The sequence below is a fragment of the Luteibacter sp. UNCMF366Tsu5.1 genome (assembly GCF_900119235.1).
Taxonomy (GTDB): domain Bacteria; phylum Pseudomonadota; class Gammaproteobacteria; order Xanthomonadales; family Rhodanobacteraceae; genus Luteibacter; species Luteibacter flocculans.
On sequence record NZ_FPIS01000004.1, the window covers coordinates 226,382 to 284,052 of the forward strand.

The following is a 57,671-nucleotide window of genomic DNA, read 5'->3' on the forward strand; positions in this document are numbered from 1 at the left end:
ACGCAGAAGTCGTACTACCTGCAGGACAACTGGCACATCACCGACAACTTCGTCGCCCGCATCGGTGTGCGCAACGACGGCTTCAACAACACCAACAGCCTCGGCCAGACCTACGTCAGTCAGGTTCACAGTTGGCAGCCGCGCCTCGGCTTCTCGTGGGACGTTCACGGCGACTCGACGCTGAAGGTCTACGGCAGCGCGGGCGACTACTCGCTCCCGCTGGACGGCAACGTCGCACTGCGTGGCGCAGCCGCCTCGCTGTACCAGATCCGCTACTTCAGCTATACGGGCGTCGATCCGGTCACCGGTGCGCCGCTGGGCTTGGGCCCCGTGTCCGATGCGTACGCGGCACAGTTCCCGTCGCGCACGGGCACCGTCTATGCCAACGGCGAGGCGGGTGTCGTCCCCAACCCGGGTGCGGTCGCCACCAAGGATCTGAAGCCGTTCAAGCAGCGTGAGTTCATCCTCGGCGCGCAGCAGCAGGTGGCCGACTGGACCCTCGGTGCCAAAGCGATCTACCGCAAGGTGCTGACCGGCATCGACGATTCCTGCGACTTCCGCCCGATCGCCGCCGCGGCGAACGCGCAGTACGGCCTGAATCTCGATACCACCAGCCTGACCCCGGGCGCCGCCAATGTGCCGGGCTGCTACATCTTCAACCCGGGTAGCTCGGTGACCTTGCGCACCCCGGTCGACGCTACGGGCACGGTCTACGACATCCACCTCCCCGGTACGGCGGTGGGCGAGCCGAGCTACAAGCGTTCGTACATGGCGATGCAGTTGACCGCAGAGCGTAACTTCGACAACACCTGGTACATGAAGGCGTCGTACGTGTGGTCGCACACCCGCGGCAACTCGGAAGGCGGTGTGGACTCGTCGAACGGCCAGGCCGACACGGGCACCACGGAGCTGTTCGACTACCCCGAGATCATGGCGGGCACCAACGGCTACCTGCCGAACGATCGCAAGCACACCTTCAAGCTCTACGGCGCCTGGCAGATCACGCCGGAGTGGCTGGTGGGTGCGAACGGCGTGCTGCAGACCGGGCGTCCTGAGAACTGCTACGGCCTCAACCCGATCGACGGTCAGGTAAACGGCGGCTACGGTGGCGGCGCGTACCTGTATTGCAGCGGCATGATCGTGAAGCGCGGCTCGGTGGGACGCACGCCCACCTACTGGAACATCGACCTCAACGCGTCGTACAAGCCCGAGTGGGCCAAGGGCGTGACGATCTCGGCGAACGTCTTCAACATCTTCAACAAGCAGCACACGACCACGATCAACGAAGTGGGCGAAGACAATAACGGCAACTCGCTGGCCGGAAGCACGTACAAGATCCCGACCAGCTTCCAGCAGCCACGTTACGTCCAGTTGTCTGCCGAGTACGACTTCTCGCTGTAGTTCCCACACAAGAAGACATGGCGCGCGTCCCTCCCTGGCGCGCGACCGTGCAAACCTCCCCAGATCGCCGCCCGCTCCCACGGGCGGCTTTTTTTGTTCTTCACGGTAGTCCGCGGCGCTGTCTGGATACACCGATTCATTCGCCGCGTGACTGCGGATGTCCGGCGGCTGGAGCTACCGTTGGCTCGTGCGGTGAGGCCAGAGCCTTCGGCGTCCCCCCCTCGCTGCTTCAGACGGGTGGACGGCCGGCCGTCTTCGCCGAGGCAGGAGGCCGAGTCGAAGACCCCCGCCCTGACGCCGGGGTCCGCCGCGGCGCAAGCCATCAGACACCGAGCCGCGAAGCGGCTCTCCTTTCGCAAGGAACGACATAAGTCTTCGCGGCGAGGGGGCGGGTGCTGGCCTCCCGAAGCGGTACAGGCGCTGATGCGTGTTGAGATAACGCATACACTTTCCCGCCCATCATGACGGTTCCCCTGCGTCGGAATACCCATGCCCCTGCCCACTCTCCGCCCCTTGGCCGGCGGCATCCTCATCGCGCTGTCGACGGTAGCGACGGCTCAGGATGCCCGGCTGGCGCCGATCGTCGTGACCGCCACGCGGAGCGCGCAATCGCCATACGACATTGCTGCCGCCATCGACGTCGTTACGACGCCGGAAGATGGCTCGCTGGACGTCAACCTGTCCGAGCGCGTGCAGGCTATTCCCGGGCTCGTCGTACGCGACCGCCAGAACTACGCGCAGGATGCACAGGTCTCCATTCGCGGCTTCGGCGCGCGATCCACGTTCGGCATTCGCGGCATCAGGCTTTATACCGATGGCGTCCCGGCGAGCATGCCCGACGGCCAGGGGCAGGTCTCGCATTTCAATCTCGATTCGGCCGAACGCATCGAAGTATTGCGAGGCCCGTTCTCGGCGCTCTACGGCAATGCGTCCGGCGGCGTGGTGCAGGTCTTCACTGCCGACGGTACCGATCCGGCGGAGCTCCGCTTCGGCGTGGCCGGGGGCAGTAACGGCAATCTGCGCAGTTCGGTGAACGCCCGCGGGGTGGACGGCCCTGTCGACTACAACATCGACTTCACCCATTTCCGCACCAGCGGCTACCGCGATCACAGTGCGGCTCGGCGCGAGTCGGGTAATGCGAAGATCGGCTGGAAGGTCAACGAGGACGCGAAGCTCACGCTCGTGCTCAACGCACTCGACGTTCCCGACGCGCAGGACCCGCTCGGTCTGACGCATGCGCAGTTCAAGGCCGATCCGCGCCAGGCTGCTGCCGTGGCGGACACGTACGACACGCGCAAGTCGGTGGACCAGCAGCAGGTCGGCCTCATCTACGACCAGCGAATCGACACATCGAACAGCCTGCGCGTGATGAGTTACTACGGCCAGCGCGGCGTGACCCAATACCTTTCCATTCCCGTCGCCACGCAGGTCGCCCAGCCGGGTAACTCAGGCGGGGTGGTCGACCTCGACAACGAATACGGCGGTGGTGACGTGCGCTGGACCTGGCGCGACACGCTCGCCGGTCGGCCGTTCGAGCTGGCGGCCGGCGTGGCCTACGACAACCAGGAACAGCATCGCCAGGGCTACGAGAACTTCGTGGGCAATCAGCTCGGCGTGCGCGGCGCGAAGCGGCGCGACGAGATCGACCGCGTATTCGACTTCGATCAGTATGCGCAAGCGACGTGGCGGGTGGCGGACGATTGGACGTTGATGGGCGGCGTACGCCACAGCGAAGTCCGCTTCCGTTCGAGCGATCGATACGTCGCGCCGGGGAATCCCGACGACAGCGGTACGGTGCGCTATGCCGCGACCACACCGGTGTTCGGCGTACTGTGGCGCGCGGCGCCATGGCTGCACGCCTATGCGAACTGGGGCCGCGGGTTCGAGACGCCAACGTTTTCAGAACTGGGTTATCGCGCCGATCGGGGTGCCGGTCTCGCTTTCGACCTGAAACCATCGCGCTCGGGCAATGCGGAAGTGGGTCTGAAACTGCGTCCGTCCGCACGCGTGGAGGCAGGCCTGGCGCTCTTCCGTGCCGACAGCGACGACGAGCTGGCGGTCGCCACCAATCTCGGCGGTCGTACCACGTACCAGAACATTGCACGGTCGCGACGGCAAGGCATCGAGGCGTCGTTCAACGCCGAGCTTGCCCACGACGTGCATCTCGTCGCTGCGTACACGCGATTGCAGGCGAGTTTCCGCACCCCCTTCCTGACCTGTGTCTCTGCCGGCTGCGCGGCGCCCGACACCCCGGTGCAGGCAGGCACGCGCATTCCTGGCGTACCGCGCGCGACAGGTTACGCCGCGCTGAAACTCGGCGGCGAGGTCGGCTGGCAAGCCGGCCTCGACATGAATGCGATGGGCGCCACGTCGGCCAACGATCTCGGCACCGCTTCCGCGGCGGGCTACACCTTGTTCGGCCTGTCCGGCGGCTACGTGTTCGACAACGGCCCCTGGCGCGTAAACACCTTCGCCCGCGTGGACAACCTCGCCGACCGGCATGTGGTCGGCTCGGTCATCGTCAACGACGGCAACGGACGCTACGACGAACCGGCGCCGGGCCGAACCTTCCTGGTCGGCGTGGACGTCCGCTGGCGCTGACGCATCAGCCGGAGATGGCGAGGCGCTCCGAACGGTAGAGCTGTGCGGTACCCCACACCGCCAGCGCCGCGGTCACAAACCCGCCGGCAAGACACAGCCCGGTCTGCCACGCAGGCATGCCGTCGCCGCGCAGCAGTTGGACGATGCCGAGGTTCTGTCCGAGCAGCGGGACCGCATACATCCATGGCTCCGCGCGCACCGGAATCACCGAAAGCAAGGCGCTCGGCAGCACGGGGATGATCATGAGGATCGAGAGGTAGGTCTGCGCCTCGCGATAGCTCTTCGCGAACGCCGAGACCAGCGATTGCAGTGCGGCGAGCAGCAGGATCAGGGGCAGCATCAGCAAGACGACCTGCGAGCCGAAACGCCACCCGAGATCCAGCGCAATACCCAGCTTCTCGGTGGGAATGAACCACGGCGCCGTGGCGAACGCAGCCACGCTGAGCAGCAGGCTCACGACGGAAAAGCTGCAGATCGCCCCCAGTTTGCCGGCCAGAATCTTCCATCGCGCGACCGGATTGACGAATAGCGGCTCCAACGACTGACGCTCGCGTTCGCCCGCGGTGAGATCGATGGCGAGGTACATGCCGCCAAGGAAAACCGTCAGCACGAAGAAGTACGGAAGGAACGAAAACATCAGCGCGGAGCGCGACTGCGACGTCGCCTGGTCGCGATCGGCCACCTGTACCGGCCAGGCCGTCGTCGGCGACAGTCCACGGGCGATCAAGCGCATGGCGCCTTCGCGCTTGCCGTAGCCTTCCACCACGCTGCGCACGCGCATCACCGGCGTGGAAGCGTCGCGTCGCGAGGAATCGTAGATGAGCTCCACCTGCACCGGCTGCCCGTTTTTCCACGCCGCGGGATAGCTCGACGAAATGCGCACCACGATATCCGTCCGCTGCTCGCGCACGGCGTTCTCGGGGTCGGAGAGCGGCGGGGCGGCGTCGATCCCGGCGCTCTTCAGCGCCGCGACGAGATTGGGCGCGAGATCCGCGCCGACGACGGGGACAACCAGCGGTCGATCGGTCTTCGCCAGCTCGCGATTGACCATGACGTTCATCAGCATGATGAACATGACCGGCCCCAACAGTGGACCCGTGATCAAGGCATTGATCAACGTGCGACGATCGCGCAGGTTCTCGCGAACTTCTTTCCAGTAGACGGCGGTGAACGCGCTCATGCGGCAAGCCCCTCGTCGGTACCGATGATTTTCACGAAGGCATCCTCAAGGCTGGTCTCGCCCGTTTGCGCCAGCAGCGCATCGGGTGCTTCGTCGGCAACGACCCGGCCGTGCGCGATCACCACGATGCGATCGCACAGCGCCGCCACCTCCTGCATGATGTGGCTGGAGAACAGCACGCAACGCCCTTCATCGCGAAGCTGGCGCATGAACCGGCGCATGGCGCGGGTAGCCATCACATCGAGGCCGTTGGTGGGTTCGTCGAGCAGGACGTTGCGCGGGTCGTGCACCAGCGCACGCGCGATGGCGGTCTTGACGCGCTGTCCCTGCGAAAAGCCCTCGGTGCGCCGCGCCGCGATGTCGCGCATTTCGAGCGCATCGATCAACGCTTCGCGACGCTGTGCGAGCAGCGCGGCGGGCATGCCGTGCAGGCGACCGAAGTAATCGATGTTCTCAGCGGCCGTAAGGCGCTTGTACAGCCCCCGCGCATCGGGAAGCACGCCGAGCTGGCGCCGTACCGCGAGCGGATCGGTCGAGGCGTCGATGCCGTCGACCAGCACCTGCCCGGAATCGGGCGTCATCAACGTATAGAGCATGCGCAGCGTGGTTGTCTTGCCGGCGCCGTTGGGACCGAGCAAGCCGGTGATTTCGCCATCGCGCGCGGTGAAGCTCACGCCGTTCACGGCGCGCACGTCACCGAAGGCCTTGTGCAGATCCTTCACTTCGATCATGGCGTAGCTCCGTTGAAACCGACGAAGACGGGCAGCGGGGCAAGGCGATCCAGGCAACTCGTATCGAGTGTCTTCGCGTCGGCCTTGTCGATGAAGCGGTCGAGCAAACGCGGCATGCAGCCGCGCGTGACGACGCTGTGACCCTGCCCCTTCAGGACGAGATGACGGCCATTGGGCAGACCCTTGAGCACCTCGTCGCCATAGCGCGGCGGTGTGACGGGATCGAATTCGCCGGACATCAGCAGGGCGGGTACGTCGCTTTTGAGCGGCTCGTGGAAGTTGGCCGGCCGCACGCCATGCGGCCAGACCGAGCAGGCGGCGCGAAACGCCTCGATCATGCCCTCACCGAGAATCGTGTCCTTGTCCTGCGGTCGCGGGCTCAGCAGGTCGGCGTCCTCCGAACAGATCACCGAGTACTGCATGCCGCCGTCCATCGTGTCGCCGAGGTCGCCGGTGAGCAGCTTGGCCTGGCCGAGCAGCGGACCGACGTCGCCGCGCGCGGCGGCATCGATCGACAGCGGAAGCAGCGCCGCCGTTTCCGGCGAATAGGCAAACATGCGCACCACCGTGGCAAGCGAGTATTCGCTGAGCACGCGCTGCACCGACGCGTAGTTCTGCGGATCGCGGAAGCTCACCTTGTGCGGATTGGCGCGTAGCGCGTCGCGCAACTGGTAAAGCGTTTGATAGGGATCGCCGAAGCGCTCGCGACACGCGGCGTTGGCCGAGCAGCGTGCGAACTGCGCCTTGAGTGCTGCGTCGAGGTTCACCGCGAAGTCCTCGCCGAGCACGAGACTGTTCGGTGCGATGCCGTCGAGGATCAACGTGCGCAGACCCTCGGGATGGCGCATGGCGTACTGCTGGGCGACGCGGGTGCCGTAGGAGACACCGAACAGGTCGAACTGCGGGGAACCCAGCGCACGGCGCACGTCTTCCAGGTCAGCCACGGCATCCGTCGTGGTGTAGAAGCGCACGTCTGCATCGCGCGAAAGCTGATCGAGACACGCGCGCGTTTCCTTGCGCACAGCCGCCGCGTCGAAGTTGCTCGTGTCCTCCGCGCCACCGGGAACGCCCGGCTCGTCGTTGCGGCAACTCAACGGATGCGAATCGCCCGTGCCGCGCTGGTCGAGCAGAAGCAGGTTGCGATGCGCCAGCAACGGTGCCATGGCCGGTGCGATCACCGGATAGCTTTCGGCCGCGGATTGACCCGGACCGCCGGCAATGAACGCCACCATGTCCGCCGCGGGTACCTGCGCGCTGCTGCGCACGATGGCTAGGCGGAGCGCGATCTTGCGACCCTCGGGGTGCGCACGATCCTCAGGCACGTTGAACTGTGTACACCACGCCGCGGTGGACAGACCCGTGTGCGGCTGCGCCAACTCGCAGGGCTTCAGTTCCAAGGAACCGACCTGCCAGACGCGCGGCGGCGCCGGCTTTGTCGCGGCGGGCGTCGTGGGTGGCTCGGGTGAACCGCCGTCGCGCGATTGCATGGCGTGCCGTCCAGCCAGGACGGCTACGGCGATCGCCACTACGATGGCGAACCGTGGCGCTGATTTCATGCCGTCATTCCCCTGGGATGAAGATGGCTTCGATAGGCAGGTCGAAGAGCCTGGCGATCTTGAAGGCAAGCGGCAGGCTGGGATCGTACTTGCCCGTTTCCACCGCGTTGACCGTTTGTCGTGATACGTCGAGCTGTTCGCCGAGGTCCGCTTGCGACCAGCCACGCATCGTGCGCAATTCGCGTAGCCGGTTGTTCATTGCGCGTGGTAATGCCGGCGCACCGCGCACTTCGCCACGCCGAAGCAACCCATCAGCACCGGCAGCACCCAGATTGCCACGGACTCCGCGGAGGAGGGCGGGAGCACCTTCGCGTTCAGCAGCATGCCGTACGTGAAAAAGCCGAAGCCGCCGATGCCACCACCGATCGCGATGGCTTCCAGATCGATACGCCGTTCGAATTCGTCCTGATCGCGGATCACGCGCACCATGGCGCGAATGACGAAGGCAATCGGCACGACGGGCAGCAGCGTGACAAGGGTCCGTGCCCAGGTGCCCTCCAGCGTCTTCAGCCAGGTCACGGAGAGCAACAGCAGCACCACGTAGGCAAACATGGCGGGAAAGAACTCACGCAGATAACGCTTGTGGACAGGACGCATGCGAACGACCTCAGGAGGGTGGAGTCAAGTACGCTTGACACATCCTGAGGCCGTTCGCGGGGTCATGTCAAGCACCCTTTACAGCCGTGTGCAACGGTGCGGCGGCTGGGAGGTCACAGCGCGACAGTCAGGCCAAGCCGAGCCGTGCTCCCGGACTCGCCGCCGCGGGTTCGGCGCATGCGGGCCGTCGTGTCCACGGTCGCCGTGACTCGCGCCCCGAGTTCGAAGTGAGCGCCGACGGCGAGGTCGATGCTGCGCCCCGAACGCCCGGTGGCCAACGGCTCATCCGAAAGCCGCAACGTACGTCGTGCATCGTGCGTGGTCGCGTAGCGCAGGTCCGCATACGGCGACCACGCGTGCAACGTGTTTCCCTTCGGTTCGAATGCCAGCGACACCCGCGCACCGAAGCGTGCCGTCAGACGCTCCGGCGAACCCGCCATCACGTCGATGCCGTCGTGATCCATGGCGCGCGTGAAACGCAGACGCTGCCAGAGCAACGCGGCCCCGGGTTCGACGCGCAGTCGCTTGGTCGGTTGCCAGCCATAGGCCATGGCGAGGCTCGCATCGCTGGCATTCGCGCGCAGGCGCGGCAGTACCTCGCCTCGCGATGGCGTACGTACGTCGATGCGGTAGTGGGTAAGCGCGTAGCTCGATGCGAACGACCAGCCGCTTTCCGTCGCCAGCACCGAATGCCAAGCCAGGCCGCGTGCATTGGCGTGAGCGGTGCTCGTGCCGTCTTGCGCACGGGGCGATACGTGCGTGTTGCCGAGCGAGGCCGTGAGACCCATGCGTAGCGTCGCGTCGGCAGAGCCAAGCACCAGAAGATCGCCGCCGACCTGCAAGCCGCTATCACGACGCTCGTAATCGAAGCCATACGATGCGAACGGCAGATTGCTGCGGTAGGCGACGTCGCCGCCGAATGCGCGAACATGCCATGCGGGATCGCGCGATTCATTCGTCCGTTCCGCCTGCACTGCGTCAAGCGACGCCTGGCCGTAGCCGAACAGTGCATGCGGGAGTACCAGATACGTCGGCACCTGCGGCGCGAGCGCCGCACGCGAGCCTCCGCTTCGGCTACGTGCTTCGACATGCGCACTCTGCAGGCGGTAATCCCAGTAACCCTGCCCCTCGCCCTCGACCACACGCTGCGCCGCGTCGCTGCGGCCCGGTTCATAGGCCTGCAGACGGTACTGCCACGGGCCGACCGCGACATAGCCACCCGCGAGGCGGAACGTATCGGCGCGCGCGCTGCCCGAGACCTGAGCCAGACTGATGCCGTCCTTGGGTCCGTTGCGGCCATTCCAGCCGGCCGTCGAAGCACCCGTGCCGCCGACGTTGGTGACGTGAAGAAGCGTCTGACCTGAGGCATCGCCATGGACCAGCAGACGATCGGTGGCCTGCCGCTGCAGCGGGCCACCAGCATCGAGCCGCACGCCGAGCGTGACGCCGACAGCATCCGGCGAGGCCCGCCACGAACCCACGCGCAAGGTGTGGAATTCGGTCCCCGAACGATCGAAAGCGATATGGCCGGCCTGCTCCAGGCGCACCGCCTCGACGTCGCTGTCGCGGGTGAGCGTCCAGGTGCCGTCCACGACGGACAGCGAACTCACGCGACTTGCGGCGCCGCGCCACGTGCCCTCGGCCAACGCGACGTCCAGCGGCGCCGGACCGCTGCGCACGATGTCGCCTTCGAGCGTGCCTCGGCGGGCGTCCAACGAGAGACCGGTATCGCCGCTTTGGACGCGACCACGCACCGTCGAACGGTCGAGCACGACATGCGCCGTGCCGCCCGTGCCCGCTCGCGTATCGATGGCACGACCGTCACGAGCATCCAGCAGCGTCTCGCGAACCTGTGCCTCGCCACCGAAGATCGACAGGGCCATGGCCTCGGCACCCTGCATCGTCACGCGGCTGCGCTGCGCGATGAGACGCGACGCCTCGTCGCTGACCAACAAGCCCGTTCCGCCACTTGCCGAGTGAATCCGTACGTCGTCGAGCAGCGCGAAGCTTCCCGACGTCGTGGCGACGCCCAGACCGTTGTCGGCCGAGAGGTTCACGCGGGTACGGCGCAGGTTCAACATCGCGTTGCGCTGTGCCTGAAGCCCTACACCCCACGTGCCGGGCAGATCGACATCGCTGTCCAGCAGCGATACGTCAGCTCCGTGCGACGCAAGCACACCGTAATTTCGATGTCCACGCACGCCAGCGCCTTCGTTGGCGATCCTGACACCTTCCGCGTCCAGCGTTGCGCGCTCGCCCACGGTCACCGCCGTCGTGCGTGGCCCGGAGGTACGCACCACATCACCGCTGTCGAGCAGTAGCGCCATGCCGTTTTCGACGAGCAACTCCTGTGCTCTCGGCGCGGCGAGCGCTGGTGCGGCAAGTGCCCCCGCAAGCGCGACGGCCAACGCGCGGCGCCCATACGACTTCATGTCCATGACGATTTCCCTGCTCTACGAATGAAGCAGGAAAACTAGTCACCATCGCTCACCGTGTATGTCGGCGCACGACGCTTTGGGCGTAGGAATGCCCAGCGACCGCTCCACGATGAAAACGTTCAATCGGGGTCGCGCGACCAATCCCCGCGGCGTGGCCGACCGGTATGCCGTGGCCCGGCCTTGCGCTTCAGGCGTGCTTCGAGTGTGGCCGCCTGCTCCTCGCGCTCGTCGTGCAGCTTGAGGTAGTTGCGCCAGCGCTGGGGCGACAGTTCGCCCGAGGCAAGCGCCGCCTGGATCGCGCAACCCGGTTCGTTGCCGTGGCTGCAATCGGCGAAGCGGCACTGCGCGGCAAGGGCCTCGATATCCGCAAAGAGATCGAGGTTTTCCTCGCCCGTGAGTTTCAGCTCGCGCATGCCGGGCGTGTCGATGAGGCAACCGCCGGTCGGCAGGCGAAGCAGTGCGCGATGCGTGGTGGTATGCCGCCCGCGGCTGTCGTGCGTGCGCACGGCGCCGGTGGCCATGCGCTCCTCGCCCAGCAGCGTGTTCGTGAGCGTGGACTTGCCGGCACCGGAGGAACCGACGAGCACCGCACTCATACCCGGTCCAAGATAGGCCGCCAGGAGGCCCACCGTCGCCGGGTCCTTGGCGTTGATCGCATGCACGGCCGCTTCGGCGGGCAAGCGTTCGGTAAGCGCGGCCACCGCACCTTCGACATCCACCGCCGTGTCGGCCTTGCTCAACAGCACGACAGGCCGTGCACCCGACCCTTCGACGAGCGTGAGGTAGCGTTCGATGCGCGCGGGGTTGAAGTCGCCGTCGAGGCCGGTCAGCACCAGCACGTAGTCGATGTTGGTGGCGATGATCTGCCGTTCGTAGCGTTCGCCGGCCGCAGCACGCGTGAGCACCGAGCGTCGTGGCAGCACCGCTTCGATCACCGGATGGCTCGCATGGTCGAGGAAGACGAAGTCCCCCACGGCCGGGCGCAGCGACGGATCGAGACCGCGTTTCAGGAAGGGCCCCGCGGGCTGCGCATTGAAGGCGGACGAGCCGTCGTGCAGTTCATAACCGGCCCGATGCTGCGCGACCACGCGCGCAAGGCGGCGTGGATCGTCAGGCAGGGCGGGATCGCGCCAGCCGATATGGCGCAGGCGCGCCAGGTCCGAGGAGTGTTCCATGGGCGCGATTATGCCCTCTCGTCGCCCGTTTTCCGCCTCGCGGGCGCGCAAGGACGCTGTTACGATCCGGTGACGGCGGCCGGGAAAGGGCCCGGCTGCACCTTCGGAAGACGTCTACGTGTCCTCGATCAAGCCCAGCGCGCACCTGGCGGAAGTGCGTTACGAGATCCGTGGCGCCCTGACCCGGCGCGCGCGCGAGATGGAAGCGGCAGGACTGCCGATCATCAAGCTCAACATCGGCAACCCCGGCCGCTACGGCTTTTCGGTGCCGCCACACCTGCGCGAGGCCATCGGCGCGCACCTCGTGGACAGCGAGGCCTACGGGCACGAGCAGGGTCTCGAAGAGGCACGCGAGGCCATCGTGGACCAGCAGCGCGCGCGTGGCGCCGTCGGTGTCGAAGTGGAACGCGTGTTCATCGGCAATGGCGTCAGCGAACTCATCGACATTTCGCTGCGTGCCCTGCTCCAGCCGGGCGATGAAGTGTTGCTGCCGAGTCCCGACTACCCGCTGTGGAGCGCGGCCACCATCCTCAACGATGGCAACCCACGCTACTACCGCTGCCTTGCCGAGAACGGACACCTCCCCGATCCGGACGAGATCGACGCACTGATCGGGCCGCGCACGCGCGCGCTCGTGCTGATCAATCCGAACAATCCCACGGGTGCGGTCTATCCGAAGGCGCTGCTGGAGCGCATCGTGGAGGTGGCGCGGCGACACGGCCTGCTGCTGCTCTGCGACGAGATCTACGACGAGATTCTGTACGACGACACACCCTTTCAGCCCCTTGCTGCGGTGGCCGGCGATCACCCCTGTGTCAGCTTCGGCGGCCTGTCCAAGGTGCATCGCGCCTGCGGCTATCGGGTCGGGTGGATGAGCCTGTCGGGCGATCCGCAGCGCACCGCCGCCTATCGCGATGCCTTGCAACTGCTCGCGGCACTGCGCCTCTGCGCCAACGTCACGGCACAGTGGGCCGTCCGCCCGGCACTGCTCGACGCCCCCACCATCGGTGCCTTGACCTCGCCGGGTGGCCGCCTGCACGAGGCGCGCCGGATCGTGCTGGAAAGCGTGGCGGCCAGTCCGTTCCTCGATGTCGTCGCACCGGGTGGCGCGATCTACGCGTTCCCGCGGATTCGCGCCGACGCCCTGCCCCAATTCGACGACACCGCCTTTGCGCTGCGCCTGCTGGAAGACGAAGGCGTACTCGTGGTGCCCGGCACCAGCTTCAATCTCGCCGCAAGCCGGCACCTGCGCCTCACGCTTCTTCCCGAGCCGGCACAACTGGCCGAAGTCTTCGTGCGAATGGGCCGCGTGCTGGCGCGCATGGCGGACGAAGCGCAACCTGCGGCGAGCGCGGTGGCCTGAGGTGGCGCCGGCTCGTTTTCTCGCCCTCGGCGATTCCTACACGATCGGCGAAGGCGTAGCGGAAGCCGGCCGTTGGCCGGTGCAACTGGTCGCTCGCCTGCGTGAACACGGCATCGCGGTCGACGGGCCGCGCATCGTCGCAACCACCGGCTGGACCACCGACGAGTTGTCGGCCGCCATGCATGCGGCCGCACTGACACCGGGCTGGGCCCTGGTCACGCTGCTGATCGGCGTGAACGACCAGTATCGCGGGTACCCCGCAGCGGGCTACCGGGAGCGTTTCCTCGGTTTGCTCCAACGTGCCGCCGATCTGGCCGGCGATGTGCGCCGTGTCGTGGTCGTTTCCATTCCCGACTGGGGCGTCACGTCGTTCGCCGAAGGGCGCGACCGCACCGCCATCGCGAACGAGATCGACACCTTCAACGCCATCGCCCGCGATGAAACGCTGCGGGCGCATGCGCGCTGGGTGGACGTCACGCCAACCTCGCGCGACGCCGCGGCAAACCCCGGCATGCTCGTGGATGACGGGCTGCATCCGTCCGCTGCGCAGTACGCCATGTGGGTCACCCTGATCGCTCCCGCGGCCGAGGCGGCACTGCGCGAACGCGGCACGCCGTAGCGACCACCGCAACCTCGCTGCAACACCTTCGCCATGCGGCGGTTACCTCATGGCCCGAGACTGGGGACCCGGGACCACTCCCGGGAACCTTCCATGGCGAAGCTCACCTGCCGCAGCGCCTTCATCTCCGACGTGCATCTCGGTACGCCTGACTGCAAGGCGGCCTATCTGCTCGATTTTCTTCGCAGCCTCGACTGCGAGCGCCTCTACCTCGTCGGCGACATCGTCGATCTGGAAGCGCTCGGTAAGCGCCACTGGTGGCATGCGGACCACACCGCGGTGATCGCCGAACTGGTCGCCATCGCCGCGCGTGGAGTGGAAGTGATCTACCTGCCCGGCAACCACGACTACCAGTTACGCGGTCTGGCGGGCTCCAGCCTCGCGGGCATCCGCGTGGAACTGGACGCCATCCACGAAGGTGCGGACGGTCGGCGCTATCGCGTGAGCCACGGCGACGAATTCGATCCCGAGCACGTCGGTCGGCGCTGGATCTCGTGGCTCGGCGACACGCTGCATCGCTTCATCTGCTGGGCGAACCGTCGCGTGCACGCGGTGCGCTCGCGTCTCGAACTGCCCTATCTGCCGCTGTCGATCATCCTGAAGTCGCATGTCGGCGCGGCGCTGGAATACATCCGCGGCTACGAACAACGCGTGGCGAACGACGCGCGCGAGCGCGGCTTCGATGGGCACATCTGCGGACACATCCACTTCGGTCACGTCCGCCCGATGGACGGCGTGCTCTACCTGAACGATGGCGACTGGGTCGAGCACTGCACGGCCCTCGTGGAGGACTTCACCGGCGCCATGGAACTCATCCACTGGACGGAACAGGTCACGCCGCTGGGCCGGGTCAGCCGGGAAACCGTGCTGCCTTCGCCGGAAGCCGTGCTGGGTTTCGCCCCGCTGGCCGACTGCCGGGCCAACCTCTCGGCCCTGCGCGGGACGGCTCCCGCCCTGGACGATCTGGCGTCGCTGGTGCGCTGAGGCCGGGCGCCCAGGCGCCTGGCCGGTTGAAACGGGGCGGAACGGGCCCATGTGCGGTGGATGCCGGTAAAATGGCCCCCTTTCCTCCGCGGTGACCCCCATGGCCCTTGATACCCCCACCCGCGAGCGCATCGAAACCCTGCTCGGCCAGCACGACGTCGTGCTGTTCATGAAGGGCACGCGCCAGCAGCCGATGTGCGGTTTCTCCGCCGCGGCGATCAATACCCTCAACGACGTGATCCCGAGCTACCACACGGTGAACGTGCTCGAAGACCCGGAGATCCGCGAGGGCATCAAGGAATTCGGCCAGTGGCCCACGATTCCGCAGCTCTATGTAAAGGGCGAACTGGTCGGCGGATCGGACATCATTCGTCAGATGTACACGAGCGGCGAGCTGCACACGCTGTTCGGCCAGGCCGCGCCGGACCGCACGCCGCCGGAAATCACCATCACCGAAAAGGCGGCGGAGGCCATCCGCGGCGGCATGGCCAATGCACAGGGCATGGCGTTGCACCTCGAGATCGGCCCGGACCATAGCGCCGGCTTCCAGCTGGCGCCGGCAGGCGACCACGACATCGTGACCGTCGCCAGCGGGATCGAGGTGCACTTCGATCCGGGCAGCGCCGCACGCGCCAACGGCATCGTGATCGACTGGGTCTCCACCGTGCAGGGCGAAGGCCTGAGCCTCAAGTTCCCGGGCGCCGCCGAGATCGCCTCGATCGGCGTGCAGGAGCTGAAGGCCAAGCTCGACGCGGGCGACGTGGTGCTGGTCGATACGCGCCCGGCACACAACCGCGCAATGGTCGAACCCATCGCGGGCGCGCGCATTCTCGAAAACGAAGGCTACGAGGCACTGGGCCAGCTCCCGAAGGACACGCCGATCGCCTTCATCTGCAACGTCGGCGTCTCCAGCCGCGCTGCCGCCGAGCGCTTCGCCGCGCACGGCTTCACGCAGGTGTTCAATGTCGAAGGCGGCATGGACGCCTGGATGCGCGAGATCGGCGGCTGAGGTCCTCACCGTAGCCCTACGGCCGTGTCGGTGACGACACGGCCGCGATCGCCTCAGCGTGCGACGACCAGCACGACGACCGTCACACCCTCGATCATTTCGATGAGCGCGCCGGCCGTATCGCCGGTGAAACCGCCCAGCCGACGCACGACCGCACGCCGCCATAGGGCGCCCGTCGTCACGGCGGTGATGAGGGCCCAGATGCCCGCCATACCGAACGCCAGCGACACCGCCGCGCTCAGTGCGAGCGCGATCCAGCACCCGTTCGCGGGCGCGCCGCGCAGCGGTTCGCCGAGCCCGCCGCTGCGCACGTAGGGCGTGGTGAGAAACCACGCCACGACCGCTCCGCGCGCCAGCAAGGGCGGCAACACGAGCAACCACGTATCGCCGAGCGTGGCGAGCGCCGAGAACTTCAGCAGCAACACCGACACCAGCGCGACCACACCCGCCGGGCCGCTGCGCGGGTCTTTCATGATGGCAAGCGTGCGCTCCCGGTCGCCCATGCCGCCGATCCATGCGTCGGCGCTGTCCGCCAGGCCGTCCAGATGCAGCGCCCCGGTCAAAGCCACCCACGCGACCACGACCACCGCGGCCAACGGCAGCATCGGCCACGCGTGCATGACCGCCACGAGCCCGGCCAGCAGCAAACCGACGATGCCGCCGACCAGCGGATACCACTTCAACGAAGCCGCCTGTGTCGCAGGATCGATGCGTTGCACCGGCACGGGCAATCGGGTGAGAAAGGCGAACGCGACGGCCAGCCCGCGCATCAACGCCCCCAGGTGAGCGGATGCAACGACGCGTGTGGAACATCGATGCCCGCCATGTCGCCGAAGCCTCGTCCCTCGGCGATGCAGCGGAGGAGACGAATCGCGCCCCCATGCGTCACCACCAGCACGCGCGCATCGGCCCCTTCGGTCGCCACCGCATCGAGTGCGGCAACGAGGCGCGCACGAAACGCATCGAAGGTCTCCGCCTCCGGTGGCGGACACGCAACGGGATCCGCCCAGAAGCGCCCCAGCGCATCGCCATCGCGTTCGGCGAGCGTCTCGATGGGTACGCCCTGCCATGCACCGAAGTGATACTCGGCCAGTCGCGCATCGATACGCAGCGGCACGCCGCGCTCCGCAGCAAGCTCCCCGGCAAACGCGGCGCAACGCGACAGCGATGAGGAGACGATGCGATCCCAGGCGCGTTCGCGCACCGCCGCCCTGAGTTGCTGCCAGCCAAGCTCGGACAGCGGATCGTCGAGTTGTCCGCGATAACTGCGCTGACCCGTGTCGCCGTGACGAAGCAGATCGATACTCATCCTTCCGACACCCCAGCTTCCGCGAATGTCGCCATCGAACCGTGCAGTGCGCAAGCCAGGCGCAACAGCGGCACGGCCAGTGCCGCGCCACTCGCTTCGCCGAGACGCAGGCCAAGATCGAGCAATGGTTCGGCGTCCAGCGCAGCGAGCACCCGCGCGTGGCCTTGCTCATGCGAACGATGGGCGAAGATCAGCCATGGACGTACGCCGGGATGCAGCGCCGTCGCAGCGAGTGCCGCCACGCTGCTGATGAATCCATCCACCAGCACGGGCAGGCCATGTTGCGCGGCCGCCACATAGGCGCCGGACAGCGCCGCGATTTCGAAGCCACCCAGGCGGCGCAGCCGCTCGCGTGGCGAGGTCGCCAGCGCATGCACCTGTAGCGCCTGCGCGATGACGGCAGCCTTGCGCGCGATGCCATCGGCATCGAGTCCGGTACCCGCGCCGGCGAGTCGTTCCGGCCGTTCGTCCAGCAGCGCGCACGCAAGCGCACTCGCGACCGTAGTGTTGCCGATGCCCATGTCGCCGCCGATGTAGATCTCGGCACCGGCAGCAACCGCATGGCGAACGCTGGCAAGCCCCGCATCGAGCGCCGCATCGAGTTGCGCGTCGGTCATGGCGGGTTCGATACTCAGGTTCGCCGTGGATGGCGCGATTACCTGTCGGGTGACACCGTCGATCTCGCCGGGATCGTTCACCGTACCGAGATTCACCACTTCCAGAGTGGCGCCGAGTTCGCGTGCGAGGACGGCGATGGCCGCGCCGCCACCCGCGAAGTTACGCAGCATCTCGCCCGTGACGGCCTGCGGAAATGCGGAGACGCCTTCGGCCGCCACCCCGTGATCGCCCGCGAAGACGGCGATCCAAACGCGGTCCGCGCGGGGTCGCTCGCTCCTCTGCAATCCGGCTAGCCGCACGGCCAGTGCCTCGAGCGCACCGAGCGACCCCGGCGGTTTCGTCAGCGTGCCCTGCCGCGCCGTGGCAGCGGCGATGGCGGCACGATCCGGAATGCGACAGGGCACGGTGAGCCAGTCGGTCATGGCGACGGTCCTTTCAAAGTGAGGGGCAGGCCCGCGGCGACGAAGACCACGCGGTCGCAACGTTGCGCAAGCGCTTGATGGAGACGGCCAGCTTCGTCGACGAAGCGACGGGTGAGTTCGCCCAGCGGCGTGATGCCGAGCCCGACCTCGTTACTTACGAGAACGACGTCGCCGGGTGCGGCAACCAGCGCATCGAACAGCGCGTCGCGCTCCGTGACGAAGCGCTGTGTGTCGCCTATGCCGAGCAGGTTCGACAGCCACAGCGTGAGGCAATCGACGAGCAACAGCCGGTGATCGCGCGCATGCTCGCGCAGCGTTGCAGCCAGTGCGAGCGGTTCCTCGATCGATATCCATGCGGAAGGACGGCGAGCGCGGTGATGCGCAATCCGCTGGGACATTTCGTCGTCGAGCGCCTGCGCGGTAGCGATGTAGACCACTTCCCGTCCACTGTCGATCGCGAGACGTTCCGCCAGTGCGCTCTTACCGGAACGCGCGCCGCCGAGAATGAGCGTCAACATGGGTCGAGGCCGAACAAGCGCATGAGCATCGAGACGTCCATATGTGCGTCGATCGTATCGGCGAGACGATCCAGGCTGGCTTCGCGCAGCGCCTTCACGTCCAGCGGTGCGCTCTTCGTCAGTCCCGCTTCACCGAGCCAGTGGGCCAGCGCTTCAGGATGATCGAACACGCCGTGGAGGTAGGTGCCGACGACGCGTCCATCATCCGAGCGGGCACCTTCCGGCAGACCGTCGTCTCGCCACAAGGCGGGCCGCGCCATGGCCGGCCCGACGCTTACCCCGCAATGGATCTCGTAACCGCTTACTGCGGCATCGCCGGGTACGAGTCTCCCGGTCACGAGGCGCAGTTGCTTGGTCGGCGCCAGCGTGGTGTCGAGATCGAGCAGGCCGAGACCGTCGCTCGATCCCGGCGGACCTTCGATGCCCTCGGGGTCGTGCACGGTACGCCCAAGGATCTGCATGCCACCGCAGATGCCGAGCACGCGGCCACCGTAGCGAACATGGCGCAGAATCGCCTCGTCCCAGCCCTGCGCACGCAACCAGGCCAGGTCGGCACGCGTGGATTTGGAGCCCGGCAGCACGACGAGATCGCAGGGCGGAAAGGCGTGGCCCGGGCCGATGAAGGTCACGGCAACGTCCGGATGCAGGCGCAGCGCGTCGAGGTCGGTATGGTTGCTGATCCGTGGCAACACCGGTACGACGACGCGCAGGCGTGCGCCGCTTCGCTGTTCGCTCTTGCGAGGGAGCGCGTCTTCCGCTTCCAGCACCAGCCCGTGCAGATAGGGCAGCACGCCGAGCACGGGTTTGCCGGTGTGTTGCTCGAGCCACTCGAGCCCGGACTGGAGCAACGCCGGGTCGCCGCGGAAGCGGTTGATGACGAAGCCGACGACGCGCGCGCGTTCGCTCTCCGACAGCAGCGCAAGCGTACCGACCAGGTGCGCGAAGACGCCACCGCGATCGATGTCGGCGACGAGCAGCACCGGGCAATCGACGGCCTCGGCGTAGCCCATGTTCGCGATGTCGCGATCGCGCAGATTGATCTCCGCGGGACTGCCCGCGCCCTCCACCACCACGGCCTCGTAGGTATCGACGAGTCGTGCATGCGAGGCGAGCACGGCATCCATCGCCACCTGTTTATAGGCGTGATAGCCGACGGCATCCATGTTGCCCACCGGATGTCCGTGCACAATCACCTGGGCGCCCGTATCGCTGTTCGGCTTGAGCAGCACCGGATTGAAATCCGTATGCGGGGCGACGCCGGCTGCCTGCGCCTGCACGGCTTGGGCACGGCCGATTTCGCCTCCGTCCACCGTGACCGCCGAATTCAACGCCATGTTCTGCGGTTTGAACGGCGCGACGGCGACGCCGCGACGATGCAACCAGCGGCACAGGGCGGCCACGACGGTGCTTTTGCCGGCGTCCGACGTGCAGCCCTGCACCATGAGCACCTTCGCGCTCATGCCAGCACCTCGGCCAGCGCTCGGTCGAGCCGTGCGAACGCCGCGTCATCAGCGGGAAGACCGAATCGAAGTGCTTGCGGTACCGCGAAGTGGCGAACCAGCACCGCGCGTCGCGCCAGCGCGTCGTGCAACGCCCCCGCGCGGTCGTGCCGAACGTACTGGAAGAACTCGCAGCCGCCGGAGGGCGGCAAGCCGTGACCGCTCAACAACGTGGCGAGGCGCGACGATGCCTGCTGCAAGCGATCACGCGCCTTGGCCTGCCATGCCGTATCGGCAAGCGCATGGGTCAGCACGTAGCGCGTCGGTCCGCTCAACGTCCAGGGCCCCAACGCCTCGGCCAGCGCATCGAGCAAGACGGGCCATGCCGCAACGAAGCCCGCACGTGCGCCAGCGAGGCCGAAAAACTTGCCGACCGAGCGAAGCACGATGAGCCCTTCGCACCGATCCGCAAGAAGACTCTCCTGCGGACGCGTATCGACGAATGCCTCATCCACGATGAGCCAGGGCATGTCACTCACCGACGCTCCGGCATCTGCCGAGCGACGTCTCATCGCATCGAACAACTGCTCGCGCAATGCGCACTCACCGGTCGGATTGTTCGGACGAACGACGATCACGACATCGAAGTCAGCGACGCGGGCGAGCAGATCGGCCAGCGTCAGCGATGTCACCTCGTGCCCGGCCTGCCGCCAAGCATGGGCATGCTCGGCGTAGGTGGGTTCGATCACGGCGACGCGCGATCGCGCACGCAGCCGCGGCAACGCGGCGATGGCCGCCTGCGATCCCGCCACGGGAAGCAGGTCGTGAACACCGTAATACGCGCGCGCCGCGTCGAGCAGCCCATCGTCATCTTCGGGAAGACGCTGCCAGGCACGCGAAGGGATGGGCGGTACGGGCCACCCGTAGGGACTCACGCCCGTGGAGAGATCGAGCCACGCGTCGCGAGCGATGCCGTAGTCGCGTGCGGCGCGTTCGAGTCGGCCACCGTGCTCAAGCATGCGCGGCCACCCCACCCAGCGATGCGACCACGAGCCATGCGATCGTGCCGCGATCCACGAGGCGCAGTGCGCGGCGGATCGTCTGCGCATCCGGTGCGTCGCCCTCACCAAGGATAGGGCGCTCTTCCCACTGGCCGTGATAGGGCGCCGCGCCGCCAAGCTGCGTGCGCAAGGCGCCCGCCCCCGCCGCCATCACGGGGCCTGCATTCGGGCTGTCCCAGATGGGGGCCTGCGTGCGCCAGCAACGCCATGCCGTGACGAAATGGCCAAGGGAGGCATAAGTGAATGCCGTCAACCGCGCGGGGACGAACCCGAGCACGTCGTCGATGCGCGCTGCCGCGCTGCCGAAACGCCCGTAGCGCGGCGTGCGGTAGCCCCACATGGCATCGAGCGTATTCGCGAGACGAAACAGCAAGGCGCCGGGCGCACCGAGCAGCACGAACCAGAACAAGGCACCGAACACGGCGTCATGCCCGTTCTCGAGCACCGATTCCGTGGCTGCCGCAGCGACCTGCGACGCGTCGAGCACCTCGGTGTCGCGACTGACCATCCGTCCGACCGCGAGGCGCGCCGTCGTGAGATCGCCATCGTCCAGTGCATCGGCAACCGAGCGTGCATGCTCGCCGAGGCTGCGCCGACCCAGCGCGAGATAGAGCACGAGGACGTCGATGGCACACGTCACCGGGAACGGAACAACACGGCGAACGCTCCACAACAGCACGACCGCCGGAAGTACCGCCACCGCCCAGGCGGCGATGCCGGCCCAACGACTGTCCGCGTGCAACCACTTTTCCACCGCACTCGCCCACCGACCGAAACCAACCAACGGGTGACAACGCCGCGGCTCGCCGAACAGCGTATCCAACAGGTAAGCCGCGAACAGTGTGAGCGCCAGCGTCATGGGAGGAACAGGCGCACCGCCGCATCCGGCTGCGACGGAAAATAGAAATGCACGAAACTCGCGGTCATGCGATCGCGTCGATAAATGCGCTCGGCCGTGGGTCCGCCATGTGGGTTGTGTGCGGTTGCCAACGCACCGCTGCCGATGCTCGCCTGCGCATAGTGGAACGAGTGTCCGCGCAGAACTCCCTCCGGAAGCGCTGCCTCCTGCATGCCCAGTGCGGCGAGCCGGGGCTGCATCGTCGCGTGTCCTTCGAGCAGTCCGGCCATCGTGCCGGTATGCCCCTCGCGATCCGCAAGCCGATCCAACGCGTAGAGCAGACCGCCGCATTCGGCGAGCAGTGGCCGGCCGGCGTCCACGTGCGCGCGAAGATCGCGTCGAAGATCGTCACGTGCCGCCAACGTGTCGATGTGCAGTTCGGGGTAGCCGCCCGGCAACCAGACCGCGTCGCACGCCGGCAACGGATCGCCCGCGAGCGGCGAGAAGAAGAGCAACTCCGCACCGGCCTCGCGGAGCAAATCGATGTTCGCCGGATACAGAAAGGCAAACGCCGCATCCTGCGCGACCGCGATGCGCACCCCATCGAGACGCACGCGCGATGCCGGCAGCACGACGTCATCGAAGATCACGGGTGGCGGAAGCGGGACGCGATCCTGCGCCTCCCAGGCATCGGCCAACGCATCCAGCCGGGCGTCGAGGTCGTCCAGCTCCGCGGCAGCCACGAGGCCGAGGTGACGTTCCGGCAAGGTCAACGCAGCGTCACGCGGCAACGCGCCGTACCAGTCGACACCGGCGGGCAGGCTGTCCCGCAGCAAGCCGGCGTGATACGCGCTGCCGACGCGGTTGGCGAGTACGCCGCTCAGGCGAAGCGACGGACGATACGTAGCCAGCCCATGTGCCAGTGCGCCGAAGGTCTGCGCCATGGCGCTGCCGTCGATCACCGCGAGCACTGGCAGGCCGAAAGCGATGGCGAGATCCGCGCTCGACGGCGAACCGTCGAAGAGCCCCATCACGCCTTCGACCAGGATCAGGTCGGCGTCACCGGCGGCCTCGTACAGGCGCGCACGCACATCACCGTCCCCACCCATCCAGGGGTCCAATTGATACACGGGCGCACCGCTGGCGCGCGCCAGGATGGTGGGATCGAGGAAGTCGGGGCCCGTCTTGAACACCCGCACCCGCTTGCCCCGACGTGCATGCGCGCGCGCCAGGGCCGCGGTGACGCTGGTCTTGCCCTGCCCGGAAGCCGGCGCCGACACGAACAGCGCAGGGCAGTCGCGACTCACAGCTCGATCCCCTTCTGCGCACGGATACCCGCCTGGTACGCATGCTTGACCACGCGCATCTCCGTCACGGTATCGGCCAACGCGACCAGGTCATCCGGGGCACCGCGCCCCGTGATGATTACGTGCTGCTGCGGCGGCCTCGCGAGGAGTACCGCCAGTACCCGATCGAGCGGAACATAGCCCTTCACCAAGGCGATGTTCAGCTCGTCCAGCAGCACGAAGTCCATGCTCGCATCGCTCAGCATGCCCTCCGCGACCTCCCAGGCCGCCATCGCGGCGGCGATATCGCGCGCCTTGTCCTGGGTCTCCCACGTATAGCCCTCGCCCATCACGTGATAGCTCAAGGGGCCATCCTCGAACAGACGGAAGAAGGCCTCTTCGCCCGTGGAAAAACTACCTTTGATGAACTGCACCACGCCACAGCGGAAACCGTGCCCGAGCGATCGCGCCAGCATGCCGAAGCCCGACGAGCTCTTGCCTTTGCCATTGCCGGTGTTCACCACAAGGACGCCGCGATCGATCGTCGCACGTGCGATGCGGCGATCGATCAGCTCCTTCTTACGGCGCATGCGGTCGCGGTGGCGCGCCTCGTCGTCCATGGTGGCCCAGGGCGTGGTCTCGTTCATGCCTGCGCCGTACGCTGCCCACGCTGACCGGGCACGAAGCGGAACACGAGTGCCTGGATCACCTGCGCCACCAGCACGTAACCGGCTGCCGCACGCACGAACAACGGTGCCCACTGAACGAAACGCTGCACGTACTCCGTCATGTGCGGTGCGGCATAGCGCCCACCGAGCCAGTAGAAAGCACCGTTGGAAACCGCATAGGACAGCGTTGCACTCACCAGCAGCCCAGCGAACACCAGCGCGTGCGAGCGCAGCGAACCGTCGTAGCGAGGCGCCAGCAGGCGACCTGCGTACCAGAGCACCGCGTAGGCCAGCGGCATGAATGCATAGGCCACGGTAATGCAGAAGTCGCTGACGCCTGCATAGCTGACCGAATACCAGTCCACCAACACGGAGAGCACGACGAAGGCGACGAAGGCCAGGTGCTTGCGCAGATAGATGCCACCGAGAAAGAACAGCGCCATCGATGCGTCGGGCAAGTGCAACGCATCGCCGAAGTGATGGAAACGCGTGCCGATCATGACCACGGCGAACAGAGCGGCAACGGCCGCGAACATCGGGCGGGACAGCGGTTTCATGGTGGAACCTCGCAGTGGCATGGAGGATTACGAACGGGGTTGGTAGCGCAGCGTGAGCAGCCAGTTACGGCCAGGCTGGTTGAAGTAGCGGGCAGTCTCGTAATGGCGATCGAACACGTTGTTTGCGGACAGCTCGACCTTCCAGGCCGTCGCAAACGCATACGCCAGGCGAAGATCGGTGAGCGTGTAGCCGCCGAGCCGGTGCAGGTTGCTCGTGTCGTCGTAGCGATACCCGGAGGTGAACACGCTCGCCCCGACGCTCAGCGCACCGAACGAGCGATCGACGTCCACCCGTGCCGTGCGGCGCGCGCGACGCGGCAGAAGGTTGCCGTGATTCGCGTCGTCGCTATCGTCCTCGGGCTGCAACCACGTGGCATTGCCCGCGAGGCGCCAGTCGCCCAGCGTCGTGTCGCCAGCGAGTTCCACGCCACGGATGCGCGAGCGATCGACGTTGTTCGCACCACCGAAGGGGAACAGGGGGCCGGTAAGGCTCGCGTCGAACACGATGAGGTGATCGATGCGGTTCTGGAACGCGTTGATCGACCAATGCCCCCAGCCCGGCGTGCCGCGCAGGCCCAGTTCGACGTTGCGCGAGGTTTCGGGACGAAGATCGGGATTGCCGTAGTCGGGATAGTAGAGATCGTTGAACGTGGGGGCCTTGAATGCCGTGCCGTAGCTGCCGGTCACCTGCAAGGTGTTCGTCAGCGCGTAGCCGTATTGCAAACTGCCCGTGGTCTTGCCGCCGAACTGGCTGTTCTCGTCGCGGCGGAGGCTCGCCTGGATCGAGTTTGCGCCGAACTCCTGTTGCCACTGCGCGAACAAAGCGTGGTTGCGCCGCGCATCGACGAGATAGTCGGTGCTGCCAACGACGCGGTCCCGCTGCCAGTCGAAGCCCACCGTCGTAAGGCCCATGGCACCGCCGATGCGGCCGAGGTCGGCCTGGATCGAGGCGAGATCGCGATGCGTGTTGAAGGTATCGGCGTAGACACTATCCTTCTCGTCGGTGGAAAGGTCTTCGCTGCGCCCGAGGCTTGCCGTCAACAGCACGTCCTGCGCGGGCTTATAGCGCACACGGCTGCCGAGCACCTGCGTGGCCGACGCGGCGAAGTTGCTGCTGGTGCCGTCGTAATGATTGCGGCCTTCGTTGCGCGTGGCATTGGCGTCGGCGTCCCATTGTTCGTCGAAGCGCCAGCCGCCCTTGAGCGACAGCGCATTGTTACGATACCCGTCACGATCCGGCTCGTAGGTGAAGCAACCGCCACCGCCGGGACTGGGCCTGCCGCGGCATGCATTGATGCCATCGGTCTGGTCGTGATTGGCCTCGACTGCGTACCAGCCGTTGGCACCGCGACCGGCAAAGCCGACCGCGCCACGCAACGTGTTGTCGCTGCCCACGCCAATCGATGCCTGCGGCACGAAGCTGCCTTGCGGGTGACGGGTGAAGATCTGAATGACGCCACCGAGCGCATCGGAACCGTAGAGGCTGGAATAAGGACCGCGCACGATTTCGATCCGCTCGATCTGATCGACGGGAATGTCCTGAAAGGCAGCCGTGCCGGACGTGACCGAGCCCACCCGTACGCCGTCCACCAGCACGAGCACGTGATCGGCTTCGGTGCCGCGCATGAACACCGATGTGGCCTTGCCGGGACCGCCGTTGTTGGCAATCGAGACGCCGGGTGTGCCACGCAACAGATCGGCGAGCGAGCGCGGCTGGCGCTGCTCGATCTCCGCACGGTCGATGACGGTCGACGCAGCAAGCGTGAGTCCCTGATCGGTGCGGCTGGCGGTGACGACGACCTGGTCGAGGTCGGTGGAGGCCTCGTCGGCAACGGCGACTGCGGGCACGACGAAAGCTACCGCGATGGCAAGCGCGAGGCGGTGGAAACGAAACGACACGTGATGACTCCCTGCGAACCGCGCCAACCCGCGCGGCATGATGGCGGGGACAGGTGCAGGGATAGGTGGGGATTGCCGGCGGCAGAACTCGACGGCCACCCACGACATGGCCCTCCGCCTGTCCGGTGTACCACGAGGCCGGTCTCCGGGCTCACGAGCGCAGGCCATGCCTGCGGGGCGGCGCCTTCCCATGCCTCAAGGGCACAGTGGCTTCGATGCCGACCGTTTACTCGCCTACCGTTGCGGGGGCAGCTCCGGAATGGCGCGATGTGTCGAACCGCGCGTCACCGGATTCCCGTTTCAATCCGCGGCGCTGCCGCCTCGGATCACCTTGGGCGGCGACAGTGTAGCGGAACGTTTCGCGAAACGGTCACGCCAGCGCAGGAACGGGCGCTCTACCGCGTAGTGCAGCAAGGCGCCTCCGGCGAGTGTCGCTACGGCATAGATGGCGAAACGCAGGAAGCGATGGTCGGCCAGATGGCCGTCCAAAGCCGTCTGGACGAAGGTAAAGACAAGCTTGTGGCACAGGTAGAGGCTGTACGAGGTGCGTGCAAGCCACCCGGCGCCCGGCACCTCCAGGCGTGCCAGCGACGTACCGCCACTGGCCGCGGCCACAAGCAACGCCATGCCAAGGGCGAGTGCGGGATAGCCGACCACGCACGGCCAGAAGTCCATGCGCGCGCCGTCGAACAGAATGAGCATGGCACCGAGCACCAGCAGACCGCACGCAAGCAGCACCGTCGCATGCGCGCGAAGGCGCGCGATCATGGCGGGACGGAAGACGCCAGCCGCTGCGAGTGCTACGCCCGCCAGGAGCCCATCGAGACGCGACCATGTCGGGTAGTAGAGATAACGCAGGTAAGGCAGGCCGGCACCGTCGCCGTCACCCACCAGCGAGGGGGCCAGTTGGCTCGACCAGAGCCAGGCACGCAGGAGCATGCCACCCACCACAACGGCGAGACAGATCGCCACGAACGCGCCGACCGACGCACGCCGTGCGAGTGCCAGGGCAAGCAACGGAAACACGAGGTAGAAATGCTCTTCCACGCACAGGGACCACACGTGCGAGAAGGCGTAGTTGTCCGGGTTGTCGAACAGCAGGTTGAAGGTGAAGGTGGGGAACTGCCACAGCGGTTGCATGCCCGGCGTCTCGCGCCAGCCCGGCAAGGCCACATAGATGGCGAGGACGACAAAGAAGGCCGGCAGGATGCGTACGGCGCGACGCCGGTAGAAGTCGGCGAGATCCAGCGTGCCGGTGGCATGCAGCGAACGCAGTACCTGCGAGCCGATCAGGTAACCGCTGAGCACGAAGAAGAGATCGACGCCCATCCACCCGGAACGTTCGACTGTCGAAAAGCCATCACCCAGGCCGCCGACCAGATAGCTGTGGAATAGCATCACCCATACGATGGCGATGGCGCGCAAGGTATCGAGACCGGGCGTACGTTGCATGATCGAACCGGCTCCCCTGTGGACGGTCGGGCCATGCTGCGCTCATCCCCTGCGCCACCCGTGACCGAGGCATGGCGTTTTCCGGGCAGCATCGTGCGGCGGGCGCTACCATCGCGACTGGGAACCGAGGGGAGAACACCATGACGGCAACGACCGCCGGCACGCTGACATGCGTGGGCCTGGGCATGACGCTCGGGTCGCACCTGACGCCGATCGCACGCAGCCAGATCGCATCGGCCGATGTGGTCTTCGCCGGGGTATCCGATGGTGTCGTGGAGCAGTGGGTGCGCCGTCTACACCACGACGTTCGCAGTCTCCAGCCGTTCTACGCCGAGGCGAAGCCACGGCAGGCGACCTACCGGGACATGGTCGAGGCGATGCTGACCGAAGTGCGGGCCGGACGGCGTGTGTGCGGCGTGTTCTATGGTCATCCCGGCGTCTTCGCGCAGGCACCGCACGAGGCGGTGGCGCGAGCGCGCGCCGAGGGTTATGTGGCGCGGATGGAACCGGGCATCTCTTCCGAGGACTGCCTCTACGCGGACCTGGGCCTGGACCCCGGCCGAACGGGTTGCCAGCACTTCGAAGCCACCCAGTTCATGCTGTATCGGCGCTCGGTCGATACCTCCGCCTGGCTGGTGCTCTGGCAGGTCGGCATTGCCGGCGACCTGAGCGGCGGGCGCTTCGACACCGAGCCCCGGCGTCTCGCCGTGCTGGTCGAGGTCCTGAGTCGCCATTACCCGCCCACCCACGAGGTGGTGATCTACCGCGCCGCCACCCTGCCCTTCCAGACGCCGCGGATCGAACGCATGCCACTCGGCAGTGTGCAGGACACCTCACTCGGCATGCCGGATACGCTGGCGATCCCCCCCTGCACGCCGCTGGAACCCGACCTCGCCATACGCGCGCGTCTGGCCGAATTTGCAGCATCGGAAGCGCCTTAACGGACCGAGCCGTCGGGCGCGCTATGATCGGCGCGCGCATGGTCACCTGGGGAGGTGTTCCGGCGTCATCCAATAGGGGAAGACATGTCGAACGTAATCGATTTCCTGGCGCGCATGGGCGCCGAGGCCGACCTCCGCGACGCGGGGACCGAAGCACTGGCACGCGAACTTGCCGAGGCGAACGTCGACGGCGAACTCGCCGCCGCCATTCTCGCGGCTGACGGAGATACGCTGCGCGAACGCGTAGCGCCGGGCACCTACTACAGCATCCAGCTCGACCGAGAGAAGGAAGATCCGGAGCAGGACGAGAAGGAAGAAGCGCCGGACAACGACGGTGCGGAAAAGTCCGCGCTCGCACACAGCGCCTAAGCGTGACATGAGGTTCGCGGGCCACATCCGCCACCGGCTCTCGCTGTGTGCGGTGGCGTTGTTGCTGGCGTCGTACGCCAGCATGGCTGTGGCCCAGTTGAAGCCGGGCGAGGATGCGACGACCACCCTCGCCCAGGCGGATGCAACCAAGACCTCGGACCATCCGGCTTTTGTCATGACACTGGCACGGTTGAGCCAGGACGCAGCGTCGCTGACGGAAAAGCAACGGGAGCATCTGCACTATCTCGAGGCGTGGCAGGTGGCCTATGCCGGCGATTACGAGGCGGCCATTCCCTTGCTGGAATCCGTCGTCGGCAGTTCGTCGGACAAGACCCTGCGTTTCCGCGCCACGGCCACGCTGATCAACATCCTGGGCATCGGCCATCGCTATCAGGATGCGTTCTCGCGCCTCAGCGAACTGACGGACACACTGCCGGACGTAAGTGACCCACAGGCATTGCTGCAAGGGCTTGGCGAGGCGGCGCAGATGTTGACCACGGCCGGCCAGTACGACCTGGCCGCCGACTACGCCGAGCGAATGATCCAGAACACGCCTGCCAACGCGAGTGCGTGCAAGGGTACGTACATCAAGTTGCATGCGCTGTATCGTGGCAAGCGTATCGTCGGCAGCGATCCGCGCTACGTGCAGGGCGTCGCCGACTGCGAGGCGGCTGGCGAGAAGCTCATCGCCAACGCCTTGCGTACCGACGTGGCAGAGAGCGCGATCGCCGACGGCCGACCACAGGACGCGGTGTCGCTGCTGGAAAAGCACTACGCGTCGGTATTGCACGATCAATATCCAAGCCTGACGTCGCAGGTCGAGTCGCTACTCGCACGCGGACACTGGGAACTGGGCGAGGTGGACGCCGCAGAGAAGTACGCGCATGCGGCTGTCGACAGCGCGGTCCCGGGCGAGTACTCCGAGCCTCTCGCAAGTGCCCTGCATACGCTGTACCTCGTGGCGCGACGCCACGGCGATTTCCAGATGGCCACGCAGTGGCTCGAACGCTACATGCAGGTCGACAAGGGCTATCTGAACGACGTGACCGCGCGCGCCCTCGCCTACCAGGTGGTGAAGCAACAGGTGGCGTCCAGCCGCATGGAAGCCGACGCGCTGGACCGGCAGAACCAGATCCTGCACCTGCAGCGCGAAGTCGATCGGCGCGCCATGGAGACCAGTCGCCTGTATATCGCACTGCTGCTCACCGTTCTTGCCGCGATCGCGCTATGGCTGGTTCGCACCAAGCGCGCGCAGCTTCGATTCATGCGCATGGCCCGGCGCGACAGCCTCACCGGCATCTGCAACCGCCAGCACTTCGTCGATGAAGCCACGCAAGCCTTGCAGGCGGCGGGAAGAAACGGGACACCCTCGTGCCTCATCCTGTTCGACCTCGACCACTTCAAGCTCGTCAACGACACCTACGGGCATTCGGAAGGCGACTGGGTCCTGCTTCGCGTGGTGGCGGAATGCCGCGATCACCTGCTCCAGCACGACGTCTTCGGCCGTCTCGGCGGCGAAGAATTCGCAATCCTGCTGCCCTTCACCGATGAAGCGAGCGGTGCCAAGCGCGCCGAGATGATCCGTTCGGCCATCGCTGCACCCCCGGCAGGCGGCCCTTCGACAGCACGTGTCACGGCGAGCTTCGGCGTCGCCTGCACGTTGCGGCACGGCGCGGACCTGGACCGGCTGTTGATCGTGGCGGACGAAGCGCTTTATCGGGGCAAGGCCAACGGTCGCGATCGCGTCGTGATCGCCATGCCCGAGGAAACGCCCCAGGAACGACCGCAGGAAGCGGAACAGATCGATGCCGTGGACCATGCGACACCCGTCCGGATGGCGAGCCCCTGACCCCCGTGAAATGGGGGCTCCCGCGCAATGCGGAAGCCACCTTGCTCACATCACCACAGGCAGCCGAGCAGACCGTCGTAGACCGAGTGATTGGTCATGGGCAGCTTGTCGTTGAGCGGATCGCCGCCGGTCATGACCTCGTAGAACGCATCCACCGGCGTGTCCTTCGCCAGCAGCAGCTTGCACTTGAACAGCTTGGCCGTGGCCTGCACGGCGCCCGACTTCGGGTTCACGGAGGCATGGCTGCCGGCAAACACCCACAGGCACTGCTTCAGCGTGGCCTTGGTAGCATCCACCGAGCAGCTGAGCTGCAGCGGCGTCAGGTTGGAATAATCGCCTTCGCAGAAGGTGTCGCCGCAGAGGCGATCGAAGGCCATGTTGAGACGGTCTTCGGCCTCGCCGAACGACGCCGTGCCGGCGTCACGGGTCGGCCAGTCGAGGGCATCCACGAAGCGCACGGGCGCCGGGGCCGGATCGGTGGTGGTGGTCGGTTGTGCGAAAGCAGCGGCCGGGAGAACGAAAAGCGCAGCGGCCAAGGTGGATCGAAGCATCATGGTGACTCCGTGGTTGAGGAGCACCTATGAAACGCTCGTGGCCTCAGCGCGTATGTCCCGCGCTGCCCGTTCGGGCATGTGGCGATCGCGCCTGGAGAAGGGTAGGTACGGCAACGCGTCGTCGCCGTCCCTGCCCGAATGTCACATCTTCCCGCGTTACAGCCAGCGGCCGTAACGCCGGATGTAGATCGTCTTCACTACCTGGGTCAGGATGCAGTAGCTCACCAGCGTCAGCGCCAGCCAGGCGAAATAGATGCCCGGCAACGGCTGCATGCCGATGCGCGCACCCAGCGTGCTGAACGGAATGAGCATGCCCACCACCATGATCGCGCCCGTGAGCGCCAGCACCGGCGCCGACGCCATGCTGCGCAGGAACGGAATGCGCCGCGTGCGGATCATGTGCACCACGAGGGTCTGCGAGAGCAGGCCTTCGATGAACCAGCCCGACTGGAACAGCGACTGGTGCTCAGGGCCGTTGGCGCCGAACACGTGCCACATCAGCCAGAACGTGGTGATGTCGAACACCGAACTGACCGGGCCGATCCACACCATGAAGCGACCGATGTCGCCCGCGTCCCACTTGCGCGGCTGGCGCAGATATTCGTCGTCCATGCGGTCGAATGGAATCGAGAGCTGCGACAGATCGTAAAGCAGGTTCTGCACGAGGATCTGCAAGGGCAGCATCGGCAAGAACGGAAGGAACGCGCTCGCCACCAGCACGCTGAACACGTTGCCGAAGTTCGAGCTGGCCGTCATCTTGATGTACTTCATGATGTTGCCGAAGGTGACGCGGCCTTCGACCACACCTTCCTCAAGCACCATCAGGTTCTTTTCGAGCAGGATGATGTCGGCGGACTCTTTGGCAATGTCGGTGGCGGTGTCCACCGAAATGCCGACGTCGGCCTCGCGCAGCGCCGGGGCGTCGTTGATGCCGTCGCCCAGGAAGCCCACGGTGTGTCCGCGGCGCTGCAAGGCCTTCACCACGCGCGCCTTCTGCACGGGCGACATCTTCGCGAATACGGTGGTCCTCTCGACCATCGCGTCCAGCGCTTCGTCGTCGAGCTGTTCGATGTCGCGCCCCTGCGCCGAAGCGCTCACGTCGAGCCCGACCTCCGCACAGATCTTCCGTGTGACTGCCTCGTTGTCGCCGGTGATGACCTTCACCGCGACGCCATGGTGGTGCAGCGCGCGGATCGCCGTGGCAGCGGAATCCTTCGGCGGATCGAGGAAGGCAAGGCAACCCACGGCGGTGAGGCCCGCCTCGTCGGCGACGCCATAGGCACGCTCAGCCGACGGATCGCGGCGCATGGCCACGATCAGCACGCGCAGGCCGTCCTCGTTGAGCCGCCGCGTCATCGCGCGGATCTCGGCACGCTTCTCGTCGGTCATGTCCTCGATCACGTCGCCGGTGCGCGCCTGCGTGCAGATCGCGAGCATTTCCTCCACCGCGCCCTTGCATACCAGCAGTTGCTCGCCCTGTCCGTCGCTCACCACGACCGACATGCGCCGACGCTGGAAGTCGAACGGAATCTCGTCGACGATGCGGAAGCGTCGCGCGACAGGTTCGAGGTCGCGATGCTCCAGCACCGCCTTGTCCATGAGGTTGCGCAAGCCCGTCTGGAAACGGCTGTTGAGGTAGCCGAATTCGAGCGCTTCGTCGGAATCGCCGCCCGCCAGATCGACGTGCCGTTCCAGCACGATCTTGTCCAGGGTGAGCGTGCCCGTCTTGTCGGTGCAGAGCACGTCCATCGCCCCGAAGTTCTGGATCGCGTTGAGGCGCTTCACCACGACCTTGCGCTTCGACATGGCGATGGCGCCCTTGCCGAGGTTGGCCGTGACGATCAGCGGCAGCATCTCGGGGGTGAGACCGACCGCGACCGACAGCCCGAACATGAAGGCTTCGAGCCAGTCGTGCTTGTCGAAACCGTTGATGAAGAAAACAATCGGCACCATCACCGCCATGAAGCGGATCAACAGCCAGCTCACCGAGGCGATGCCGCGATCGAAGCTCGTCTGCACGCGTTCGCCGGACAGCGTGTGCGCGAGCGAGCCCAGGTAGGTGCGCGCGCCAGTGGCGAGCACCACGGCGGTGGCAGTGCCGGACACGACGTTGGTGCCCATGTAGCAGACCGTCGGAAGGTCCAGCGGGCCGCTGCTCGTATCGCCCATGGCCGAACCGCTGGGCGCCGCCTTCTCCACGGGGAGCGACTCACCCGTGAGAATCGCCTGGCTGATGAAGAGATCCTTCGCCGCCAGCAGACGCAGGTCCGCCGGCACCATGTCTCCCGCGCCGAGGTGAACGATGTCGCCCACCACCAGTTCCTCGACCGGCACCTCGATGCGCTCGGCGTGGCCGTCCTCTGCGCGGCGCGTGACGGTGGCCGTGTTGCGGACCATCGCCTTCAGCTTCTCCGCCGCGCGCGACGAACGGAATTCCTGGGTGAACGACAGCAGCACGCTGATGCCGACCATCACCGCGATGATCGTCGGTCCGGTGTAGTCGTCGGGCTCGGTCACCAGTTGCACGACGGACAACACGAGCAGCACGATGATGAAAGGGTTGCGGAACGCGTGCAGCAACTGGATCGACCAGTGCGGGGGCTTCTCGTGGCCGACTTCATTGATGCCGTCGCGGTCGAGACGCTCCGCGATAGCCGCCTCGTCGAGACCGTCGGGGCGGGAGTCCAGCGAGCGCAGGAGATCGGCCGCGGGCCGATAGGCTTCCGCAGTGATGTGGTTGAGGGTCTTGGCGGCCGTACCGGCCTGCGAGGTCTGGATCTTCATGGCCCGCTACCTTTCCGGACATCGTCCGGACGGGCGCGAGCGGCCTACGGCGGTCAGCCGACGGCAGGCGCGCCGACGCAGAGCCGACGTTCGGTGTCGCTATGGAGATGGACGGCGGACGGCGTAGGCCGCGCCGTAGTGTCTATGTCGCAGTTCATGACTGCGAAAGCTTGCCTTCCGCCGGTTTCATCGAGCTTTCGGTGGTGTCGAGCGAGCGCGGCACGGTGATCGTGCGCTTGGCCGGTACGGAGCCGGTAGCGCGACGACGGGCGAGAGCAAAGGCGAGACGGCGACCGAACATGCGCGGGCCGGTCTTTTCGAGCTGAAGGTTCATGGCTCAATCCTCGAATAACGGAAGCTCACGGCTTCCGACGAGGTGAGCCGGACTTTCCCTAGCGGAGGAAAGCGCCGGCCGACCGGGTGCGGTCGCCGCAGGCGTTGAGTTTTGCCAGCGCCGGGACCCGATGCGTGCGGGAGCCGGCGCGTCGACTAGGGTAGACGTCCATATGCCTGAATAAGCGAAGGAGGGTGCCGCCCCGCGAGACGTTGCGGAGTAGCCTGGGGATTGTCGCGCCGCAGCGTGACAGGGTCAAGGGGATTGAGGCCTTCAGGCGCTCTGTTTCAATCGGCGCGGCATGGCCTGAGCGCCTCGGCCAGGTCACGCCCCTGAACATACAGGCTGAAGGGCGGGTAACCCGGCGGGCTCTTGTAACAGTCGATGAGGATCGCTCCCGCGATATCCCGTGGATAGAAGACCACAGCCTCTTCGATCGCGTCAGCCGCGTCCACCATGCCAGTAATGCTGATCCGCCGGACGCGGCAGAGCCCTAGGTAATCGTTAGCCAGGAGCCCCACCAAACCGTCGAAGGATCCGAGGTTTTCTTCGATGCAGGCGGCGATGCGCAGGACTCGATCCTTGGACAGCGCCAGCTCGGTCCATTCGCTCGATGACTTGAGTTGGAGAGGCTCGATAGGCAGAGGCGGCTCCACGTCGATGTCGAAGTCGGCAAGTGTGACGCCATCCCCAATTGCCGGTGCAAGGGAAGCAACAATTCGGGGGCCATTTACTTCGCGCGCTCGCTTCGCCCTTTCGATACTGGCGAGCCTGGCTCGTCGCTTCCGAAGCTCGTCGATCTTGGTCTCGTTCATCGTAAGCTCAAAGGCTGGGATCGAAGTCCACACGGACCTTGGAATCATTGGTTATGCGGGGGCGCCCCGCTGGATCTGGGTCGCGCAAGGTATTGATCGTCCCAGCCTCGATTTGAGGCATGCCGGCGTGATCACCTTGAACATCCCGAGACACCTGCACTGACTTCAATTCGGTACCGCCACCTTCCTTTGGAACCTCGAATGTCTGCTGTCGTCCAACATTATTTCCACCTATGCTTCCGTTTGATTGGGACACGGGCTGTTGACTGGTAGGAATATTCGCCTGACGTTTCGCCTCACGAGAGGCTGCGCGTTGCGTCAGCCTCTCGTGAGGCGAACAACGGACCTAACAGTTGATACGCTTCTCGAAACGGGAAGCACATCGGCAACGGCCTCGATTTTTTCTACCGGGGTCATTGAAACTGGTTTATCGCCAATGCCTGGCGCGTTTGCATAATCACTCAGCGAGAAGAGCGCTACGCCTACATAAACGAGGCACACCGGACAACGCCCATCTGGATCGGTGAACGTGGTCGGATTGTTGTAGGCGTAGGCATAACGATTGACATGCCGCAAATCACGGCTCGTACTCACCGTCACGCTGTCGACTGAGAGGAATCTTCCTGTTTGCGGATCCAGATAGCGCTGCTGCATGTACACCAGGCCAGACTCCAGCTCATCTACGTGCCCCGTATAACCTGGACCGCTTCGCTGCATCCCTAAGCCTCTTTCACCATAAGGGCGATAGTCGGCCAAGGATGTGATATTGCCAGATGCGTCAGTCGTCGCTAGCACTGTTCCTTGCGGATCGACGTAGTAATACGAAACCGCCTTGTCAGACGCTTGAGCAGAATTCGTAGCTGCGATGAGATTAATCAAAAAAACACAAAATCAGCATCGATACGCGGATAGAACCCCTGTAGATACCCATCAATGGCCCCCTTTCCATCCATTGCGATACGTGACGTCACAAATATTAGCGAACGCGCTGAATTGATAGCTCATTGCACGTAGATCCGCAAATCGCGACATGCGCTTCGACGCGAGTCTTTCAATTACCCTCACCGAGGCCGCTTTCGTATTCCTTCGCCTCACCCAGCAGCCATTCGCGGAAGCGGGCCACGCCTTGGTGGGTTTCTGAACGCTTGGGATAGACGAGGTAATAGGCCTCGGTGACGCGCAGGCGCTCCTTGCATAGCACGGTGAGGGCGCCGCATTCGATCAGCGAGCGCGCCATCACCAGGCGACCGAGGGCGACGCCCATGCCTTCCAGGACGGCACGCTGGAGGTGTTCGGTGTTGTCGAATCGCGCGACGTAGCGCGAGGGCAAGGGCATGCCGAAGGCTTCCGCCCAGTCGTTCCAGCGGCCTGACGGGTCGCCCAGCAGGGGCCAGCCAGCCAGGGACGTGTCGGGCAAGCCGCCCATCCGCCGGACCAACGACGGGCTGGCGATGGGCACGATGTATTCGTCGAAGAGGCGTTCGGCCTTCGTGCGTGGCCAGGCGCCGAGACCATACCGAAACGCCACGTCCACGGTCGGCTCTCGGTCGAAATCGACCACCGAGACGGAGGAATGCAGGCTCAGCTCCAGCTCGGGGTGCTTGCCGACCAGGCGTGGCAGACGCGGCACCAGCCAGCTCGACGCCACCGAGGGCAGGACGCTCAGCGTCACCGTGTCGTGGTGACGCCCCTGGTAGCGACCCAGCGCGTGCTCGATGCCTTCGAAATGGTGGCCGATCGCTTCGAGCAGATTGGCGCCGTCGGCAGTCAGGGTCACCCCGCGGGGACCACGATCGAACAGTGATCGGCCAAGGCGTTCTTCCAGGTTGCGGACCTGATGACTCAGCGCACTGACGGTGAGGTTCAACTGTTCCGCCGCACGCGACAGCTTGCCGGTGCGCGCGACCAGAACGAAACCCTGAAGAAGACCGAGCGGGAGGCGGGACATGTGAATTGACCTCAAGGCCGGGTTGCAAACATATCGCTTTTTAGGGGCGTGAGGAACAGTCACCCTTTAACCCACCTGTAGTCGCAAGACATTGCGATCCATCATTCGGGAGGGTGTCATGGCATCGATCTTCACCGGCCTTGCCTTCATGCACGGCCATATCGCCGATCGCGAACTCGTGTTGCGCCTGGGAAGCGCAGAGAACCCTGCGCAGGGTGCCGGGGGGCCCGCGACGATCATCCGCCAGGAGGACCGCCAACGAGCCCTGCCGCCGATAGCGCAGCCGGCCTGCGCCGCCTGCTGATCGACACACTGCCTGAACTTTGCGTGCGTCATCATGGGGGTTTCCCGCCTCACGGAGATGACGCATGAAGCTTCGTCCACTTGGCCGCTCGCCCTTGCAGGTGGCCCCACTCGCCTTCGGCGGCAACGTGTTCGGATGGAGCGTCGATGAGCGGCGCTCGTTCGAATTGCTCGATGCCTTCGTCGACCATGGGTTCAACCTGATCGATACCGCCGACGTCTACGAGGCCTGGGTACCGGGCAACGAAGGCGGCGAATCGGAAACGATCATCGGCAAATGGCTCAAGGCCTCGGGCAAGCGCGACAGCGTCCTCATCGCCACCAAGGTCGGCAAGTGGGCGCGCTACCCCGGTCTGTCGCCCACCAACATCCGCGAAGCGGTGGACGATTCGCTGCGTCGCCTGCAGACCGATCGCATCGATCTCTACCAGTCGCACGAGGACGATCCGAAGGTACCGCTGGAAGAAACGCTGCGCGCGTTCGACGACCTGGTGCAGGCCGGCAAGGTGCGCGTCATCGGCGCGTCGAACTACGATGCCTCGCGATTGGAAGATGCACTGCACACCAGCCGTGACAAAGGCCTCGCCCGTTACGAATCGCTGCAGCCGGAATACAACCTGATGGACCGCGCGGGCTTCGAGAACGGTCTGCAACCGCTCTGCGAGCGCGAACATGTCAGCGTCATCAGTTATTACTCGCTCGCCAGCGGATTCCTGAGCGGCAAGTACCGCAGCGAAGCCGACCTGGACAAGAGCAAGGCGCGCGGTGGCCGGGTAAAGAGCTACCTCAACGAACGCGGTTATCGCGTGCTCGGGGCGCTCGACGAGGTCGCGCAGGCGCACGGCGCCACGCCGGCCCAAGTCGCACTAGCCTGGGTGATGGCACAGCCGGCGATTGCCGCTGCCATTGCGAGCGCGACGACGGTGGAACAATTGGGCGAGATCGCGAAGGCGGCGACGCTCGTGCTGACGGCGGACGACGTAACGAAACTCAAGGCCGCCAGCGACATCTGAGAACCGCACGCAGGTACACACGCGCCGCGTGTGTACCTGCGTGGGTTTGCGCTCAGTGCGCGGCGCGGAGCGTGTCGATCGCCGTGTTGAGTGTCGTGCTCGGGCGCATGGCGGCGCTGACACGGCGCATGTCCGGGTGGTAGTAACCGCCGATATCCACCGGCTTGCCCTGCGCGCCGATCAGTTCGGCGTTGATCGTCGCCTCGTTTTCAGCAAGGACCTTCGCCACATTGGCGAACTTCGCCTTCAGGTCGGCATCGTCGTTCTGTGCGGCCAATGCCTCGGCCCAGTACATGGCGAGGTAGAAGTGGCTGCCGCGGTTGTCGATCTCGCCAACCTTGCGGGCGGGCGACTTGTTGCTGTCGAGGAAGCGGCCGTTAGCCTGGTCGAGCGTCTTCGCCAGCACGCGAGCGTGTGCGTTGTCGTAGCGCTCGGCCAGATGCTCCAGCGACGCCGCCAATGCGAGGAATTCGCCGAGCGAATCCCAGCGCAGGTAGCCCTCTTCCACGAACTGCTGCACGTGCTTGGGCGCCGAACCGCCCGCACCCGTCTCGAACAAGCCGCCACCGGCCATCAATGGCACGATGGAAAGCATCTTCGCCGAGGTACCCAGTTCCATGATGGGGAACAGGTCGGTGAGGTAGTCGCGCAGCACATTGCCGGTCACGGAGATGGTGTCCTGCCCCTTGCGGATACGCTCCAGCGAGAACGTGGTGGCTTCCACCGGCGACAGCACGCGGATGTCGAGACCCGACGTGTCGTGATCCTTGAGGTAGCGCTCCACCTTGGCAATCACCTGCGCATCGTGCGCGCGGTTCCGGTCGAGCCAGAACACGGCCGGCGTGGCCGAGAGGCGCGCGCGCTGCACGGCGAGCTTCACCCAATCCTGGACCGGCGCATCCTTGGTCTGGCACATGCGCCAGATGTCGCCCTGCTCCACGGCGTGCTCGAACACCACGGCACCGTTGTCGGCCACCACGCGCACCGTGCCGTCCGCGGTCATCTGGAAGGTCTTGTCGTGCGAGCCGTATTCCTCGGCTTTCTGCGCCATGAGGCCGACGTTCGGCACGCTACCCATGGTGGCGGGATCGAACGCGCCGTGGGCAATGCAATCCTCGATCACGGCCTGGTACACGCCGGCATAGGAACGATCGGGGATCACGGCCTTGGCATCCTGCAGCTTGCCTTCGGCGTTCCACATGCCACCCGAGTCGCGGATCATGGCCGGCATCGACGCATCGACGATCACGTCGCTGGGCACGTGCAGGTTGGTGATGCCCTTGTCGGAGTTCACCATGGCGAGCGCGGGACGCTGCGCGTACTCGGCCTTGAGATCGGCCTCGATCTCGGCGCGCTTCGCGGCGTCGAGACGATCGAGGCGTGCGTACAGGTCGCCGATGCCGTTGTTGGCATCGAAACCGACCTGCTTGAGCGTATCGGCGTGCTTCGCGAGCACGTCCTTATAGAACTCGCGTACGGCGATGCCGAACATGATCGGGTCGGAGACCTTCATCATCGTGGCCTTGAGGTGCAGCGAGAACAGCACGCCCTTGGCCTTGGCATCGGCGATCTGCTCGGCGATAAACGCGGCAAGCGCCTTGCGGCTCATCACGGCGGCGTCGACGATCTCACCCGCCTTAACGGCGACCTTTTCCTTGAGCACCTTGGTCGCGCCATCCTTGCCGACGAACTCGATGCGCAGGCTGCCCGCGCTGTCGAGCGTGGCGGAACGCTCGCTGCCGTAGAAATCGCCATCCGCCATGTGCGCGACGTGCGACTTCGACTCGGGCGACCACTTGCCCATGCGATGCGGATGCTTGCGTGCGTAGTTCTTGACCGAGAGCGGCGCGCGTCGATCGGAATTGCCTTCGCGCAGCACCGGGTTCACGGCGCTGCCCATCGCCTTGCCATAGCGCGCGTTGGTGTCCTTCTCCTCATCCGTGGCGGGCACGTCTACGTAGTCGGGCAAGGCATAGCCCTGCGCCTGCAGTTCGCGGATAGCGGCCTTCATCTGCGGCACGGAGGCGCTGATGTTCGGCAGCTTGATGATGTTGGCTTCGGGCTTGGTCGCCAGTTCGCCGAGTTCGGCGAGGTCGTCACCGATCTTCTGCGCGTCGGTGAGGCGATCCGGGAACTGCGCCAGGATGCGACCCGCGAGCGAGATGTCACGCGTTTCGACGGACACCCCCGCGGTGCCTGCGAAGGCCTCGACAATCGGCAGGAACGAGGCAGTGGCGAGGAACGGCGCTTCGTCGGTGAGCGTGTAGATGATCTTGGGCGAGCTGGACATGTCGCGTGCCTCGTACGTGAGTTTGGCCTGTCGGGACGTCCGTGGTGCGATCCCCGGCGGGGCTCGTGTCGGACGGAAACCCTCCCATTGTGGCGCAGGGCAGCCGCTGGGAGCCAGCCTTGGGGCAGAGTGTGGGAGCCAGCTTGCTGTGGTGCGGCCAGCTTGCTGTGGTGAGAGCCAATCTCAGAGAGAGCCCTCCTTGGTGGGAGCCAGCCTGCTGGCGATGGGTGCTCGCGGCAAGCACCCATCGCCAGCAGGCTGGCTCCCACCTCAGTAGGCGCCGCCGCAGTAGGCTCCCACCTCAGTTGGCTGGTGGCTCAGGAGGCGCGGGCGAGCGCGCGGCGCTCCCGCCGCCGTGCCTTGCGGGTCTTCCAGCGCTCCGACAGGCAGGCGAAGATCACGTACAGCGCGGGCGTCGACAGCAGGGTGAGGCTCTGTGAGATCACCAGGCCGCCGATCATGGCGATACCCAGCGGCCGACGCAATTCGGAACCCTCGCCGAGACCGATCGCCAACGGCGTCGCGGCGAGGATCGCCACCATCGTCGTCATCATGATCGGCCGGAAGCGGACGAGACAGGCCTCGCGGATAGCCTCCTTGTACGACAGTCCGTGCTCGCGCTCCGCCACCAGGGCGAAGTCGATCATCATGATCGCGTTCTTCTTCACGATACCGATCAGCAACACCAGCGCAATCATGGCGATGACGGACAGCTCGGTATCGGTGATGACCAGCGCGGCGAGCGCGCCCACGCCGGCTGCCGGCAGCGTGGAAAGAATGGTCACCGGGTGGATCAGGCTCTCGTAGAGCATGCCCATCAGCAGGTACACGGTGACGATCGAGGCGAGGATCAGCAGCGGCATGTCGCTCTGAGACTGCTGGAAACGACGGAAGTCGCTGCCGGCTTCGAGGCGGATGTCGCCGGGCATGCGCATGCCGTCCTTGGTCTTCTGAATGATCTCCATCGCCTCACCCATGCTGACGCCCGGGGCGAGATTGAAGCTGACGCTCATGCTCGTGTACTGGTCCTCGTGCACGATCTGGGTCGGCGCCAACCCGGGCTCCTGTCGGGTCACGGCGGTGATGGGCACCATGGCGCCGGAACTGGAACGTATGTAGATCTGGTTCAGCGATTCCGGCGTCGCCGCCATCTGCGGCAACGCGTTCACGATGACGCGATACTGGTTGATGTCGGAATAGATCGTGGACACCGCGCGCTGGCCGAAGGCGTTGTAGAGCGCACCGTCGATATCGCCAATGGCAACGCCGAGACGCGCTGCGGTGTCGCGGTCGATCACGATGTTCTGGCGCAAGCCCGCGGCATCGATGTCGCTGCCGACGTCCTTCAACATCGGATTCTTCTTCAACGCATCGACCAGCTTGGGCAGCCAGGTCTGCAACTCGCCGCTGTCGTTGCCCTTCAGCGAGACCGAATACTGTCCGCCCTGCGTGTTGCCGCCACCGCCGCCGGTCGGCAAGTCCTGGATCGGGCGCAGACGCAGATTCAGGTCGGGATACTTATTCGCCTTGGCGGACAGTCGATCCAGCGCGACGAAGGTGCTGTCCTTGCGACCTTCCGCCATCGTCTTGAGTTCGATGTTGAAAAAGCCGCTCGATCCGGTACGGCTCGTGCCAAGGCGCGAACCCACCGCTTTCACGTCGGGATCGTCGAGCAGCATCTGCGTCAGTCGGGCCTGGCGCACCTTCATCTCACCGAACGACACCGTGGAACTGGAGGTGGCTCGCGCGCCGATCAGGCCGGTATCCTGCGGTGGGAAGAAGCCGCTCTTCACCATGCCTGCGAGTGCGATGGTGATGCCGACCAGGACCAAGGGCGTGAGCGCCATGAGCAAGGCGTGGCGCAAGGTCCAGTCGAGCGCACGGCGGTACATGCCCAGCATGCGTTCGTGCATCCGCTCCAGAGCGCGCCCGAGGCGCGACTCCGGTGTGTCGTCCTTGTGCGCCGTGAGGAAATGCGCGCACAGCGAAGGCGTCAACGTCAGCGAGACCAGCGCGGAAACGATGATCGCCGCCACCAGCGTGACGGTGAATTCCTTGAAGAACATGCCGAAGATGCCGGGCGCCAGCAGCAACGGAATGAACACCGCCACCAGCGAGCCGGTGATCGAGACGATGGTGAAGCCGATCTCGCGAGCGCCGAGCAAGGCCGCTTCGAATCGAGGCACACCCTCGTCCATGTGGCGGATGACGTTCTCGATGACGACGATGGCATCGTCGACCACGAAGCCGATCGCGATCACCAGTGCAAGCAGCGTCAGGTTATTGAGCGTATAGCCGAAGGCATACATGACCACGAACGCGCCGGCGAGTGACAGCGGAACGGCGAGGCCGGCGATCACGGTGGGTGCCAGGCGACGAAGGAACAGCGCCATCGTCATGATGACCATGGCGAGGCTGATCAACAGCGTCGCCTGCACTTCGTGCAACGAGGCACGAATGGTCGGCGTGCCGTCGAAGAACGAGTGCAGCGTCACACCCGCAGGCAGCCAGGTCTGCATGACCGGAATCTGCGCCTTCACCCGATCCACCGTCTCGATGACGTTGGCGTCGGACTTCTTGTAGACGTACATCAGGATGCCGGGGCGACCGTTGAACCAGGCCGCCTGGAAGGCATCCTGCTGGCCGTCGTACACCTTGGCGATGTCGGACAGGCGAATCGGCACGCCGTCCTTCACGCCGATGATGAGTTTGGCGAACTCCTCGGCCGTGTGCAGAGAGTCGGTCGCCGTCACCGCCATGGTCGTCTGCCCGTCGCTCAGGAAACCCTGCGGCGAGGTGACGTTGGCGGCGGTGAGCGCATTGCGCAACTGGTCGGGCGACAGCCCCATCGCGTTGAGCGCGCGCAGGTTCACGTCCACGCGGATGGCCGGCGTGGCGCTGCCGGCGATGTCCACCGTGGCAATGCCTTCCTGCTGGCGCAGGCGCTGGGCAAGGATGGAATCCGCGAGGTTGTAGAGCGCGGTGGGCGCGACGGTGTCCGACGTCAGCGCCAGCACGATCACCGGATCGTCGTTGGGATTGGCCTTGGTATACGACGGTGCATTGAGCAGGCCGGACGGCAGGTCAGGCTGCGCCGCATTGATGGCCGACTGCACGTCACGCGCCGCGGCGTCGATGTTCGTGCCGTTCTGGAAAAACAGCAGCACGAAGGTGCTGCCTTCCGAACTGTTCGAGCGCATGGACTCGACGCCCGGCACCTGACCGAGATGGCGTTCCAGCGGTGCGGCCACGGTGGAGGCCATGGTGCTGGCGTCCGCGCCCGACTGCTGCGCCTGTACGAAGATCGCCGGGAACTGAATGTTCGGCAGCGCCGACACGCCGAGCAACGCGTAGCAGATGATGCCAATCACGAACACGCCGATCGCCAACAGCGACGTACCGATGGGGCGACGGATGAACGGACCGGAGATATTCATGGTGCGCAGTGACTTAAGGTGAGCGCGGCAGCGCAGGGCATCCCATGCCTAACGCACCAGCCGGAAAAAGGTTTCGCCGGACGGTGAACCGTCCGGCGAAGAGAGGGATTGCTTGGATGCCTGGCTGCGCCATCAGCTCGCGACGTGGGGCTCGCCGCCGTGAGCCAGTGCGCGTCGTCGCTTGCGCTCGGCCAACCAGTCGGAGAAGCGTTCCATGTACAGGTAGATCACCGGCGTGGTGTACAGCGTGACCAGCTGCGAGAGCAGCAGACCACCGACAATCGACACCCCGAGCGGCTTGCGCAGCTCCGAGCCGATACCGTTGCCGAGTGCCAGCGGCAACGCACCGAGCAGCGCCGCCGCCGTGGTCATCATGATCGGGCGGAAACGCAGCAGGCAGGCACGGCGGATGGCGTCTGCCGCATTCATGCCGGTTCGCTTCGCCTCGATCGCGAAGTCGATCATCATGATCGCGTTCTTCTTCACGATACCGATCAGGAGCACGATACCGACGATGCCGTCGACGGACAGGCTCATGCCACACAGCAACAAGGCGAGCAGCGCGCCGACGCCTGCGGGCGGCAAGGTCGAGATGATCGTCAGCGGATGGATGTAGCTCTCGTAGAGCACGCCCAGCACGATGTAGATAACGATGATCGATGCCAGCAGCAGGAGCACTTCGTCGCCCACCGAGGACGAGAACTCGGCAGCCTTGCCGATGAACTGTCCGCGCACCTGCGGTGGGAAGTTCAGCTCTTTCTCCACTTCGTGGATGGCGTCCACGGCGGAGGACAGCGAATACCCCGGCGCCAGGTTGAACGAGACGGTGACGGCGGGCAGCTGCTGCAGATGGCTGACCACGAGCGGTGCGCTGGTGACCTGCGCACTGGCGAGCGCCGCGAGCGGAATGGTGCCACCCGCGCCAACCTGGAAGCCCACGTTGCCGGTATTGCCGATGCCTGCCGGCGTGGCCGAATTGCTGGATGCCAACTGACCGAAGCTGGTGGCATTCGAGCCGGTCAGCGCGCCGTTGCCGTTGCCGCGCACGGTCAGCTTGTTGAGCAGGTCCGTGCTGGTGCGGTACTCCGGCGAGACCTCCAGCACCACTCGGTACTGGTTCAACTGCGTAAAGATCGTGGAGATCTGCCGCTGCCCGTACGCGTCGTACAGTGTGTCGTCGATCGTCTGCACCGGTACACCGAGGCGGCTGGCGCTGTCGCGGTCGATGGTGAGCTTCAAGGCGTTGCCCTGGTCGGCGAGATTGTTGTCCACGTCAGCCAGTTCGGGCCGCTTGCGCAGCGCCGACGTCATCTGCTGCGCGTAGCCGGCCAACTCGGTCGAGTTCACGTCGGACAGCGAGTACTGGTACTCCGTCGCGGAGACCTGGCTGTCCAGCGTCACGTCCTGCACGGGTTTCAGATAGAGCGCCACGCCAGCGATCTGCGACGCCGCGCGTTGTAGGCGCGGCAGCACCTCGTCGAGACCGCCGCGTTCGCCGCGCTCCTTCAGCACCAGCGAGATCTGACCCTGATTGAGCGTCGGATTGACCGAGCCGGCACCGATGAACGCCGCGACGCCCGCAACAGCCGGATCCTTCGCCAACGCATCCGCCACGGCCTTCGTGCGCCGCTCCATCTGAGGGAAGGCAACGTTCTGGTCGGCCTGCACCACGGCCGTGATCAGACCGGTGTCCTGCTCGGGCAACAGGCCCTTGGGAATCACGATGTAGAGCACGACGGTCAGTGCCACGGTCAACGCCGCCACGATCATGGTCAGCGGGCGATGGGCAAGCACCCAGTCGAGGCTGCGGCCGTAGCCATCGACGATGCGCGACCACGCGTTGTGCTTGCCCGATGCCGCAGCGTGCTCGTGCGCGTCTTCGGCGTCCGGAAGCTGGTCCGCCTTGAGCAGGTAGGCGCACATCATCGGTGTGAGCGTCAGCGACACCAGCATGGAGATCGCCACCGCGATCGTCAGCACCCAGGCGAACTCGTGGAACAGGCGACCGGTGACGCCAGGCATCAACAACAGCGGCAGGAACACGGCAATCAGCGATACGGTCAGCGAGAGCACCGTGAAGCCGATTTCCTTCGCGCCGACTTCGGCCGCCGTCTTGGCGTCCTGACCCTGCTCGATGTAACGGACGATGTTCTCGATCATCACGATCGCATCGTCCACCACGAAGCCGGTCGCAACCGCGAGCGCCATGAGCGAGAGATTGTCCAGCGACATCCCGGCGAATGCCATCACGCCGAAGGTGCCCATCAGCGACAGCGGCACCGCTACCGACGGAATGATCGTTGCCCACAGGCGGCGCAGGAAGACGAAGATCACCGCCACCACGAGGCAGATGGTGAGGATGAGCGTGAACTGCACATCCTCCACCGAGGCGCGGATGGTGATGGTGCGATCGGAGAACACCTTGAGGTGCACGTCCGCGGGCAGCACCTTCTGCAGATCCGGGATCGTCTGGCGGATCTGCTGCACCGTCTGCACGATGTTCGCGCCGGGCTGACGACGGATGTCGAGCAGCACCGCGGGCTTGCCGTTGGCCCACGCGGCGAGCTGGTCGTTCTCCACGCCGTCGACCACGTTCGCCACGTCGGAGAGCCGTACCGGCGCGCCGTTCTTGTAGCTGATGATCGTGCTCTGGTAGTCGGCGGCATCCGCAAGCTGATCGTTCGTGCCGATGCTGTAGGACTGCGTCTTGCCGTTGAGCGTGCCCTTGGGCGCGTTGACGTTGGCCTGGGTGAGCGAGGCGCGCACGTCCTCCATCGTGAGGCCCAGATTCGCAAGCTGCGCCGGATTCACCTGGATGCGCACAGCCGGGCGTACGTTGCCGGCAATGGACACGAGACCCACGCCCTGCACCTGCGCGAGCTTCTGCGCAAGGATGGAGTCGGCGTAGTTGTTGACGTCACGCAGCGGACGCGAGTCCGAGGTGAGCATCAGCGTCATGATCGGGGCATCTGCCGGATTCACGCGGTTGTACACCGGCGGATACGGCAGATTGTTCGGCAGCGTGCCGCGGGCCTGGTTGATGGCCGCCTGCACGTCCTGGGCCGCGATGTCGATGTCGCGGTCCATGTTGAACTGCAGGATGATCGTCGACAGGCCTGCCGACGAGTCCGAGCTCATCATGTTGAGGCCGGAGATCTGACCGAAATTGCGTTCGAGTGGCGTGGTCACCAGCGCCGCCATGGTGCTCGCACTGGCGCCCGGATACTGGGTAGTGACGACCAGGCTCGGCGCGTCGATCTCCGGCAGCGCCGACACCGGCAACTGGCGGTAGCCGAGAATACCGAGCAACAGCACTGCCACCATCAACAGCGAGGTTGCGATCGGTCGGCGAATGAAGAGTGTCGAGAAACCCACGTTCTAGTCCTGGTGTCGGGACCTTGCGGTCCGTGGCCGGCGCGCCCGTCGTGGGCGCGCCGTGCATCGTCAGCCGCCCCGGCGTCCGCCCTTGCCCTGCTGGCCCTGCTTGGCCTTCTGCAATTCTTCCGCCGTCGGCGCGGCCGGCACCTGGCCCGGGGCCAACGGCTGCACCTTGGAACCCGGCTTCAGGCGGAACTGGCCTTCGGTGACGACCTTTTCGCCCAGCTTGAGGCCCTTGCCGATCAGCACGTGGCTGTCGCCGACTTCGGTCGCGGTTTCCACGGGCTGCATCTTGACCGTGTTGTCGCCCTGCACGAGGTACACGTAGTCGCCATCCGGACCACGCTGCACCGCCTGCGCGGGCACCACGAGGCCATTCTTCACGGTACGGACCTTGAGCCGCGCATTGACGAACTGGCCGGGCCACAGCTCGGTGTTCTGATTGTCGAACAGCGCACGCAGACGGAACGTGCCCGTGGTGGTGTCGATCGTGTTGTCGATGACATCGAGGTGACCGGTGGACACCACGTGCGCATCGATGCGGTCCAGCGCATCGACCAGCAGGGGCGTGTCGCCCTGCTCGCGGATGGAGGTGCGGACGAGATCGAGGTTCTTCTCGGGCAGGTTGAACGTCACGTAGATCGGGTGGACCTCGGTCAACGTCACGATCGTGTCGCCCGTGGCCACGATGTTGCCGACGTCGACGGCGCGGATGCCGGCGAGACCGGTGATCGGCGCGATCACCTTGGTGAAGCCCAACTGCACCTGCGAGGCGCGGATCGAACCCTGGTCCGCAGCCACTGCGGCGTTGGCCTGATCGAGCGTGTTCTTGAGGTTGTCCAGATCCTGCTTGGACACATACTGCTGGCCGCCCTTGCTGACCAGGTTCTGCGAACGCTCGAGGTTGTTCTTCGCCGTGGCGACAGCCGCCTGGTCCTGGCGCAGCTTCGCCACGGCCTGGTCGTACTGCGACTGGATCGTGCGCGGGTCGATCTCCGCGATCACGTCACCGGCCTTCACTTCCTGGCCTTCCTGGAAGTTGAGCTTCATGAGCTGGCCGCCGACCTGGGGCCGTACGACCACCGAATTACGCGCCTGCGCGGTACCGGTGGCCGTGAGGTAGACGGGGACGTCCTGGGCGACCACAGGCACGACCGTGACCGGGACCGGTGGCTGGTCCGTACCCTGCCCATCGCCATTGGCCTTGCCGGCCTGCCCGTTGGCGCCGCCATGGCCGCCCAGACGGGGAACGATGAAAATGCCTGCGATCACCACAACGACGATGACGGCCAGCGCGATCTTCCAAAAACGCGACATGCAACACTCCCAGATGAATAACGGCCGGAGACCGGGTCCGACCGATGCGCCTTGCGCCGCGAGGGGTTATACCTCGCCGACATGAACCTTAGGACGGCGCCAATATAGGTGTAGGGGAACGGCATTGAACAATGCCGGTTGACAGGGGTACAGCATGACTGACGGCATGTCTCCCGCCTGCGGACCGCCCGATTTGGGGCGGACGGCAGACCGCTGACTCGCGCGGAGGTTCCGTTATACTCCTGAAGTTCGACGCCGCTTGGGGAGACTCCCTGACGGCCGGCAGGCAGCCGGAACCCGGGGAGGGGGACGGCCCACCCAAAATCAGTGGAGTCAATGCGTGAGCGGTTCTCCGAGCAAGTCCGACCAGAACTTCATGCGTCAGTTCTCGTGGCTGACCGCCGGCCTGAGCGTGTTGGCCGTGATGTTGATGGTGATCGCATACACCATCTACAGCCACATTCCGAAGGAGCAGGACCCGGCCGTAGCCAAGCGGACCGAGGCGCGCATCGCGCCGGTGGGCGGCGTCTATGCCGGCGATACCGGCCGCGCAGCCATGCTGGCCGCCCAGGAAGCCGCCGCCAAGGCCGCCGCCTCGCAGGTCGCCTACGGCGGCAGCACCGACGGCAAGACGATCTACGACAACCTCTGCCATAGCTGCCACACGGCAGGCGTGGCCGGGGCGCCCAAGCTGGGCGACAAGGCAGCATGGTCGGCGCGCATCGCTCAGGGCATTGCCACCCTGACGAAGCACGCGATCGAAGGCTATAACGGTCCGGACGGTAACCACATGCCGGCCAAGGGCGGCAATCCTGCCCTGACCGACGAGCAGGTGAGCAACACCGTCAAGTGGATGGCCGATCAGGTCAAGTAAGCGCGTCGCGCTCCGCCACCCAGCCTGCCGCGAACGCGCGCAGGTCGGGAAAGAATCGGGCAAAGGCATCTTCGAGCGCGCTGGCCTGCGCGACCAGCACCGGTACCCCGTCCGCGACGGGGTTCGCTCGCGACAACCGCTGCGATATCCCCGCGAATGCCCCTTCCACGCGCTCGATCCGCGCATAGCCCGCCGGCAGGTCGTGCCTCTCCATGTAGGCAAGAAAACGCTTCAAGCCGTCGGGCAACAAGGGCGCTGCCGAGTGCATCTCGCTGCGCAGTCCGTTGGAGAAGGTCACCAGCGGCACGTCGCTCCATGCCGGAAAATCGCGCGCCAGCAGGTGATCGAACCACACGTCGAGCAGGATGCCGGCATAGCGGCGGAATGGGGCTGGCAGCCGCTCTCGCGCTGCAGCCACCTCCGGATGCGCATCAGTGAAAACGTCGATGGCGCGATGCAGGCGGATGCCGTCGCGCACCCGCGGTGGCAACGAGGGATCGGGCGTTCCCCTGACGAAATCGCCCATCACGCCACCCAGGCGCAACGCGGGATCGTGGCCGGCCAGCAAGGCATGCGCGAGGACGTTCATCGCGCGGCCTCGCCGCGAGGCATACGGCCAGCGGGTATCATGACGGACATGAACGATCTTCTACCTACAGCGCCGGAAGGCTTTCCGGACGAGAGCATGAGCTTCGCGCTCGACGGCCCCGCGGGCAAGCTCGAATGCGAAGCGCACGCCGCCGCGCCTGACGTGGCCCGCAACGCCATCGCCGTGATCTGCCACCCGCTTTCCACCGACGGCGGCAGCATGCGCAACAAGGTGGTGACGATGATCGAGCGGTCGCTGCGCGAGTCGGGCGTCGACACGGTCATCTTCAACTTCCGCGGCGTTGGCCGCTCGGAAGGCACCTTCGACCAAGGGCAGGGTGAAAGCGACGACCTCGCCGCCGTGGTGGCCTGGGCACGCAAGACGCGCCCCACCGCCGAGCTGTGGCTGGCCGGCTTCTCCTTCGGCAGCTACGTCACCCTGCGCAACGCCGTGCGCCTGGAGGCCGCCGCGCTCATCAGCATTGCGCCGCCGGCGGCCGGTCGCGGCTGGGATTTCGGACCGATCGATCTGCCGTCGTGCCACTGGCTCGTCGTGATGGGCGACGCGGACGAGATCGTAGAGCCGCAGGCCGTCTACGACTGGATCGATGGCCTTCCGGAGGGCCGCAAGCCGCAACTGGTCCGTATGGAAGACACCAGCCACTTCTTCCATCGCCGGCTCATGGATCTGCGCGGGGCGATCAAGAACGCCGTCAAGGATTGGCTGCCGGGACCGCGCACGGCATGAACTGTTCGGAATCGACGCCCGGCGAACGCTACCGGGACGGCATCGCGGGCCACCGCTGGGAGTCCGACCCGGCCCAGTTGCCGGTAATCGCAGAGTTCGATCGCCTGCACGCCGCATTGTGCGCACCACAACCGGCCCAGGTCGGGGGCCTCTTCGGTCGCCTGCGCAGCATGCTCGGCAACGAGCCGCGCACCGCGGTACCCGGCCTCTACCTGTGGGGTAGCGTCGGCCGCGGCAAGACCTTCCTGATGGACCTGTTCGTCTCGAGCCTGGCGCCCGGCCTCGCGCTGCGCCGTCACTTCCACCGTTTCATGCTCGAAGTGCACGCGATGCTGCGCGAACTGGGCGAGCGTCAGAACCCCTTGGACGAAGTGGCGGAACGACTGGCGGCGAAGTGCCGTGTGCTCTGCCTGGACGAATTTCTGGTCTCGGACATCGGCGACGCAATGATTCTCGCCGGCTTGCTCGACGGACTGTTCGCACGCGGCGTCACCCTCGTGACCACTTCCAACACGCCGCCGCAGGGCCTCTACAAGGACGGCCTCCAGCGCGCCCGCTTCCTGCCCGCGATCGCCGCGATCGAGAAGCACTGCGTGGTTCACGAAATGATCTCGCCGCGCGATTGGCGCCTGCGCGCGCTGAGCCAGGCCTCGGTATACCTCGTGCCACCCGGCGCGGAAGCGGAGCGCTCGCTGGCGAAGATCTTCGTCGCGCAGGCACAAGGCGACGTGGTGGAAGGCGGCACCATGGATCTCAGCGGCCGCGAGGTCGAGGTGCGCAAACGGGCGGAGAACATCGTCTGGTTCGATTTCCCGGCCCTGTGCGAAGGACCGCGCGCTGTCGCCGACTACATCGAACTGGCCAAGGCCTATCCGGCGGTCATCCTGTCCAACGTGCCCCAATTCACTGTCTACTCCGAGAACGAGGCCAAGCGCTTCGTGCTCCTCGTGGACGAGTTCTACGATCGCCAGGTGAAGCTCGTGATATCGGCCGCCGCGCCGATCACCGAGCTTTACGACGGCACCAAGGTACGCGCCGAGTTCGGTCGCACCGAGTCGCGACTCATCGAGATGCAGAGCGAGGACTACCTCGGCCGTGACCATAAACCCTGAACAGACGGTGGAGGGAGCCGGCTGCCGCTTTTTCCGCCGCCCCGCAAGCTAATCGAGCGGGCTTCCCGCGCCATCAGACGAGGTTACGCCATGGAACAATTCGAGCTGGTCCCGGGTCGCGGCATCCGCCGCGGTCATACCGACATCTTCTTCGGCATGCCACGCGCCAAGCTGCGCAACCAGCTCGACTGGAAGCCCGGCGGCGAATCGATGTGGGACGACGAAGACGAATACGCCGATGCCGAAGGTGCCGAGTTGCTGCGCCTGCGCTTTCTAGACGACAAGCTCTGCGACATCGAAGTGTTGGGTGGCAAGCTGGTCCACGACGGCATCGAACTGCGCGACACCGACATGGATACCTTGCGTGCCGAGCTGACGCGCAAGGGCATGGCGCTGGAAAAAACCGAATGGCTCTCCGAAGGCCACGATTGCGTCGATCTGCAGATCGTGGTGGCATCGCAGGACGATATCGGCGAAGTAGGGAACGAGATCGCATGGGTCAGCACCAGCAGCGACTTCCGCGTCGAATGATCACCCACCTCGGCAGGACTGTCCGCCGCGCCGGCATCGTGACCGGCGCGGTTGCCATGGTTCTGCTGGCGGCATGCGCCACTGCACCGCGCGTGCCGCCGCAACGCAGCTCGCTCGCGCACTGGACGCCCTCGCCGAACTACAACGCGCGCAAGGCGCAGATCATCGTGTTGCACCACACGTCCATCGGCAATGCGGCAGAGGCGCTGCACGTGCTGCGCACACGCAACAGCGAAGGACAGGTGAGCGCGCACTATCTCGTGGAAGCCGATGGCCGCATCGACCAGCTCGTGGACGACGGCGATCGCGCGTGGCACGCAGGCGCGTCGCACTGGGCCGGCATCTCGGACCTCAACTCGTCGTCGATCGGCATCGAGATCGACAACGATGGCGAGTCGCCTTTCACCGAGCCGCAGATCCAGGCGCTGGTGCGGCTGCTCGCCGATCTGACCTCTCGACTTGGCATACCCCGCGAAGCGGTGGTCGGCCATGGTGACATTGCGCCGGGTCGCAAGAACGACCCCAGTGTCAAGTTTCCCTGGGCCACCCTCGCTCGCTACGGTTTCGGCCTCTGGCCTGACGCCACGCTGATCCCCGCCCCACCCGGTTTCGACAGCCTCGCGGCGATGCGTCTGGTGGGCTACGACGTCTCCAACCCGCGCAACGCCATCATCGCCTTCCATCGCCATTACCGGGCCATGGAAACCGACACGCTCGACAACACCGACGCCGCGATCCTCTATTCGTTGCAGCGCAAGCTCATGGCGCCGCGTCAGTAAGCAAACGACGCGAACGCGGCGATCGTGCGCTCGATCGCCTCGTCGTCCACGTCGAGGTGCGTCACCAGCCGGATCGACGGCAGGTAGCCGATGCTCAGGCGCACGCCGTGCGTGGCCATGTGCGTGGCGAGATCGGCCAGCCGCGCCGCCGGTACGTCCACGAACACCATGTTCGTATGACAGCCCTTCACGGTGAGACCGTCTATCTTGCCCAGGCCCTCCGCCAGACGGGCCGCACGTGCGTGGTCCTCAGCGAGGCGCGCCACGTGGTGATCCAGCGCATGCAGCGCCGCCGCAGCGAGCATGCCTGCCTGACGCCATCCGCCGCCGGCCACCTTGCGCCAGCGTTTGGCCCGCTCGATCAGGTCCGTGCTGCCCAACAGGACGGAGCCCACCGGGGCGCCAAGGCCCTTGGAGAAGCAGACCGATACGCTGTCGAACCCGGCGACGACGTCGCGTGCCGGCCGTCCATAGGCCACTGCAGCGTTGAACAGGCGCGCGCCATCCAGATGGAACCCGAGACCGCGGCGGCTTGCGAGTTCGCGCGCCTTGCCAAGGTAGTCGAAGGGCAAGGGACGACCATGCCAGGTGTTCTCCAGGGCGAGCAGGCGGGATCGCGCGAAATGCGGATCGATCGGCTTGATCGCGGCTTCGACCTTGTCCAACGGCAGTGTGCCGTCCACCTCCTGTGGAATCGGTTGCGGCTGGATGGAACCGAGCACCGCTGCGCCGCCACCCTCGAATCGATACGTGTGTGCGTCGGCACCTACGATGTATTCGTCGCCGCGCTCGCAGTGACTCATCAGCGCCAACAGGTTGCTCTGCGTGCCCGTGGGAACGAACAACGCCGCCGCGAAACCAAGGTCGGCCGCCAGGCGTTCCTGCAATGCGTTGACCGTCGGGTCTTCGCCGTACACGTCATCGCCTACCGGCGCACGCAACATCGCTTCGCGCATGGCGTCGGTGGGCCGGGTCACGGTATCGCTGCGCAGGTCGATCGTCTGCATGGTCGCATCGCATCGCTTGAAAGAGGACAAGGCATGGTACGCGACACGCCCACCTGCTCGCGATGCCGCTACGCCGTTCACGATTCCGTGCCCTTTTTCGCGGCATGCTCTCCCGCATGATTACCATCGTCATGGGCGTCTCCGGCAGCGGCAAAAGCACGATCGGCGAAGGCCTGGCCACGCGCCTCGGCATCCCGTTCGTCGACGGCGACAGCCTGCATCCGGCAGCCAACCGCGCGAAGATGGCCGCGGGCGTGCCGTTGGATGACGCAGACCGACAGCCGTGGCTCGAGGCCATCGTGGCGGAAATGGATCGCCATCGCGAAGCTGGTGACTCGTTGGTGCTGGCCTGCTCGGCGTTGAAGCGGCGTTATCGCGATTTCTTGCGGGGCGGGCACGACGACGTACGTTTCGTCTATCTGCGTGCGCCACGCGAACTGCTGGCCGAACGCCTCGGCCATCGTAGCGGCCACTTCTTCGACCCGCGTCTCCTCGACAGCCAGTTGGCGACCCTCGAGGAACCCACCGAGGACGAAGCCCTGCGGGTCGACGTGGCGCTGCCGCCAGCCGAAGCGGTGGCTTCGATCATTCGCGCGAACTGCTCGGCCTGAGACCACGGTGAGCGGTAGGTGGGTGGCCCCACCGCTCGCACCGTGTTCTCATATTCGCTCCCCCGAGCTTTCAGGAACGCCCATGCAAGCCCCCGTCGACGCGGCGTTGGATAGCCGTCGCGCGGACACGACTGTGTTCAGCGTGCTCTTCGCGATCAGCTTCTGCCATCTGCTCAACGACATGATGCAGTCGCTGCTTCCGGCGATCTATCCGGGGCTCAAGGCGGACTTCCAACTCGACTTCGGCCAGGTGGGTCTCATCACCCTCACCTACCAGATCACCGCCTCGATTCTGCAACCGCTGGTCGGTCTTTACGCGGACCGCCGCCCCACACCGCTGGCCTTGCCGGGCGGCACGCTGTTCTCGCTCGCCGGACTGCTCGTGCTGTCGCGAGCGCACGCCTATCCCGTGCTGCTTGCCGGCGCGGCTTTGTTGGGCATGGGTTCGTCGGTGTTTCACCCGGAATCATCGCGCGTGGCGCGCATGGCATCGGGCGGCCGGCATGGGCTCGCCCAGTCGCTGTTTCAGGTCGGCGGCAACGCAGGGCAGGCGCTGGGTCCGCTTGCCGCGGCACTCGTCGTCGTGCGTTGGGGCCAGTCGAGCCTCGCGTTCTTCGCGCTGCTCGCGCTGCTCTCGTGCGCGATTCTGTGGCAGGTCGGTCAGTGGTATCGGCACTACGGGCTTCCGCGACTCGCCCAGGCCGGGGCAAAGCAGCGCGACACCCCGCCGGTGAGTACCGAGGCGCGCCGCGGCATTGCCGTGCTGCTGGCGCTGATCTTTTCGAAGTACGTCTACCTCGCCAGTCTGACGAGTTACTTCACTTTCTATCTCATCCACCGCTTCGGCGTGTCGGTGGAGAACGCGCAGTACCACTTGTTCCTGTTTCTCGGCGCCGTTGCCGTGGGCACGGTACTCGGCGGGCCGGTCGGCGACCGCTTCGGTCGCAAGCGCGTCATCTGGTTCTCGATTCTGGGCACGCTTCCGTTCACCCTGATGCTGCCGCATGCGAGCCTGTTCTGGACCGCGCCCCTCACCATCGCCATCGGCTTGATCCTGGCCTCGGCGTTTCCCGCGATCGTCGTGTTCGCGCAGGAACTGGTACCGGGCAAGGTCGGCATGATCTCCGGTCTGTTCTTTGGCTTTTCGTTCGGTATGGGCGGCCTTGGCGCCGCCGTGCTCGGTGAACTGGCCGATCACATCGGTATCGAGGCGGTCTACCAGATCTGCGCCTTCCTGCCATTGATCGGCCTGCTGGCCGCCTTGCTTCCTAACACGACGCGGCGCTCGTAGGCGCCGCGTCGTGACCCTGCCCTAGGGCAGCGTGTAGGCGATAACCCAGTCGCCTTGCTTCGTGCCCAGCGAACCGTGGCCGCCTGCGGTCACCAGGATGTACTGGCGACCGGTGCTGTCGGCGTAGCTCATCGGCGTCGCCTGACCGCCCGCCGGAAGACGCGCCTCGAACAGCTTCTTGCCGGTGCGCACGTCGTAGCCACGCAGGTAGTAGTCCAGGGTGCCCGAGAGGAAGGTGACACCGCCTGCCGTGGTGAGCATGCCGCCGAGGCTGGGTACGCCGAGCGGCATCGGGATCGGCAACGGCGCGCTATCCACGATCGTGCCGTTCTTGTGCCGCCACATCATCTTGCCGGTGCGCAGATCCACGCCGGCCACGTAGCCCCACGGCGGCGCCTGGCAGGGAATGCCCAGCGGCGAGAGGAACGGCGAAAGCTCGATGCCGTAAGGAATGCCTTCGGCCTTCTTCACGCCTTCGGTCTCGCTCTTCGCGGGCCCGACTTCCATCTTCGCAAGCACGTCCTTCGGAATCAGCCGCGACTGGAACGCCATGTAGCTCGGGTTGATGAGCATCAACTGGCGGCTCGGGTCCACCGACACACCGCCCCAGTCGAACACGCCGAAGTTGCCCGGGAATACCAGCGAACCCTGCTCCGACGGTGGGGTGAACATGCCGTCGTAGCGCAGCGAACGGAAGCGCACGCGGCACCAGAGCTGGTCGAGCGGTGTGGTACCCCACATGTCCTTTTCGCGCACGTCGGGCGGCGCGAAATTGAGATCGGACAGCGGCTGGGTCGGCGCGGTGTGGTCGCCCGGCACGGCACCTTGCGGACGCGGCACCTCGCGGATCGGCACGATCGGTGTGCCATCGCGGCGATCGAGCACATAGATGCTGCCCTGCTTGGTGGACGCGATGACCGCGGGCTTCATGCCGTCGGCGGTCTGCAGATCCATCAGCGTCGGCTGGCCGCCCACGTCCATGTCCCACAGATCGTGGTGGGTGAACTGGTAGTTCCACTTCACCTTGCCGGTGGCGATATCGAGCGCCACGATGCCCGCGCCAAATTTCTCCGACGT

General features: G+C 65.8%; 49 protein-coding genes, 1 pseudogene and 1 riboswitch (2 of these 51 running past the window's edge). Of the genes and pseudogenes, 18 read left to right on the forward strand and 32 right to left on the reverse strand.

What is annotated here, in order from left to right:
* Together BT115_RS17330 and BT115_RS17335 are read left to right on the forward strand one after the other, a co-directional pair.
* Positions 1–1,401, forward strand: the final stretch of a protein-coding gene (locus BT115_RS17330; RefSeq protein ID WP_072323892.1) for a TonB-dependent receptor. The gene continues 1,710 nt to the left of window position 1, outside the view; 1,401 of the gene's 3,111 nt are visible here — the last part of the coding sequence; its start codon lies off the left edge, out of view; it ends in the stop codon at positions 1,399–1,401.
* A 489-nt stretch (positions 1,402–1,890) separates the two neighbouring features.
* Positions 1,891–4,002, forward strand: coding sequence for a TonB-dependent receptor family protein (locus BT115_RS17335; RefSeq protein WP_072323893.1), 2,112 nt, complete (start codon positions 1,891–1,893; stop codon positions 4,000–4,002).
* A gap of 4 nt (positions 4,003–4,006) precedes the next feature.
* On the opposite strand, the gene BT115_RS17340 is transcribed toward BT115_RS17335, so the two are convergent.
* The 7 genes from BT115_RS17340 to rsgA form a co-directional block, all read right to left on the reverse strand.
* The gene (locus tag BT115_RS17340; protein WP_072323894.1) at positions 4,007–5,182 is read right to left on the reverse strand and encodes an ABC transporter permease; all 1,176 of its coding nucleotides are present in this window, start codon (positions 5,180–5,182) and stop codon (positions 4,007–4,009) included.
* On the reverse strand, positions 5,179–5,913 hold the full coding sequence (locus BT115_RS17345; RefSeq protein WP_072323895.1) for an ABC transporter ATP-binding protein: 735 nt from the start codon (positions 5,911–5,913) through the stop codon (positions 5,179–5,181). Before BT115_RS17345 ends, BT115_RS17340 begins: the two co-directional genes overlap by 4 nt.
* Positions 5,910–7,469 carry an alpha/beta hydrolase gene (locus BT115_RS17350; RefSeq protein ID WP_072323896.1) on the reverse strand — a complete coding sequence of 520 codons (1,560 nt, stop codon included), beginning with the start codon at positions 7,467–7,469 and terminating at the stop codon, positions 5,910–5,912. Before BT115_RS17350 ends, BT115_RS17345 begins: the two co-directional genes overlap by 4 nt.
* Before the next feature lie 4 nt (positions 7,470–7,473).
* Positions 7,474–7,668, reverse strand: coding sequence for a helix-turn-helix transcriptional regulator (locus BT115_RS17355; RefSeq protein WP_072323897.1), 195 nt, complete (start codon positions 7,666–7,668; stop codon positions 7,474–7,476).
* Positions 7,665–8,066, reverse strand: a complete 402-nt coding sequence (locus BT115_RS17360) for a hypothetical protein (RefSeq protein ID WP_072323898.1) — start codon at positions 8,064–8,066, stop codon at positions 7,665–7,667. Before BT115_RS17360 ends, BT115_RS17355 begins: the two co-directional genes overlap by 4 nt.
* Positions 8,067–8,179: 113 nt before the next feature.
* Positions 8,180–10,504: an autotransporter outer membrane beta-barrel domain-containing protein gene (locus tag BT115_RS17365; RefSeq protein ID WP_072323899.1), complete on the reverse strand. Its 2,325-nt coding sequence runs from the start codon at positions 10,502–10,504 to the stop codon at positions 8,180–8,182.
* 119 nt (positions 10,505–10,623) lie between these two features.
* Positions 10,624–11,679 (reverse strand): ribosome small subunit-dependent GTPase A, encoded by a 1,056-nt coding sequence (gene rsgA, locus BT115_RS17370; protein WP_072323900.1) that lies wholly within the window; start codon positions 11,677–11,679, stop codon positions 10,624–10,626.
* A gap of 118 nt (positions 11,680–11,797) precedes the next feature.
* Between rsgA and BT115_RS17375 the strand changes: the two genes are divergently transcribed.
* From BT115_RS17375 to grxD, 4 genes are all read left to right on the forward strand, one after another.
* Positions 11,798–13,042, forward strand: a complete 1,245-nt coding sequence (locus BT115_RS17375) for an aminotransferase class I/II-fold pyridoxal phosphate-dependent enzyme (protein ID WP_072323901.1) — start codon at positions 11,798–11,800, stop codon at positions 13,040–13,042.
* Between the two features lies 1 nt (position 13,043).
* On the forward strand, positions 13,044–13,661 hold the full coding sequence (locus tag BT115_RS17380; RefSeq protein ID WP_255369462.1) for an SGNH/GDSL hydrolase family protein: 618 nt from the start codon (positions 13,044–13,046) through the stop codon (positions 13,659–13,661).
* 93 nt (positions 13,662–13,754) lie between these two features.
* Positions 13,755–14,645 carry a UDP-2,3-diacylglucosamine diphosphatase gene (locus BT115_RS17385; RefSeq protein WP_072323902.1) on the forward strand — a complete coding sequence of 297 codons (891 nt, stop codon included), beginning with the start codon at positions 13,755–13,757 and terminating at the stop codon, positions 14,643–14,645.
* 100 nt (positions 14,646–14,745) lie between these two features.
* A complete protein-coding gene (gene grxD, locus BT115_RS17390; protein ID WP_072323903.1) occupies positions 14,746–15,654 on the forward strand; it encodes a Grx4 family monothiol glutaredoxin in 909 nt (302 codons plus the stop codon).
* A 53-nt stretch (positions 15,655–15,707) separates the two neighbouring features.
* Here the strand turns inward: grxD and BT115_RS17395 are convergent, their stop codons facing one another.
* From BT115_RS17395 to BT115_RS17450, 12 genes and pseudogenes are all read right to left on the reverse strand, one after another.
* Entirely contained in the window at positions 15,708–16,427 is a 720-nt protein-coding gene (locus BT115_RS17395; RefSeq protein WP_072323904.1) for an adenosylcobinamide-GDP ribazoletransferase, read from the reverse strand.
* Positions 16,424–16,963 (reverse strand): histidine phosphatase family protein, encoded by a 540-nt coding sequence (locus BT115_RS17400; RefSeq protein WP_072323905.1) that lies wholly within the window; start codon positions 16,961–16,963, stop codon positions 16,424–16,426. The genes BT115_RS17395 and BT115_RS17400 overlap by 4 nt, the downstream gene beginning before the upstream one ends.
* Positions 16,960–18,003, reverse strand: coding sequence for a nicotinate-nucleotide--dimethylbenzimidazole phosphoribosyltransferase (cobT, locus tag BT115_RS17405; RefSeq protein ID WP_072323906.1), 1,044 nt, complete (start codon positions 18,001–18,003; stop codon positions 16,960–16,962). Before cobT ends, BT115_RS17400 begins: the two co-directional genes overlap by 4 nt.
* Entirely contained in the window at positions 18,000–18,521 is a 522-nt protein-coding gene (gene cobU, locus BT115_RS17410) for a bifunctional adenosylcobinamide kinase/adenosylcobinamide-phosphate guanylyltransferase (protein ID WP_072323907.1), read from the reverse strand. The genes cobT and cobU overlap by 4 nt, the downstream gene beginning before the upstream one ends.
* Positions 18,515–19,981 carry a cobyric acid synthase gene (locus BT115_RS17415; protein ID WP_072323908.1) on the reverse strand — a complete coding sequence of 489 codons (1,467 nt, stop codon included), beginning with the start codon at positions 19,979–19,981 and terminating at the stop codon, positions 18,515–18,517. Before BT115_RS17415 ends, cobU begins: the two co-directional genes overlap by 7 nt.
* A complete protein-coding gene (cobD, locus tag BT115_RS17420) occupies positions 19,978–20,979 on the reverse strand; it encodes a threonine-phosphate decarboxylase CobD (RefSeq protein ID WP_072323909.1) in 1,002 nt (333 codons plus the stop codon). The genes BT115_RS17415 and cobD overlap by 4 nt, the downstream gene beginning before the upstream one ends.
* Entirely contained in the window at positions 20,972–21,880 is a 909-nt protein-coding gene (gene cbiB, locus BT115_RS17425) for an adenosylcobinamide-phosphate synthase CbiB (RefSeq protein WP_072323910.1), read from the reverse strand. The genes cobD and cbiB overlap by 8 nt, the downstream gene beginning before the upstream one ends.
* Complete coding sequence (locus BT115_RS17430) at positions 21,877–23,166, reverse strand: cobyrinate a,c-diamide synthase (RefSeq protein ID WP_072323911.1); 1,290 nt, start codon at positions 23,164–23,166, stop codon at positions 21,877–21,879. The genes cbiB and BT115_RS17430 overlap by 4 nt, the downstream gene beginning before the upstream one ends.
* Positions 23,163–23,765, reverse strand: coding sequence for a cob(I)yrinic acid a,c-diamide adenosyltransferase (gene cobO, locus BT115_RS17435; protein ID WP_143144632.1), 603 nt, complete (start codon positions 23,763–23,765; stop codon positions 23,163–23,165). Before cobO ends, BT115_RS17430 begins: the two co-directional genes overlap by 4 nt.
* Before the next feature lie 23 nt (positions 23,766–23,788).
* On the reverse strand, positions 23,789–24,370 hold the full coding sequence (locus BT115_RS17440; protein WP_072323913.1) for a hypothetical protein: 582 nt from the start codon (positions 24,368–24,370) through the stop codon (positions 23,789–23,791).
* 27 nt (positions 24,371–24,397) lie between these two features.
* A complete protein-coding gene (btuB, locus tag BT115_RS17445) occupies positions 24,398–26,269 on the reverse strand; it encodes a TonB-dependent vitamin B12 receptor (protein WP_255369463.1) in 1,872 nt (623 codons plus the stop codon).
* A gap of 118 nt (positions 26,270–26,387) precedes the next feature.
* Positions 26,388–26,618: riboswitch (cobalamin riboswitch) on the reverse strand.
* Positions 26,612–27,721 (reverse strand): annotated as a pseudogene (locus BT115_RS17450) (acyltransferase); the annotation flags it as partial. It overlaps the preceding riboswitch by 7 nt.
* 140 nt (positions 27,722–27,861) lie before the next feature.
* Here BT115_RS17450 and BT115_RS17455 point away from each other — a divergent pair.
* The 3 genes from BT115_RS17455 (at position 27,862) to BT115_RS17465 (ending at position 30,880) form a co-directional block, all read left to right on the forward strand.
* Positions 27,862–28,662, forward strand: a complete 801-nt coding sequence (locus BT115_RS17455) for an SAM-dependent methyltransferase (RefSeq protein WP_177257443.1) — start codon at positions 27,862–27,864, stop codon at positions 28,660–28,662.
* Between the two features lie 84 nt (positions 28,663–28,746).
* Positions 28,747–29,031 (forward strand): hypothetical protein, encoded by a 285-nt coding sequence (locus BT115_RS17460; RefSeq protein WP_072323915.1) that lies wholly within the window; start codon positions 28,747–28,749, stop codon positions 29,029–29,031.
* Between the two features lie 7 nt (positions 29,032–29,038).
* On the forward strand, positions 29,039–30,880 hold the full coding sequence (locus BT115_RS17465; RefSeq protein WP_072323916.1) for a diguanylate cyclase: 1,842 nt from the start codon (positions 29,039–29,041) through the stop codon (positions 30,878–30,880).
* 50 nt (positions 30,881–30,930) lie between these two features.
* On the opposite strand, the gene BT115_RS17470 is transcribed toward BT115_RS17465, so the two are convergent.
* The 6 genes from BT115_RS17470 to BT115_RS17495 form a co-directional block, all read right to left on the reverse strand.
* Positions 30,931–31,434, reverse strand: coding sequence for a hypothetical protein (locus BT115_RS17470; RefSeq protein ID WP_083527554.1), 504 nt, complete (start codon positions 31,432–31,434; stop codon positions 30,931–30,933).
* A gap of 156 nt (positions 31,435–31,590) precedes the next feature.
* Entirely contained in the window at positions 31,591–34,218 is a 2,628-nt protein-coding gene (mgtA, locus tag BT115_RS17475) for a magnesium-translocating P-type ATPase (RefSeq protein ID WP_072323917.1), read from the reverse strand.
* Between the two features lie 154 nt (positions 34,219–34,372).
* On the reverse strand, positions 34,373–34,552 hold the full coding sequence (locus BT115_RS17480) for a hypothetical protein (RefSeq protein WP_072323918.1): 180 nt from the start codon (positions 34,550–34,552) through the stop codon (positions 34,373–34,375).
* Positions 34,553–34,839: 287 nt separating this feature from the next.
* The gene (locus BT115_RS17485; RefSeq protein ID WP_143144621.1) at positions 34,840–35,367 is read right to left on the reverse strand and encodes a hypothetical protein; all 528 of its coding nucleotides are present in this window, start codon (positions 35,365–35,367) and stop codon (positions 34,840–34,842) included.
* 318 nt (positions 35,368–35,685) lie between these two features.
* Positions 35,686–36,246, reverse strand: coding sequence for an RHS repeat-associated core domain-containing protein (locus tag BT115_RS17490; protein ID WP_255369464.1), 561 nt, complete (start codon positions 36,244–36,246; stop codon positions 35,686–35,688).
* 172 nt (positions 36,247–36,418) lie between these two features.
* Positions 36,419–37,315 carry a LysR substrate-binding domain-containing protein gene (locus BT115_RS17495; protein WP_072323921.1) on the reverse strand — a complete coding sequence of 299 codons (897 nt, stop codon included), beginning with the start codon at positions 37,313–37,315 and terminating at the stop codon, positions 36,419–36,421.
* A gap of 118 nt (positions 37,316–37,433) precedes the next feature.
* Between BT115_RS17495 and BT115_RS17500 the strand changes: the two genes are divergently transcribed.
* Both BT115_RS17500 and BT115_RS17505 read left to right on the forward strand, forming a co-directional pair.
* The gene (locus BT115_RS17500; RefSeq protein WP_072323922.1) at positions 37,434–37,619 is read left to right on the forward strand and encodes a hypothetical protein; all 186 of its coding nucleotides are present in this window, start codon (positions 37,434–37,436) and stop codon (positions 37,617–37,619) included.
* Between the two features lie 64 nt (positions 37,620–37,683).
* Positions 37,684–38,631: an aldo/keto reductase gene (locus tag BT115_RS17505; protein ID WP_072323923.1), complete on the forward strand. Its 948-nt coding sequence runs from the start codon at positions 37,684–37,686 to the stop codon at positions 38,629–38,631.
* Between the two features lie 52 nt (positions 38,632–38,683).
* On the opposite strand, the gene BT115_RS17510 is transcribed toward BT115_RS17505, so the two are convergent.
* The 4 genes from BT115_RS17510 to BT115_RS17525 all read right to left on the reverse strand — a co-directional run bounded on the left by BT115_RS17510 (position 38,684) and on the right by BT115_RS17525 (position 49,053).
* Entirely contained in the window at positions 38,684–40,921 is a 2,238-nt protein-coding gene (locus BT115_RS17510) for an NADP-dependent isocitrate dehydrogenase (RefSeq protein ID WP_072323924.1), read from the reverse strand.
* Positions 40,922–41,238: 317 nt separating this feature from the next.
* Entirely contained in the window at positions 41,239–44,358 is a 3,120-nt protein-coding gene (locus BT115_RS17515) for an efflux RND transporter permease subunit (RefSeq protein ID WP_072323925.1), read from the reverse strand.
* Positions 44,359–44,490: 132 nt separating this feature from the next.
* Positions 44,491–47,733 carry an efflux RND transporter permease subunit gene (locus tag BT115_RS17520; protein WP_072323926.1) on the reverse strand — a complete coding sequence of 1,081 codons (3,243 nt, stop codon included), beginning with the start codon at positions 47,731–47,733 and terminating at the stop codon, positions 44,491–44,493.
* Between the two features lie 69 nt (positions 47,734–47,802).
* Positions 47,803–49,053: an efflux RND transporter periplasmic adaptor subunit gene (locus BT115_RS17525; protein WP_072323927.1), complete on the reverse strand. Its 1,251-nt coding sequence runs from the start codon at positions 49,051–49,053 to the stop codon at positions 47,803–47,805.
* 376 nt (positions 49,054–49,429) lie between these two features.
* Here BT115_RS17525 and BT115_RS17530 point away from each other — a divergent pair, with 376 nt between their 5' ends.
* Positions 49,430–49,927 (forward strand): c-type cytochrome, encoded by a 498-nt coding sequence (locus BT115_RS17530; RefSeq protein WP_072324034.1) that lies wholly within the window; start codon positions 49,430–49,432, stop codon positions 49,925–49,927.
* Here the strand turns inward: BT115_RS17530 and BT115_RS17535 are convergent.
* On the reverse strand, positions 49,920–50,516 hold the full coding sequence (locus BT115_RS17535) for an acyl carrier protein phosphodiesterase (protein WP_072323928.1): 597 nt from the start codon (positions 50,514–50,516) through the stop codon (positions 49,920–49,922). The genes BT115_RS17530 and BT115_RS17535 overlap by 8 nt on opposite strands.
* Positions 50,517–50,564: 48 nt before the next feature.
* Between BT115_RS17535 and BT115_RS17540 the strand changes: the two genes are divergently transcribed.
* The 4 genes from BT115_RS17540 to BT115_RS17555 all read left to right on the forward strand — a co-directional run bounded on the left by BT115_RS17540 (position 50,565) and on the right by BT115_RS17555 (position 53,685).
* Positions 50,565–51,263, forward strand: coding sequence for an alpha/beta hydrolase (locus tag BT115_RS17540; protein ID WP_072324035.1), 699 nt, complete (start codon positions 50,565–50,567; stop codon positions 51,261–51,263).
* A complete protein-coding gene (gene zapE / locus BT115_RS17545) occupies positions 51,260–52,375 on the forward strand; it encodes a cell division protein ZapE (protein ID WP_072323929.1) in 1,116 nt (371 codons plus the stop codon). Before BT115_RS17540 ends, zapE begins: the two co-directional genes overlap by 4 nt.
* A 90-nt stretch (positions 52,376–52,465) precedes the next feature.
* Positions 52,466–52,906, forward strand: a complete 441-nt coding sequence (locus BT115_RS17550) for a hypothetical protein (protein WP_072323930.1) — start codon at positions 52,466–52,468, stop codon at positions 52,904–52,906.
* Complete coding sequence (locus tag BT115_RS17555) at positions 52,870–53,685, forward strand: N-acetylmuramoyl-L-alanine amidase (RefSeq protein WP_255369465.1); 816 nt, start codon at positions 52,870–52,872, stop codon at positions 53,683–53,685. The genes BT115_RS17550 and BT115_RS17555 overlap by 37 nt, the downstream gene beginning before the upstream one ends.
* Here BT115_RS17555 and ltaE read toward each other — a convergent pair.
* Positions 53,679–54,692 carry a low-specificity L-threonine aldolase gene (gene ltaE / locus BT115_RS17560; RefSeq protein WP_072323932.1) on the reverse strand — a complete coding sequence of 338 codons (1,014 nt, stop codon included), beginning with the start codon at positions 54,690–54,692 and terminating at the stop codon, positions 53,679–53,681. The genes BT115_RS17555 and ltaE overlap by 7 nt on opposite strands.
* Before the next feature lie 116 nt (positions 54,693–54,808).
* On the opposite strand from ltaE, the gene BT115_RS17565 reads away from it, so the two are divergent.
* Positions 54,809–55,303: a gluconokinase gene (locus BT115_RS17565; protein WP_072324037.1), complete on the forward strand. Its 495-nt coding sequence runs from the start codon at positions 54,809–54,811 to the stop codon at positions 55,301–55,303.
* A gap of 82 nt (positions 55,304–55,385) precedes the next feature.
* The gene (locus BT115_RS17570) at positions 55,386–56,594 is read left to right on the forward strand and encodes an MFS transporter (RefSeq protein ID WP_072323933.1); all 1,209 of its coding nucleotides are present in this window, start codon (positions 55,386–55,388) and stop codon (positions 56,592–56,594) included.
* A 21-nt stretch (positions 56,595–56,615) separates the two neighbouring features.
* On the opposite strand, the gene BT115_RS17575 is transcribed toward BT115_RS17570, so the two are convergent.
* A protein-coding gene (locus BT115_RS17575) for a glucose/quinate/shikimate family membrane-bound PQQ-dependent dehydrogenase (RefSeq protein WP_218184780.1) crosses the window boundary here: on the reverse strand, positions 56,616–57,671 show its 3' end. The gene runs 1,395 nt beyond the window's last position; only the last 1,056 of its 2,451 coding nucleotides appear in the window; its start codon lies beyond the right edge, outside the window; its stop codon occupies positions 56,616–56,618.

Coding starts and splice junctions, on each gene's coding strand:
- grxD (WP_072323903.1), top strand. CDS start 14,746: ATGGCCCTTGATACCCCCACCCGCGAGCGCATCGAAACCCTGCTCGGC.
- BT115_RS17340 (WP_072323894.1), bottom strand. CDS start 5,182: ATGAGCGCGTTCACCGCCGTCTACTGGAAAGAAGTTCGCGAGAACCTG.
- BT115_RS17550 (WP_072323930.1), top strand. CDS start 52,466: ATGGAACAATTCGAGCTGGTCCCGGGTCGCGGCATCCGCCGCGGTCAT.
- BT115_RS17465 (WP_072323916.1), top strand. CDS start 29,039: ATGAGGTTCGCGGGCCACATCCGCCACCGGCTCTCGCTGTGTGCGGTG.
- cobO (WP_143144632.1), bottom strand. CDS start 23,765: ATGGACGACGAGGCGCGCCACCGCGACCGCATGCGCCGTAAGAAGGAG.
- BT115_RS17510 (WP_072323924.1), bottom strand. CDS start 40,921: ATGTCCAGCTCGCCCAAGATCATCTACACGCTCACCGACGAAGCGCCG.
- mgtA (WP_072323917.1), bottom strand. CDS start 34,218: ATGAAGATCCAGACCTCGCAGGCCGGTACGGCCGCCAAGACCCTCAAC.
- BT115_RS17515 (WP_072323925.1), bottom strand. CDS start 44,358: ATGAATATCTCCGGTCCGTTCATCCGTCGCCCCATCGGTACGTCGCTG.
- BT115_RS17470 (WP_083527554.1), bottom strand. CDS start 31,434: ATGATGCTTCGATCCACCTTGGCCGCTGCGCTTTTCGTTCTCCCGGCC.
- BT115_RS17440 (WP_072323913.1), bottom strand. CDS start 24,370: ATGAAACCGCTGTCCCGCCCGATGTTCGCGGCCGTTGCCGCTCTGTTC.
- BT115_RS17565 (WP_072324037.1), top strand. CDS start 54,809: ATGATTACCATCGTCATGGGCGTCTCCGGCAGCGGCAAAAGCACGATC.
- BT115_RS17530 (WP_072324034.1), top strand. CDS start 49,430: ATGCGTCAGTTCTCGTGGCTGACCGCCGGCCTGAGCGTGTTGGCCGTG.
- BT115_RS17345 (WP_072323895.1), bottom strand. CDS start 5,913: ATGATCGAAGTGAAGGATCTGCACAAGGCCTTCGGTGACGTGCGCGCC.
- BT115_RS17415 (WP_072323908.1), bottom strand. CDS start 19,981: ATGAGCGCGAAGGTGCTCATGGTGCAGGGCTGCACGTCGGACGCCGGC.
- cbiB (WP_072323910.1), bottom strand. CDS start 21,880: ATGACGCTGGCGCTCACACTGTTCGCGGCTTACCTGTTGGATACGCTG.
- BT115_RS17525 (WP_072323927.1), bottom strand. CDS start 49,053: ATGTCGCGTTTTTGGAAGATCGCGCTGGCCGTCATCGTCGTTGTGGTG.
- cobT (WP_072323906.1), bottom strand. CDS start 18,003: ATGACCGACTGGCTCACCGTGCCCTGTCGCATTCCGGATCGTGCCGCC.
- BT115_RS17455 (WP_177257443.1), top strand. CDS start 27,862: ATGACGGCAACGACCGCCGGCACGCTGACATGCGTGGGCCTGGGCATG.
- BT115_RS17540 (WP_072324035.1), top strand. CDS start 50,565: ATGAACGATCTTCTACCTACAGCGCCGGAAGGCTTTCCGGACGAGAGC.
- cobU (WP_072323907.1), bottom strand. CDS start 18,521: ATGTTGACGCTCATTCTCGGCGGCGCGCGTTCCGGTAAGAGCGCACTG.
- ltaE (WP_072323932.1), bottom strand. CDS start 54,692: ATGCAGACGATCGACCTGCGCAGCGATACCGTGACCCGGCCCACCGAC.
- BT115_RS17360 (WP_072323898.1), bottom strand. CDS start 8,066: ATGCGTCCTGTCCACAAGCGTTATCTGCGTGAGTTCTTTCCCGCCATG.
- BT115_RS17495 (WP_072323921.1), bottom strand. CDS start 37,315: ATGTCCCGCCTCCCGCTCGGTCTTCTTCAGGGTTTCGTTCTGGTCGCG.
- BT115_RS17460 (WP_072323915.1), top strand. CDS start 28,747: ATGTCGAACGTAATCGATTTCCTGGCGCGCATGGGCGCCGAGGCCGAC.
- rsgA (WP_072323900.1), bottom strand. CDS start 11,679: ATGGAACACTCCTCGGACCTGGCGCGCCTGCGCCATATCGGCTGGCGC.
- BT115_RS17505 (WP_072323923.1), top strand. CDS start 37,684: ATGAAGCTTCGTCCACTTGGCCGCTCGCCCTTGCAGGTGGCCCCACTC.
- zapE (WP_072323929.1), top strand. CDS start 51,260: ATGAACTGTTCGGAATCGACGCCCGGCGAACGCTACCGGGACGGCATC.
- BT115_RS17570 (WP_072323933.1), top strand. CDS start 55,386: ATGCAAGCCCCCGTCGACGCGGCGTTGGATAGCCGTCGCGCGGACACG.
- BT115_RS17350 (WP_072323896.1), bottom strand. CDS start 7,469: ATGAAATCAGCGCCACGGTTCGCCATCGTAGTGGCGATCGCCGTAGCC.
- BT115_RS17385 (WP_072323902.1), top strand. CDS start 13,755: ATGGCGAAGCTCACCTGCCGCAGCGCCTTCATCTCCGACGTGCATCTC.
- BT115_RS17485 (WP_143144621.1), bottom strand. CDS start 35,367: ATGAACGAGACCAAGATCGACGAGCTTCGGAAGCGACGAGCCAGGCTC.
- BT115_RS17500 (WP_072323922.1), top strand. CDS start 37,434: ATGGCATCGATCTTCACCGGCCTTGCCTTCATGCACGGCCATATCGCC.
- BT115_RS17480 (WP_072323918.1), bottom strand. CDS start 34,552: ATGAACCTTCAGCTCGAAAAGACCGGCCCGCGCATGTTCGGTCGCCGT.
- BT115_RS17355 (WP_072323897.1), bottom strand. CDS start 7,668: ATGAACAACCGGCTACGCGAATTGCGCACGATGCGTGGCTGGTCGCAA.
- cobD (WP_072323909.1), bottom strand. CDS start 20,979: ATGCTTGAGCACGGTGGCCGACTCGAACGCGCCGCACGCGACTACGGC.
- BT115_RS17335 (WP_072323893.1), top strand. CDS start 1,891: ATGCCCCTGCCCACTCTCCGCCCCTTGGCCGGCGGCATCCTCATCGCG.
- BT115_RS17365 (WP_072323899.1), bottom strand. CDS start 10,504: ATGGACATGAAGTCGTATGGGCGCCGCGCGTTGGCCGTCGCGCTTGCG.
- BT115_RS17555 (WP_255369465.1), top strand. CDS start 52,870: ATGGGTCAGCACCAGCAGCGACTTCCGCGTCGAATGATCACCCACCTC.
- BT115_RS17535 (WP_072323928.1), bottom strand. CDS start 50,516: ATGAACGTCCTCGCGCATGCCTTGCTGGCCGGCCACGATCCCGCGTTG.
- BT115_RS17400 (WP_072323905.1), bottom strand. CDS start 16,963: ATGAGTATCGATCTGCTTCGTCACGGCGACACGGGTCAGCGCAGTTAT.